The 56,108-nt window shown below is 63.2% G+C and carries 55 protein-coding genes (2 of these 55 cut by a window edge); 28 read left to right on the top strand and 27 right to left on the bottom strand.

The genetic code is table 11. The features are described 5' to 3' along the window. On the bottom strand, positions 1 to 534 hold the 5' portion of the coding sequence (locus tag AC1D0N_RS25285) for a trypsin-like serine peptidase (RefSeq protein ID WP_477248698.1). It extends 549 nt beyond the left edge of the window; 534 of the gene's 1,083 nt are visible here — the first part of the coding sequence; its start codon is at positions 532 to 534; its stop codon lies off the left edge, out of view. Positions 535 to 928: 394 nt separating this feature from the next. Between AC1D0N_RS25285 and AC1D0N_RS25280 the strand changes: the two genes are divergently transcribed. After that, complete coding sequence (locus tag AC1D0N_RS25280) at positions 929 to 2,017, top strand: S1 family serine peptidase (protein WP_477248697.1); 1,089 nt, start codon at positions 929 to 931, stop codon at positions 2,015 to 2,017. A gap of 68 nt (positions 2,018 to 2,085) precedes the next feature. Here the strand turns inward: AC1D0N_RS25280 and mgrA are convergent, their stop codons facing one another. From mgrA to AC1D0N_RS25245, 7 genes are all read right to left on the bottom strand, one after another. Then, positions 2,086 to 3,132, bottom strand: a complete 1,047-nt coding sequence (mgrA, locus tag AC1D0N_RS25275) for an L-glyceraldehyde 3-phosphate reductase (RefSeq protein WP_477248696.1) — start codon at positions 3,130 to 3,132, stop codon at positions 2,086 to 2,088. 141 nt (positions 3,133 to 3,273) lie between these two features. After that, a complete protein-coding gene (locus tag AC1D0N_RS25270) occupies positions 3,274 to 4,416 on the bottom strand; it encodes a Gfo/Idh/MocA family protein (RefSeq protein WP_477248695.1) in 1,143 nt (380 codons plus the stop codon). An 11-nt stretch (positions 4,417 to 4,427) separates the two neighbouring features. Then, entirely contained in the window at positions 4,428 to 5,174 is a 747-nt protein-coding gene (locus AC1D0N_RS25265; protein ID WP_477248694.1) for a sugar phosphate isomerase/epimerase family protein, read from the bottom strand. A 38-nt stretch (positions 5,175 to 5,212) separates the two neighbouring features. Next, positions 5,213 to 6,313 carry an ABC transporter ATP-binding protein gene (locus tag AC1D0N_RS25260; protein ID WP_477248693.1) on the bottom strand — a complete coding sequence of 367 codons (1,101 nt, stop codon included), beginning with the start codon at positions 6,311 to 6,313 and terminating at the stop codon, positions 5,213 to 5,215. Positions 6,314 to 6,318: 5 nt separating this feature from the next. Beyond that, the gene (locus tag AC1D0N_RS25255) at positions 6,319 to 7,254 is read right to left on the bottom strand and encodes a carbohydrate ABC transporter permease (protein ID WP_477248692.1); all 936 of its coding nucleotides are present in this window, start codon (positions 7,252 to 7,254) and stop codon (positions 6,319 to 6,321) included. Further along, a complete protein-coding gene (locus AC1D0N_RS25250) occupies positions 7,251 to 8,141 on the bottom strand; it encodes a carbohydrate ABC transporter permease (RefSeq protein WP_477248691.1) in 891 nt (296 codons plus the stop codon). Before AC1D0N_RS25250 ends, AC1D0N_RS25255 begins: the two co-directional genes overlap by 4 nt. Before the next feature lie 178 nt (positions 8,142 to 8,319). Further along, complete coding sequence (locus AC1D0N_RS25245; protein WP_477248690.1) at positions 8,320 to 9,576, bottom strand: ABC transporter substrate-binding protein; 1,257 nt, start codon at positions 9,574 to 9,576, stop codon at positions 8,320 to 8,322. Positions 9,577 to 9,985: 409 nt separating this feature from the next. Here AC1D0N_RS25245 and AC1D0N_RS25240 point away from each other — a divergent pair, with 409 nt between their 5' ends. Continuing rightward, positions 9,986 to 11,038, top strand: coding sequence for a LacI family transcriptional regulator (locus tag AC1D0N_RS25240; protein ID WP_477248689.1), 1,053 nt, complete (start codon positions 9,986 to 9,988; stop codon positions 11,036 to 11,038). A 10-nt stretch (positions 11,039 to 11,048) separates the two neighbouring features. On the opposite strand, the gene gndA is transcribed toward AC1D0N_RS25240, so the two are convergent. The 7 genes from gndA to AC1D0N_RS25205 all read right to left on the bottom strand — a co-directional run bounded on the left by gndA (position 11,049) and on the right by AC1D0N_RS25205 (position 17,264). Next, on the bottom strand, positions 11,049 to 12,476 hold the full coding sequence (gene gndA, locus AC1D0N_RS25235; RefSeq protein WP_477248688.1) for an NADP-dependent phosphogluconate dehydrogenase: 1,428 nt from the start codon (positions 12,474 to 12,476) through the stop codon (positions 11,049 to 11,051). A 235-nt stretch (positions 12,477 to 12,711) separates the two neighbouring features. Then, entirely contained in the window at positions 12,712 to 14,352 is a 1,641-nt protein-coding gene (locus tag AC1D0N_RS25230; RefSeq protein ID WP_477248687.1) for a copper resistance CopC/CopD family protein, read from the bottom strand. A 53-nt stretch (positions 14,353 to 14,405) separates the two neighbouring features. Continuing rightward, the gene (locus AC1D0N_RS25225) at positions 14,406 to 14,924 is read right to left on the bottom strand and encodes a YcnI family copper-binding membrane protein (RefSeq protein WP_477248686.1); all 519 of its coding nucleotides are present in this window, start codon (positions 14,922 to 14,924) and stop codon (positions 14,406 to 14,408) included. A gap of 39 nt (positions 14,925 to 14,963) precedes the next feature. Next, entirely contained in the window at positions 14,964 to 15,482 is a 519-nt protein-coding gene (locus tag AC1D0N_RS25220) for a copper chaperone PCu(A)C (protein ID WP_477248685.1), read from the bottom strand. 101 nt (positions 15,483 to 15,583) lie between these two features. After that, positions 15,584 to 15,940 (bottom strand): DUF2946 family protein, encoded by a 357-nt coding sequence (locus AC1D0N_RS25215; protein ID WP_477248684.1) that lies wholly within the window; start codon positions 15,938 to 15,940, stop codon positions 15,584 to 15,586. Between the two features lie 92 nt (positions 15,941 to 16,032). Continuing rightward, entirely contained in the window at positions 16,033 to 16,971 is a 939-nt protein-coding gene (locus tag AC1D0N_RS25210; RefSeq protein ID WP_477248683.1) for a GntR family transcriptional regulator, read from the bottom strand. 62 nt (positions 16,972 to 17,033) lie between these two features. After that, positions 17,034 to 17,264: a hypothetical protein gene (locus tag AC1D0N_RS25205; RefSeq protein ID WP_477248682.1), complete on the bottom strand. Its 231-nt coding sequence runs from the start codon at positions 17,262 to 17,264 to the stop codon at positions 17,034 to 17,036. Here AC1D0N_RS25205 and AC1D0N_RS25200 point away from each other — a divergent pair. The 6 genes from AC1D0N_RS25200 to AC1D0N_RS25175 all read left to right on the top strand — a co-directional run bounded on the left by AC1D0N_RS25200 (position 17,245) and on the right by AC1D0N_RS25175 (position 24,954). Continuing rightward, a complete protein-coding gene (locus tag AC1D0N_RS25200; RefSeq protein WP_477248681.1) occupies positions 17,245 to 18,750 on the top strand; it encodes a UxaA family hydrolase in 1,506 nt (501 codons plus the stop codon). The genes AC1D0N_RS25205 and AC1D0N_RS25200 overlap by 20 nt on opposite strands. Before the next feature lie 60 nt (positions 18,751 to 18,810). After that, complete coding sequence (locus AC1D0N_RS25195; protein ID WP_477248680.1) at positions 18,811 to 19,809, top strand: aldo/keto reductase; 999 nt, start codon at positions 18,811 to 18,813, stop codon at positions 19,807 to 19,809. Between the two features lie 316 nt (positions 19,810 to 20,125). Further along, positions 20,126 to 21,121 carry a substrate-binding domain-containing protein gene (locus AC1D0N_RS25190; protein ID WP_477248679.1) on the top strand — a complete coding sequence of 332 codons (996 nt, stop codon included), beginning with the start codon at positions 20,126 to 20,128 and terminating at the stop codon, positions 21,119 to 21,121. 148 nt (positions 21,122 to 21,269) lie between these two features. After that, positions 21,270 to 22,823, top strand: a complete 1,554-nt coding sequence (locus AC1D0N_RS25185; RefSeq protein WP_477248678.1) for a sugar ABC transporter ATP-binding protein — start codon at positions 21,270 to 21,272, stop codon at positions 22,821 to 22,823. Continuing rightward, a complete protein-coding gene (locus AC1D0N_RS25180) occupies positions 22,820 to 23,788 on the top strand; it encodes an ABC transporter permease (RefSeq protein WP_477248677.1) in 969 nt (322 codons plus the stop codon). Before AC1D0N_RS25185 ends, AC1D0N_RS25180 begins: the two co-directional genes overlap by 4 nt. Before the next feature lie 125 nt (positions 23,789 to 23,913). Beyond that, a complete protein-coding gene (locus AC1D0N_RS25175; protein ID WP_477248676.1) occupies positions 23,914 to 24,954 on the top strand; it encodes a zinc-binding alcohol dehydrogenase family protein in 1,041 nt (346 codons plus the stop codon). 284 nt (positions 24,955 to 25,238) lie between these two features. Here AC1D0N_RS25175 and phnF read toward each other — a convergent pair whose 3' ends face one another. Continuing rightward, positions 25,239 to 25,988 carry a phosphonate metabolism transcriptional regulator PhnF gene (gene phnF, locus AC1D0N_RS25170; protein WP_477248675.1) on the bottom strand — a complete coding sequence of 250 codons (750 nt, stop codon included), beginning with the start codon at positions 25,986 to 25,988 and terminating at the stop codon, positions 25,239 to 25,241. A gap of 118 nt (positions 25,989 to 26,106) precedes the next feature. On the opposite strand from phnF, the gene phnG reads away from it, so the two are divergent. The 12 genes from phnG (at position 26,107) to phnE (AC1D0N_RS25110) (ending at position 36,817) form a co-directional block, all read left to right on the top strand. Next, entirely contained in the window at positions 26,107 to 26,568 is a 462-nt protein-coding gene (gene phnG, locus AC1D0N_RS25165) for a phosphonate C-P lyase system protein PhnG (RefSeq protein WP_477248674.1), read from the top strand. After that, positions 26,568 to 27,179 (top strand): phosphonate C-P lyase system protein PhnH, encoded by a 612-nt coding sequence (gene phnH, locus AC1D0N_RS25160; protein WP_477248673.1) that lies wholly within the window; start codon positions 26,568 to 26,570, stop codon positions 27,177 to 27,179. The genes phnG and phnH overlap by 1 nt, the downstream gene beginning before the upstream one ends. Before the next feature lies 1 nt (position 27,180). Continuing rightward, positions 27,181 to 28,293: a carbon-phosphorus lyase complex subunit gene (locus tag AC1D0N_RS25155; RefSeq protein ID WP_477248672.1), complete on the top strand. Its 1,113-nt coding sequence runs from the start codon at positions 27,181 to 27,183 to the stop codon at positions 28,291 to 28,293. Further along, a complete protein-coding gene (locus tag AC1D0N_RS25150; RefSeq protein WP_477248671.1) occupies positions 28,290 to 29,183 on the top strand; it encodes an alpha-D-ribose 1-methylphosphonate 5-phosphate C-P-lyase PhnJ in 894 nt (297 codons plus the stop codon). The genes AC1D0N_RS25155 and AC1D0N_RS25150 overlap by 4 nt, the downstream gene beginning before the upstream one ends. Continuing rightward, on the top strand, positions 29,180 to 29,956 hold the full coding sequence (gene phnK, locus AC1D0N_RS25145; protein WP_065009749.1) for a phosphonate C-P lyase system protein PhnK: 777 nt from the start codon (positions 29,180 to 29,182) through the stop codon (positions 29,954 to 29,956). The genes AC1D0N_RS25150 and phnK overlap by 4 nt, the downstream gene beginning before the upstream one ends. 2 nt (positions 29,957 to 29,958) lie before the next feature. After that, positions 29,959 to 30,666, top strand: a complete 708-nt coding sequence (phnL, locus tag AC1D0N_RS25140; protein ID WP_477248670.1) for a phosphonate C-P lyase system protein PhnL — start codon at positions 29,959 to 29,961, stop codon at positions 30,664 to 30,666. Next, positions 30,663 to 31,277, top strand: coding sequence for a DapH/DapD/GlmU-related protein (locus AC1D0N_RS25135; RefSeq protein ID WP_477248669.1), 615 nt, complete (start codon positions 30,663 to 30,665; stop codon positions 31,275 to 31,277). Before phnL ends, AC1D0N_RS25135 begins: the two co-directional genes overlap by 4 nt. Before the next feature lie 442 nt (positions 31,278 to 31,719). Further along, positions 31,720 to 32,430 (top strand): DUF1868 domain-containing protein, encoded by a 711-nt coding sequence (locus AC1D0N_RS25130; RefSeq protein WP_477248668.1) that lies wholly within the window; start codon positions 31,720 to 31,722, stop codon positions 32,428 to 32,430. Between the two features lie 138 nt (positions 32,431 to 32,568). Continuing rightward, complete coding sequence (phnC, locus tag AC1D0N_RS25125) at positions 32,569 to 33,426, top strand: phosphonate ABC transporter ATP-binding protein (protein WP_477248667.1); 858 nt, start codon at positions 32,569 to 32,571, stop codon at positions 33,424 to 33,426. Positions 33,427 to 33,526: 100 nt separating this feature from the next. After that, positions 33,527 to 34,435, top strand: coding sequence for a phosphonate ABC transporter substrate-binding protein (gene phnD / locus AC1D0N_RS25120; RefSeq protein ID WP_477248666.1), 909 nt, complete (start codon positions 33,527 to 33,529; stop codon positions 34,433 to 34,435). Positions 34,436 to 34,490: 55 nt separating this feature from the next. Then, complete coding sequence (phnE, locus tag AC1D0N_RS25115) at positions 34,491 to 35,447, top strand: phosphonate ABC transporter, permease protein PhnE (protein WP_477248665.1); 957 nt, start codon at positions 34,491 to 34,493, stop codon at positions 35,445 to 35,447. A 2-nt stretch (positions 35,448 to 35,449) separates the two neighbouring features. Continuing rightward, a complete protein-coding gene (phnE, locus tag AC1D0N_RS25110) occupies positions 35,450 to 36,817 on the top strand; it encodes a phosphonate ABC transporter, permease protein PhnE (protein WP_477248664.1) in 1,368 nt (455 codons plus the stop codon). Positions 36,818 to 36,958: 141 nt separating this feature from the next. Here phnE (AC1D0N_RS25110) and AC1D0N_RS25105 read toward each other — a convergent pair whose 3' ends face one another. The 3 genes from AC1D0N_RS25105 to AC1D0N_RS25095 all read right to left on the bottom strand — a co-directional run bounded on the left by AC1D0N_RS25105 (position 36,959) and on the right by AC1D0N_RS25095 (position 40,190). Further along, positions 36,959 to 37,810 (bottom strand): sugar phosphate isomerase/epimerase family protein, encoded by an 852-nt coding sequence (locus AC1D0N_RS25105; protein WP_477248663.1) that lies wholly within the window; start codon positions 37,808 to 37,810, stop codon positions 36,959 to 36,961. A gap of 73 nt (positions 37,811 to 37,883) precedes the next feature. Beyond that, positions 37,884 to 39,074 carry a Gfo/Idh/MocA family protein gene (locus AC1D0N_RS25100; RefSeq protein ID WP_477248662.1) on the bottom strand — a complete coding sequence of 397 codons (1,191 nt, stop codon included), beginning with the start codon at positions 39,072 to 39,074 and terminating at the stop codon, positions 37,884 to 37,886. Between the two features lie 60 nt (positions 39,075 to 39,134). Further along, positions 39,135 to 40,190, bottom strand: a complete 1,056-nt coding sequence (locus AC1D0N_RS25095) for a sugar phosphate isomerase/epimerase family protein (protein WP_477248661.1) — start codon at positions 40,188 to 40,190, stop codon at positions 39,135 to 39,137. 399 nt (positions 40,191 to 40,589) lie between these two features. Between AC1D0N_RS25095 and AC1D0N_RS25090 the strand changes: the two genes are divergently transcribed. The 5 genes from AC1D0N_RS25090 (at position 40,590) to AC1D0N_RS25070 (ending at position 44,922) form a co-directional block, all read left to right on the top strand. After that, a complete protein-coding gene (locus tag AC1D0N_RS25090) occupies positions 40,590 to 41,477 on the top strand; it encodes a sugar phosphate isomerase/epimerase family protein (RefSeq protein WP_477248660.1) in 888 nt (295 codons plus the stop codon). A gap of 58 nt (positions 41,478 to 41,535) precedes the next feature. After that, positions 41,536 to 42,705: a mandelate racemase/muconate lactonizing enzyme family protein gene (locus AC1D0N_RS25085; RefSeq protein ID WP_477248659.1), complete on the top strand. Its 1,170-nt coding sequence runs from the start codon at positions 41,536 to 41,538 to the stop codon at positions 42,703 to 42,705. Between the two features lie 2 nt (positions 42,706 to 42,707). After that, positions 42,708 to 43,424 carry a FadR/GntR family transcriptional regulator gene (locus AC1D0N_RS25080; RefSeq protein ID WP_477248658.1) on the top strand — a complete coding sequence of 239 codons (717 nt, stop codon included), beginning with the start codon at positions 42,708 to 42,710 and terminating at the stop codon, positions 43,422 to 43,424. Between the two features lie 88 nt (positions 43,425 to 43,512). After that, entirely contained in the window at positions 43,513 to 44,493 is a 981-nt protein-coding gene (locus AC1D0N_RS25075; RefSeq protein ID WP_477248657.1) for an NAD(P)-dependent oxidoreductase, read from the top strand. Between the two features lie 42 nt (positions 44,494 to 44,535). Beyond that, positions 44,536 to 44,922 (top strand): hypothetical protein, encoded by a 387-nt coding sequence (locus tag AC1D0N_RS25070; RefSeq protein WP_477248656.1) that lies wholly within the window; start codon positions 44,536 to 44,538, stop codon positions 44,920 to 44,922. Between the two features lie 8 nt (positions 44,923 to 44,930). Here the strand turns inward: AC1D0N_RS25070 and AC1D0N_RS25065 are convergent, their stop codons facing one another. Then, positions 44,931 to 46,226 (bottom strand): amidase, encoded by a 1,296-nt coding sequence (locus AC1D0N_RS25065; RefSeq protein WP_477248655.1) that lies wholly within the window; start codon positions 46,224 to 46,226, stop codon positions 44,931 to 44,933. Positions 46,227 to 46,347: 121 nt separating this feature from the next. On the opposite strand from AC1D0N_RS25065, the gene AC1D0N_RS25060 reads away from it, so the two are divergent. After that, positions 46,348 to 46,677, top strand: a complete 330-nt coding sequence (locus AC1D0N_RS25060; RefSeq protein ID WP_477248654.1) for a GFA family protein — start codon at positions 46,348 to 46,350, stop codon at positions 46,675 to 46,677. Here the strand turns inward: AC1D0N_RS25060 and AC1D0N_RS25055 are convergent, their stop codons facing one another. The 7 genes from AC1D0N_RS25055 to AC1D0N_RS25025 form a co-directional block, all read right to left on the bottom strand. Further along, the gene (locus AC1D0N_RS25055) at positions 46,678 to 47,118 is read right to left on the bottom strand and encodes a hypothetical protein (RefSeq protein WP_477248653.1); all 441 of its coding nucleotides are present in this window, start codon (positions 47,116 to 47,118) and stop codon (positions 46,678 to 46,680) included. Then, positions 47,115 to 48,203 carry an ABC transporter ATP-binding protein gene (locus tag AC1D0N_RS25050; protein ID WP_477248652.1) on the bottom strand — a complete coding sequence of 363 codons (1,089 nt, stop codon included), beginning with the start codon at positions 48,201 to 48,203 and terminating at the stop codon, positions 47,115 to 47,117. The genes AC1D0N_RS25055 and AC1D0N_RS25050 overlap by 4 nt, the downstream gene beginning before the upstream one ends. A 1-nt stretch (position 48,204) precedes the next feature. Next, positions 48,205 to 49,143 carry a carbohydrate ABC transporter permease gene (locus tag AC1D0N_RS25045; RefSeq protein WP_020629045.1) on the bottom strand — a complete coding sequence of 313 codons (939 nt, stop codon included), beginning with the start codon at positions 49,141 to 49,143 and terminating at the stop codon, positions 48,205 to 48,207. A gap of 3 nt (positions 49,144 to 49,146) precedes the next feature. Then, positions 49,147 to 50,208 (bottom strand): carbohydrate ABC transporter permease, encoded by a 1,062-nt coding sequence (locus AC1D0N_RS25040; RefSeq protein ID WP_477248651.1) that lies wholly within the window; start codon positions 50,206 to 50,208, stop codon positions 49,147 to 49,149. An 80-nt stretch (positions 50,209 to 50,288) separates the two neighbouring features. After that, the gene (locus AC1D0N_RS25035; RefSeq protein ID WP_477248650.1) at positions 50,289 to 51,722 is read right to left on the bottom strand and encodes an ABC transporter substrate-binding protein; all 1,434 of its coding nucleotides are present in this window, start codon (positions 51,720 to 51,722) and stop codon (positions 50,289 to 50,291) included. A gap of 46 nt (positions 51,723 to 51,768) precedes the next feature. Continuing rightward, positions 51,769 to 52,881: an ABC transporter ATP-binding protein gene (locus AC1D0N_RS25030; protein WP_477248649.1), complete on the bottom strand. Its 1,113-nt coding sequence runs from the start codon at positions 52,879 to 52,881 to the stop codon at positions 51,769 to 51,771. A gap of 438 nt (positions 52,882 to 53,319) precedes the next feature. Continuing rightward, complete coding sequence (locus AC1D0N_RS25025; protein WP_477248648.1) at positions 53,320 to 53,967, bottom strand: TetR/AcrR family transcriptional regulator; 648 nt, start codon at positions 53,965 to 53,967, stop codon at positions 53,320 to 53,322. 105 nt (positions 53,968 to 54,072) lie between these two features. Between AC1D0N_RS25025 and AC1D0N_RS25020 the strand changes: the two genes are divergently transcribed. Further along, complete coding sequence (locus tag AC1D0N_RS25020) at positions 54,073 to 55,269, top strand: Tm-1-like ATP-binding domain-containing protein (RefSeq protein ID WP_477248647.1); 1,197 nt, start codon at positions 54,073 to 54,075, stop codon at positions 55,267 to 55,269. An 11-nt stretch (positions 55,270 to 55,280) separates the two neighbouring features. After that, positions 55,281 to 56,108, top strand: the 5' portion of a protein-coding gene (locus tag AC1D0N_RS25015) for a phosphoenolpyruvate hydrolase family protein (protein ID WP_477248646.1). 36 nt of this gene lie beyond the right edge of the window; 828 of the gene's 864 nt are visible here — the first part of the coding sequence; its start codon is at positions 55,281 to 55,283; its stop codon lies beyond the right edge, outside the window.

Below are 56,108 nucleotides of genomic sequence, written 5' to 3'. Positions count from 1 at the left end.
CACCGTGCGCGGGCCGATCAGCGTCGCCGAGCAGCTGCCATAGCTGCCGCTCTTCGATTTGCCTTCGAGATACCCGATCGCGGTGAACGGGTAGGTCTTGGTGTTCTTGATCTGCTCGCGGTCGTCCGTTCCGAAGACCTGACGGCCGGCTTCTTCACCGCCGGTCAGCCCGGAATTGTCCGACTTCTTTCCATCGGCCGGCGCATTCAGTTCCTTGATGACAAGGTCCCTCAGCGTCTCGCTGGCGTCGACCTTGATGTCCTTGCCATCGGCGGAATGTCCGACGATGCCGTAGGATTTGACTGCCGTTGCCTCGTCGGTCAGCGGCGCTGCACGGCTGGCTTCGTCTTCCGTCAGTTTCGGCGGCGCGATCGGCTTCGCCCGGCCAGGCTGGTAGTCGCCCGTCCCGACATCGCGCATGCTTTCGCCGTTGCCGGCATTCGCGGAGCCGGGATCGGCGGCGAAGGCGGGCAGCGCCCACATTGCAGTGGAAAGCAATGCGGATACTAGGATGGTGTTTGTCAGTTTTGTCATGGTGAGACTCTCCCAAAAGTCAGCAAGGAGTGGATCAAAATAGAGAAATATTGTCGAGATCGTGGTGGCGCCGAAAAATGATATTGGTTAATCGCAACTGTACCGGATTGTTGCTCAGAGCCGCCGGTTCAAGGCCCCCGCCAAAAACCGCCGCGACGACATAGTGCCTAAAATAATCCAACATTGGCAATGACAAATCACTTCCACGTAGCCCGTGGGGGGCTATAGGGTTTTGAGCGGGTTCTGCTCGCGGGCACGATTAGCAAAAGTGGCAGTCGGTTTTATGACCGTTCGCGCACCGATCTGTTTTGGTGCATGGTTCGGCCGCCGGTCCACCGCAGCCGATCATGTGCCGGGCTGGCTTGTTCGGGAACGTTCGTCTCAGGAGGTCCAGGTGAAAATAGTCCATCGGTCCAGGCCGATCGCAGCAGCAATGTTGCTTGGCGTCGCGGCCATCTTTCCGGTCGTCAACGCAACCCGTGCGGCCGACGACGCCATCAGGCCGGAAGCGGCGGTCTCGCCGATGAAACGCGTGGCGGACGCCAGGGCAAAGGCCCTGGCTGAGAACCCCGACGGCGCCGACCGCGTCTACGGCGGCAATCAGGCCGAGAAAGGCGCCTATCCGTTCCAGGTGGCGCTGCTGACCACCGACAGGCTGGACCCGAGCCCCGCCTCGCAGCCGAACGCGCAGTTCTGCGGCGGCAGCCTGATCGCGCCGCAATGGGTGCTGACGGCGGCCCACTGCCTCAACGACAAGGGCCGGCCGATCTCGCCGGATGTGGTCACCGTACTGACCGGCGCCACCGATCTGACCGAGGGCAAGCGCTACAAGGTGGCGGAGGTCATCGTCAACGAGGGCTACAGCGAGCAGACGTTGGACAACGACCTTGGCCTGCTGCGGCTGGCCGAACCGGCCGACGCGCCGACCATCAAGATCACCCATGACGCCACGCCCGACACCGGCAAGACGACGGTCATCGGCTGGGGCAAGATGCAGGACGGAACGTTCCCCACGGCACTGATGGTGGCCGATCTCGATCTCGAGCCGAATGCCGTCTGCAACAGCGGCATCAAGGACATCTATGCGCGTGACTTGAAGGCGGCACTCGACGATCTCTCCCATCGCATGCGCTATTCGGAAAAGGGCGTCGACGCCGCCGCCAACGCCATTGCTGCCGACATGTCCGATCCGTTGACCAACAACATGATCTGCGCCGGCACAGCCAGCGGCGAGCGCGATGCCTGCAACGGCGACAGCGGCGGGCCGCTGTTCGTCACCGGCGCCGACGGCCCGGTTCAGGTTGGCATCGTCAGCTGGGGCGAGGGTCCGTCGGACGGCACCGCCGCCTGCGGCCACAAGAACGCCTACGGCATCTACACGCGGCTGGCCAACTACACCGGCTGGATCGAGGAAAAAATGAAGACGCCGGCTCCGCCACCCGCAGCGCCCAAGCCCGGCCTCGGCACCGCCAAGAAGCCCTGAGAACCAGGCTTGAAACACAGACGGCGGGAAAACCCCGCCGTCGCATTGATCGATAATTTGCCGGCGGATTACTTCCTCGGCGGACCTTTGCGCTCCGCCGAAGCCGCCCACAGATTGATGTCGGACTCGCGCGCGTAGGTGTCGATCTCGGCGAACTCGGCATCGCTGAACTCGATCGCCTTCAGCGCCCCGACACAGTCCTCGACCTGTTCCGGCCGGCTGGCGCCGATCAGCGCCGAGGTCACCCGGCCCTTGCGCAGCACCCAGGCCAGCGCCATCTGCGCCAGTGTCTGGCCGCGGCGGCCGGCGATCGCGTTCAGCGCCTGGATGTTGGCGATGGTCTTGTCGTTGATGAAGGCGGGACGCAGCGACTTGCCCTGGCTGGCGCGGCTGCCCTGCGGAATGCCGCCGAGATATTTGTCGGTCAGCATGCCTTGCGCCAGCGGCGAGAACACGATCGAGCCGACGCCGAGCCCTTCCAGCGTGTCGAGCAGACCGTCTTCCTCGACCCAGCGGTTGAGCATCGAATAGCTCGGCTGATGGATGACGCAAGGCGTGCCGAGCTGCTTCAGGATGTCGGCGGCCTCACGCGTGCGCTGCGAATTGTAGGACGATATGCCGGCATAGAGCGCCTTGCCCGAGCGCACGGCATGGTCGAGCGCGCCCATCGTTTCTTCCAGCGGCGTATCGGGATCAAAACGGTGCGAATAGAAGATATCGACATAGTCGAGCCCCATCCGCTTCAGGCTCTGGTCGAGGCTGGCCAGCACATATTTGCGGCTGCCCCATTCGCCATAGGGTCCGGCCCACATTTCGTAGCCGGCCTTGGTCGAGATGATCAGCTCGTCGCGGTAACCGGCAAAGTCCGTGCGCAGGATCTCGCCGAAGGCCGTCTCCGACGAGCCGGGCGGCGGACCGTAATTGTTGGCGAGGTCGAAGTGGGTGATGCCAAGATCGAAAGCCTTGCGCGCGATCGCCTGCTTGGTCCTGTGCGGCGTGTCGTCGCCGAAATTGTGCCAGAGCCCGAGCGAGATCGCCGGCAGTTTCAGGCCGGAGCGGCCACAGCGATTGTAGATCATTTTCTCGTAGCGGTTTTCGGCGGGGATGTAGGGCATGGGGATTCCTCTAGAAATCGAAACGGGCCGACAACTGTCACCGCGACAGTGCGGCGAGTCGACCCTGCCCCTCACCCTTTACCCTCTCCCCAACAGAACGGGGAGAGGGGTATCGTCAAAAATTATCGATAATCGCCGCGGCTACTTTTTCTTCGCCAGCAGCCCTTCAGCATCCTTGACGCCAAGGGCGGCCGGCCGCTCGCAGGTGGTCTGCATGGCTACGAACTTGCCCGTCTCGCCTGAGCGCAACAGGCCGGTCATCACCTCAACGGCATGCAGCGCCAGCTCCATCGAACAGCGATGCGGCCGGCCCTCGGCGATCGCCTGCGCCATATCGGCGAGACCTGATGTGCGGTAGTTGGCCATCATGCCTTGTCCATGCATCTCATTGGGCACACCAAACGGATGCTTCCATTTCGGCAGTTTCTTGACCGGCTTGGCAGCCTCGGTGAAGCGCACGTCGCCGCCGAAGAAATTCGGATCGGGAACGAACACCGTGCCCGCCTCGCCATAGAGTTCCATCGGTGCGTGGCCATGGGCCCAGACGTCCCAGCTGGCATTGAGCGTCACTACGGCGCCGTTCTCGAACTCCATGACGCCGTGGATGGTGGTCGGCGTGCCCACAGGGATTTTTTCACCCGCGCGCGGTTTGGACGAGATCGTCCGTTCCTTCGCCGGGATCGAAGCGAAGGCCGCGACCTGCTTCACCGGTCCGATCAGCTGGATCAGATTGGTGATGTAGTAGGGTCCGACATCGAGCACCGGCCCGGCCCCCGGCTGGAAGAAGAAATCCGGATTGGGGTGCCAGTGTTCCATGCCATGGCTCATCACGTAGCAGGTGCCGCTGGTGATCTTGCCGAGCTTGCCGGTGTCGATCAGGTCGCGGACCAGCTGATGCGCGCCGCCGAGGAAAGTGTCGGGGGCCGAGCCGACGCGCAGCCCCTTTTTTTCCGCCCGCGCCTTCAGGTCGAGCCCTTCCTTGACCGACAGCACGAACGGCTTTTCCGAATAGACGTGCTTGCCGGCGTCGAGGATCTGCTTCGACACCTCATAGTGCACCGCCGGAATGGTCAGGTTGACGATGATGTCGATATCGTCGGCCTTGAGCAGTCCTTCGACGGTCTCGGCGCGCAGCTTGAATTCCTTCGCCCGTGCCTTCGCCGCATCCATGTTGATGTCGGCGCAGGCGCGCATCTCAATGCCGCGAAACAGCGGCGCCAGCGAGAAATACGCCTTCGAGATGTTGCCGCAGCCGATGACGCCTATACCAAGTTTCTTTGCCATGCTGATTGCTCCTAGTAGGTCTTGGCGGCAGCGATCGAACGGCGGGCGAAACGCTCGATGTCGTTGGGATTGTCCTGTTCCATGACATAATATTTGGCAGCGCTCTTGGCGCGCAGCGCCTTGATCAGGCCGGCCCAGTCGATCGTGCCATGGCCGACATCCGACCAGCCGTCCTCATCCAGCCCCTCGCCCGGCTTGGCAATGTCCTTGACGTGGACGGCGCTGATGCGCTTGCCATGCTTTTCGATCCACGGCAGTGGATCGACGCCGCCGCGCACCACCCAGGCCACATCCATCTCCCAGCCGATATCGGGTGCGGAAGACAGGATATGGTCCTGCGGCACCGAGCCGTCGGCGAGTTTCTTGAACTCGAAATCATGATTGTGCCAGGCAAAGCCGTAGCCGGCTTTTTTTGCGGTCTCGCCCACCTTGGCCAGACGTTCGCCAAAACCGCGCCAGCCGGCAGCATCGGCCGGCCGCTGGTCGGGCATCAGAAAAGGACAGATCAGCAGCGTGACGCCGAGCGCGTCGGCAATCATGCGCACGCCGTCAAAGTCCTTTTCGAGCGCATCGATCGAAAAATGCCCGGTCGGCATGGCGAGACCGTTCTTGTCGAGTTCGGCGCGGAACGCCTTCGGGTCATCATAGACGCCGCCGAACCCCTCGACCTGCGTGTAGCCGAGCTCGCCCAGCGTCTTGAGCACGCCTTCCCAAGGCTGGAAATTGCGGGCGCTGTAAAGTTGGAATGACCAGTTCATCGTCTCTGTCCGTTTCTTGGGGGATGGGGTCTTGGGTGTTAAATACGGTTGCCGGTCGCGGCGTCGAACAGCGAGGCGCGAGCCGGATCGAAGCCGATCCGGATCGGCTCACCGTTGCGCAGCATCCGCTCCGCCTCGACGCGGAAGGAAAAATTGTGGCCGCCAAGCTTGGTCCACACCAGCGTGTCCGAGCCCATCGGTTCGACGATCTCGACAGCCGCGTCGGTGGAGAAGGGCATCGACCTCGCCGGTTCGCCAAAGGCGATGTGTTCGGGCCTGATGCCGAACACGCATGGCCCGGTGCGAATGCCGACGCTGTCGTCGAAACTGTAATGGTCGAGCGGCACCGAAACGTCGCCGGCCTTGAACACCGGGCTGGCGCCGGCCTCCAACTGCCCGTCGAGGAAATTCATCGCCGGCGAGCCGAGAAAGCCGGCGACGAAGCGGTTGACCGGACGGTTGTAGATGGTTTGCGGCGCGTCGAGCTGCTGGATGACGCCGCCGCGCATGACCGCGATCCGGTCGGCCAGCGTCATCGCCTCGATCTGGTCGTGGGTGACGTAGATCATGGTGTTCTGCAGCTTGCGATGCAGCAGCTTTATTTCGACGCGCAGTTCGGCACGAAGTTTGGCGTCGAGATTGGACAGCGGTTCGTCGAACAGGAAGACATCGACATCGCGCACCAGCGCCCGCCCGATCGCCACGCGCTGGCGCTGGCCGCCGGAAAGGGCGGCCGGCTTGCGCTGCAGCAGCGGCTCGATCTGCAGGATTTCGGCGGCCCGCGCGATGCGTTTGGCAATCTCGTCCTTGGGCGTGCCGGCAACCCGCAGCCCGAAGGAGAGGTTCTTCTCCACCGTCATCTGCGGATAGAGCGCATAGGACTGGAACACCATGCCGATGCCACGGTCCTTGGGCTCCTCCCAGGTGACGTTCTTGCCCTTGATGAAGATGCGGCCTTCCGAAATGTCGAGCAGGCCGGCAATGCAGTTGAGCAAGGTCGACTTGCCGCAGCCCGACGGGCCGAGCAGCACGATGAACTCGCCTTCGGCGACATCGAGATTGAGCGCCTGCAGCACCGTCACCGCGCCGAAATTCAGCGACAGGTCCTCGATCGAAACGCTGGTACCGTTCTGCGCCATATCCACTAGCCTTTCACCGCGCCAGCGGCGATGCCGCGCACGAACCATCGTCCGGAGACGAAGTAGATGATCAGAGGCACCGCCGCCGTCAGGATGGTTGCCGCCATGTTGACATTGTACTCCCTCACGCCGGTGGTGGTGTTGACGATGTTGTTGAGCTGCACCGTCATCGGCCAGTTGGACCGCCCGGCAAACACGACGCCGAACAGGAAGTCGTTCCAGATGCCGGTCACTTGCAGGATGACGGCGACGACCGTGATCGGCACCGACATCGGCAGCATGATGAAGAAAAAGATGCGCCAGAAACCCGCCCCGTCGACGCGCGCCGCCTTGAACAGCTCGACCGGTATTGCCGCGTAGAAATTGCGGAACAGCAGCGTCAGGATGGGCATGCCGAAGATCGTGTGCACGATGATGATACCGGGCAGCGACGCGAACAGCCCGACCGAGCTCAGTCCGATGATCAAGGGATAGATCACGACCTGATAGGGCACGAAGGCGCCAAACACGAGCAAGCCGAAGAGAAAGTTGGCGCCCTTGTATGGCCAGAAGGTCAGCGCGTAACCGTTGATCGACGCGCAGACGATCGAGATGGCCACGCTGGGCAGGGTGATCTTCACCGAATTGTAGAAGCCTGGGCTGAGGCCGTTGCAGTCGCGGCCGGTGCAGGCATGCAGCCAGGCGTCGGCCCAGGACTGAAAGGTCGGCTCGGCCGGAAGGTTGAAAAGATGTCCGAGCCTGATCTCCGGCATCCCCTTCAGCGAGGTGACGATCATGATGTAGACCGGGATGAGGAAGAAGAGAGCCGCAACGACCAGGAAAACATAGATGCCGATGCGGCCGGCCGATATCCGTCGCGGTTTCGGCCCGGAGGCCCCCACGCCAGCCTGATCCGGCGCTTCCAGGACAGGTTGACCTGCAGTGATCTGGCCGGCGGTCATACGCGCACTTCCCGATTTCGCCGCCATAGGAGAATTCCGCCGAAAGCCAGCACGATCAGGACCGGCAGCAGCATCATCGTTGCCGCAGCCATGCCTTGGCCGACGTTCTGGCGCACTGTGATGAGCTGGATGACGTAGACTGCCGGCATGGACGTGGCGATGCCAGGACCGCCGCCGGTCATGGCGATCACCAAATCGTAGACGCGCACCACGCTAACACACTGGAGAACGAAGGCGGTGGCGAAGGCACCCTTCATCATCGGCGCCACGATGGAAAGGTGCGTGCGCCACGTCGGGATGCCGTCGACCTTCGCCGCTTTCCAGATCTCCTCGTCAACGCCGCGCAGGCCGGCAAGCAGGATTGCCATCGTCACGCCCGAACCCTGCCAGATGCCCGCCACGACCAGCGCGTATATCGCGGTCTCGGCATTGACCAGCGGGGCGAAGCTGAAGCTTGACCAGCCCCAGTTGCGGAGCGCCTCCTGCAGGCCGAGGTTGGGGTCGAGTACCCATTGCCACACCAGTCCGGTGACGATCAGCGACATGGCGAACGGATAGAGGAAGATCGAGCGGAACAGGTCCTCCTGGCGGATGCGCTGGTCCATGAAAACGGCGAGCAGGTAGCCGAACACCATGTTGCAGGTGATGGACATCAGGCCGAAGAACCAGATGTTGTTGACCGAGACCAGCCAGCGGTTGTCGGCCCAAAGGCGCCTGTACTGCGCCAGACCGACGAAATCGTAGGTGGGGAAGAGCTTCGAACTGGTGAAAGACCATAGCACGGAGAAGCCGATGCCGATCACGAACACGCCGACGGCAACGAGGATCATCGGGATCGTCCCGATGACGGCGGGCAGGTGAAATCTGTGCCTCCAGCTCTTCTGCATCGTCCGTCTTTCTCCGCTTCCACCGACGCGAAAGTCAGCGTTATCCGAACCACCGGCTCCGGACCACCGCAGCTTCCCGTCCTGAGATTGTCAGCCCGTCGCCGAAGGAAGGCTTCTTGGGGTCGGGGGCGCGACCGAGGCGCCGCAAAGGCGGCGCCTCGGGATATTGATCGGGCTCCTAGTCGGAACTGCCGATGACGGTAGCGAACTTCGCAGTGGCGTCTTCAGCCGTCATGGTGTCGTCCGCGAAGTACTGCGCGACGAGCTCATTGATCTGCTGATTGGTGTTCTCGGTGATGAACCGGTTCGTCGCAGTGACGATGTTGGCCGGGTCTTCCACCGCTTTCAGGGACTTCTGCATGCACGGGTCGGCCGTCGACATGTCGACATCGGCCCGCACGGGCATGGAACCCTTGGCGTTGTTGAAGGCGACCTGAACCTCCGGGCTGATGAGGAGTGCTGCAAGACGCTTCTGCGCAGCCTCGACATCCGCATTGCCCTGCTTGAAGAACAGGATGATGTCGCCGTCGGTGCTGACCACCGGCTTGGCCTCGTTCAGGCCGATCATGCAGCCGAAATCCTTGACCCCGGTCATGCCGGCGGCCGCGAACTCACCGCGCGCCCAGTCACCCATCACCTGAAGTCCGGCCTTGCCGGTGATCACCAGATTGGTGGTGTCGTTCCAGTTGCGGTTGGCATAGCCGTTGTCGGTGAACTGCTTCAGGGCCCTCAACTGCGTGAAGACGCCCTTCATCTCGGGTCCGCCGGCAATCTCGGCGCTCTTCTTGGTATACATCTCGTCACGCTTGGCGACACCGAGAGCCTCGGTAACCATGTCCTGGAAGAGCAACTGGATCTGCCAGCCGTTTCCGTCGCCACCGATGGCGAAGGGAATGAAGCCCGCCTCCTTGATCTTCGGCGCGGCCGCGATGAAATCGGCCATGCTCTTCGGCTCTGGCACGCCCGCTTTCTCGAACACCGGCTTGGAGTACCAGGCCCAGTAGTTCGAATGAATGTTGACCGGAACGCACCACCAATGGCCATCGACGAGGCAGGCGCTGCCGATCGCCTTCGGGCGAATGATATCAGCCCACTTGCCGGCGGTGGCGACGTCCGTGAGGTCGAGCAGCTTCCCGCCCGAAATCAGTTCCTCGTACTGCCGACCGGGATTGAACTGCGCGGCACCGGGCGGATCGTTGCCGAGCACGCGCTGCATGACGGTCGAGCGGGCGGTTTCGCCCAGAGCGATGGCGCTGTCCACCCAATGGTCGCCCTTGCCGTCATTGTCGAAGGCTTTTGCGAACTGCGAGACCGCCGCCGACTCGCCCTTCGACGTCCACCAGTGAATCACTTCCAGATCGGTCGCGGCCGCCGGACCGGCGAACTGCAGCGCAACTGTCGCTGCCAGCGCAGCAGTCATAGTTTGATATCGCATTTCGGTTCCTCCCAGAATCTGAAACGTTACAGATTTTCGATACGGCAATTGCGCCGGGTGTGCAACCCCTCGGACAAAGGCAGTTTGATATTTTTTCGAGTCGCGAACAAATTCGCTCGACCTCGCTGAGCCTTGCTGCATCGCAATATACGCAACTGCACTGCAAAAAACCCATGCTGCAATGCATGAAAGTTGACAAAAGGCCGGTAGAGACGTCGCCTCCGCTGCTTTTCAGCGGCTTTTCCACAGCGCCTTCGAGGCCCCTGACATCGCTTTGGAGCAACGACAGTGGCAACCTGTAACGTTTCAGTATATTGAGGCTCCCATCGGGCGGAGAGTGGTAATGCGCCGCGATGCCGGTGATTGCCGGCATCCCCGGCGACTGCTATGCGCCTGACGGGGCGGGATGATGGACAGGGATCAGACAGGCAAGGACGACGAGGCGTCGGCGCAAGAGCGGCCGACGTTGAAGACGCTTGCCTTCATGACCGGGCTGGGCGTCACAACAGTGTCGCGCGCGCTCAAGGACGCACCCGAGATCGGCGCCGAGACCAGGCGGCGCGTCCAGCTCGTCGCCAGGCAGATCGGCTATCGCCCGAACCGTGCCGGCGTGCGCCTGCGGACCGGCAAGACCAACGTCATCAGCCTCGTGCTCAACACCGAGCGGGAGATCATGAGTTTCGTCTCCGACATCATCTATGGCGTCTCGGAAGTCATCGCCGATACGCCCTACCACCTGATCGTCACACCCTATTCGCGCTCGCAGGATCCGCTGGATCCCATACGTTACCTGGTGGAAACCGGTTCCGCCGACGGCATCATCATTTCACGCACCCAGCCGAACGATCCGAGAGCCCGTTACCTGCTGGAGCGCGGCGTTCCCTTCGCTACGCACGGCCGCACCGATATGGGATTGAACCATCCCTATCATGATTTCGACAATTACGCTTTTGCGGCCGAGGCGGTGCGCCATCTCGCCGGCATCGGCCGGCGCAGGCTGGCTTTGCTGGCACCGCCGGTTGGGCTGACCTACCACGGTCATACGCTGAACGGCTTTACCGATGCGCTGAGCGAGGTCGGCGCCAGCGAAATCGCCTTCAACACCGTTTCAATCGACCATTCGATCGAGCAGATCAGAATGAGAACCGCCCAAATCATGCGTCGCGATATCAGACCGGACGGTTTCGTCAGCAGCGCTGCCGCCGCGACGCTGGCCATAGTCGCCGGCATCGAGGATGCCGGCCTCAAGCTCGGCCGCGACGTCGACGTGGTGTCCAAGCAGTCGTCGGACCTGCTGCATCTGTTTCGCCCGGAACTTCTGGTCGTCAACGAGAATTTTCGCCTGGCCGGCGCCGAACTCGCCCGCTCCGTGCTTGGCTGGATCGGCGGCGCAGAACCCGGCGCCTTGCAAAGCCTGAGCGTGCCGAGCGAGGTTCTGGCCTCCAGCCGTTCCGTCGATTAGAAGGCGCTCGTCAGCCAGCCGCGCCACTTCCCCACGGGCCGTGGAACGCGCCTGGACCATCGATACGCTCAAAACCATGCGCACCGAAGAAATCGCGCTGCGCCTGGATCAGGTTCGAGGTGCCGCGGCCCTGGCGATAGCTGTCGAAATAAGCGAGCGCCGATGACAGCGCCGGCACTGGCGCGCCAACCTCGGACGCCCTTGCCACGATACGACGCAGCGACGGGTGCGCCTCCTGCATCAACGAGATAAAGGCCGGCGCCATCAAAAGATTGGTGGCAGCGCCGCCGGTGCTGAAGGCGTCCGCCATGGTGTCCAGCATTTGCGAGCGGATGATGCAGCCGGCGCGCCAGATCTTGGCGATGGTCGGCATCGGCAGGTTCCAGTTGAATTCCTTCGACGCGCCGCTCATCACCGCAAAACCTTGCGCATAGGCGGCGATCTTGCCGGCAAACAGCGCCAGCTCCAGATCCTTGAGCAGCGCGGCCTTGTCTCCGGAGATCTTGGTCACGCCGCTGTTGCCATAGGCCTTTTCGGCGGCCAGCCGCTCGTCCTTGATCGACGACAACACGCGTGCGGCAACCGCAGCCTCGATCGCGGTGGCCGGAATGCCGAGCTGCTGCGCCTCGATGACCGACCATTTGCCGGTGCCTTTCTGGCCGGCACGATCGACGATGATGTCGACCACCGGCTTGCCGGTCTTCGGATCGTCGGCGGCCAGCACCTTGGCGGTGATCTCGATCAAATAGGAGTTGAGTCGGCCCTTGTTCCAATCGGAAAACACGGTGCCGATCTCCTTCGGCCCCATGCCGAGCCCGTCGCGCAGAATGCCGTAGATCTCGGCGATCATCTGCATGTCGGCATATTCGATGCCGTTGTGGATGGTCTTGACGAAATGCCCGGCGCCGTCGGTGCCGAGCCAGGCAGCACAGGGCTCGTCCTTGAATTTTGCCGAGATCGCAGTCAGGACGCTTTCAACCCGCTTCCAAGAGTCTTCGGTGCCGCCGACCATGATCGACGGCCCATGGCGCGCACCTTCCTCGCCGCCGGACACGCCCATGCCGATGAAGGTGAGGCCGGAGCCGGACAGTTCGGAAAAACGGCGCATCGTATCACGGAAATTGGCATTGCCGGCATCGATGACGATGTCGTTGGCCGACAGCACGCCGCGCAAAGCCGCGATCTGCTCATCGACCGGCTTGCCGGCCAGCACCATGATGATGATCGGACGCGGCGGCCGGATCGCGGCGGCGAGCTCCTCCAGGCTGTAGCAAGGCACAACCATGTTCTTCAGCGCGCCGGCATTCTCGACAAAGGCGTCGGTGCGCGCCCTGGTGCGGTTGAAGACGGCGATGCGGTGCCCGTGCTCGGCGATGTTGAGCGCCAGGTTGGAGCCCATCGTGCCAAGGCCGATCAGGCCGATTTCGGCTTTTTCCATCGTTTCTTCCCTGCTTTCGGATTTTGTTGAGGCCGCGTTTTGCCGGGATGATTGACGGGCCTTTCGCGCCGCGTCAACCGCCTCGCCGAATTGTGTTGCGGCCACGGCGTGTGAGATTCAGGTCAGGCCGAGCCGAGAATGGTGGTCTTCGAGAACCGGAGCGGAGCGTACTTTTGGGTACGTGAGCACCGGAAGCGCAGAAGACTGCCGTTCGCAGGCCGGCATCACCTGAATATCACTCGGCGCGGATGTCGATCGGCGCCTCGATCTTCACCATGTCGAAGTCCGAGACCAGGATATCGATCCGCGCCGTCCAGCGGCCGGGAACCGGGATGACGAGATCGTCGACGCGCCAGGTGCCATCGCCGGGCTTGGTCGCCGGACGCTTGATCGGCTCGATGCCGGAATCAGGCTTTGACAGCACTAAAGTCACCTGCTTGGCGTCGAGCGGGCCGAAATCGCCGGTCATGATGACGATCGAAGCGGTGACCGGCCCGGTATGGCCGGGGGTAATGTCGAGGTCTGCCATTGCCTGCAGCGTGTGGATGTGGATCGACGCCGGCTGTGCCGCGGCGATTGCCAGCGCGCGCGGCGGCGGCGTGAAGCGCCAACCGGCGGCAACGCCGAAGATGGCCAGCACAATCAGCACCTCGATGCCGATCGAGCGGACCAGCCTTCGCTGCACTTCGGTCTCGCCCGCTTCCGCCGGCGCCGTGAGCCGCCAGCGATTAACGGCGGCGAGCGTGAACAGAAAAAGCAACAGCGCCAGCTTTATCAGCAGCAACTCCCCATAGGCGGTATCGACCAACGCCGCTGGCGTCTGCACCTGGATGACGGCCAGCACGATGCCGGCTGCCGCAAGCACCGCCACGATATAGGGAATCGCGCGCGAGAACCGGCGCAGGAACGGCCCGGCCTCGGCAGGCTGCTGCCGCAGGGCAAGACCGAGCGGCAGCAGTGCTCCGGCCCAGAAAGCGACGCCGGCGCCGTGCAAGGCCACCATCGGCCTGGTCAGCCATTGCGGCTCGGCGGCACTGGCATGCCCGCTGGCGGCAAGGGCAGCACCGACACAGGCCAGTCCGGCAAGGGCAAACGGTTTTGCATCGGCGCGCGGCACGACCAGCGACAGCAGGCCGAGCCCGAGCGCCATCAATGCGATCAGCACCGTCCAGCCAAAACTGGTGGCGAGCGCGGTGTGCCAGATAATCGGCTGCGCCAACCGGGCGAACGGCGCACCGAGCGCATCTAGCCCCTGCAAGCCAAGCGACAGCGACGCTGCAGCCAGTCCGCAAAGGATTGCGGCGATGACAAAACGCTGCCCGGAGCGCCCGCCTTGCGCCAGCCAGGCCAGCGCAAAGGCGCCACCGACGCCGAGGAACAGACCTATGTAGAGAAAAACCTTGCCGATCCAGATTGCCGCCCTCAGCCCCCAGTCGATGGGCTCGGCGACAGCCGGCGCTTCGCTGGGTGCGCCGAGGGAAAACAGCAGCGAGCCGCCGACCGGATGGCCGTCGGCGGAAATCACCCGCCAGCTCAGCACATGCGTGCCGGACTTCAGCACCTGCGGATTGTCGATGGCGACGGTCTGGTAGCTGAGGCGGAAGGTTGTCAGCGGAACCGCTGTGCCGTCAGGCCGGATCAAGGTCAGCACCAGCGGCGACACCGGCTCGCTGAAGGTCAGCGAGAACTGCGTTGGGCTCTGTGCCAGCACCGCGCCGTCAGCCGGATCGGCCTTGATAAGCGCCGCATGGGCGAAAGCACGATCCGGCAAAGCAATGGCGGCCAACAGCACGAGCGCCGCGAGCAAGCCGAAAGCCAGCCGGCTGACGCATCTGCCGGCTGTCAGTTCCATCCGCTGGAAATAGGCTACGTTCATGCCATCCACCAAAACGGCGGCGCGCCGCTTCGAAACAGCGCGCCGCCAGTGCATCACTTCTTCGGCAGCAGCTTGAGGCCGGGCGCCGGATCTTCCAGCGCATCCTCATCCTGACCAGCCGCTGGAATCTCTATCCAACGCGTGGTGGCGCCGTCGCATTCCTGCACCACTGGAAAATCGAGTTTTTGCCCGGCCGGCAAGTCGGCCGCCAGCGTGCCGCGGAAGACGAACTCGTCGTAGAATTCGTCCGGCAGGCTGCCGCCGCTCCAGTCGACTTCCTTGACGCCATCGGTCACCGCCTGGCCGTAAAGCTGGTAGGACTTGTCGTACTTGCCCTTCTTGGTCTGAAGCGTCCAGCCGGGCTTGGGCATCGGCTTCACCCCAATCACCCCTTCCGGGATCTGCACGCGCACGGCGGTCGTTGCCTTGCCGTCGCAGCCGTGCGGCACACGCAGGATTGCCTTGTAGGTCGAGCCGACCGGCGCCTCCTGGGTTTCGAGCGTGATGTGAGAGAAGGCCGCGCTTGTACCGAGGAAGAGAAACGCGCCGGCGGACAAAAAATGTCTGGTCATGATGGTCTCATTTGAAAACTTGGTTGGCAAAATGATTGGTCAGTCGTTGTCTTCTTGCGGCGGCGGGCTGCCGATGGCTTGCACGGCGAATTCGACCGTCACCGCCCCAGCCTTCTCGAAGGTCAGCGTTGCCGCAAACATCTCGCCTTCCCTGGGCGGCTGCTTCAAATCCATGAACATCACATGATAGCTCCCCGGCCCGAGCGTAACCTTGCCGCCGGCTGGAATTTCGAGACCATCGGCGACTGGCCGCATGGTCATGACACCGTCCTTCACGCCCATCTCATGCAGCTCGGCCTTGGCCGAAATGTCCGACGAGATCGACAGCAGGCGGTCCGGCGAACTGCCGGTGTTGGTGATGGTCAAATAGCCGCCGGCCACTTTGGCGCCGGCCGGCGTGGCGCGCGACCAGGGGTGCCCGATCTCGATATCGCCGACCTTGAACTCATGCGCGAAGACGGATTGGCCGCTGGCGAACAACAGGGCGAGAACAAAAACGGCAATGCCGAGGCGCTCTTCAAAGCGGCGTAGCAACCGCGAGCGGAAAGGGTGAGACATGATGGCTCCATGGATGAATTGAGAGATCGCGCCATTGCCGGCCGCGAACAGTTTTGATGTTGGATGAATGCGCCTGCGAAAAGTTCCGCGAGGCGAACGGTTTACGCCGTCGCCGGCGGTGCGCGCGGGTTCGACGGCGAGCGGTCGCGGGCAAAGTCGAGATGCCGGAATGCAGGGACCGCAAAGGCGACGGCTTCGAAGGAAAGGCTGGCGGACACTGTACCGGCAGCGGGCGGCGGCGCATAGGCAACCGACACCTTGCTGCAGCCGAGCATGCAGCACGCCGGCATGTGTTGCTGGTGCGGATCGCCACCGGGAATCTGGGCCGCGCCCTCATGGGTGCAGATGACGTTGCCGAAGGCGTCGAGTTGCGAAGCATCCCGGCCGACGCCGAAGGCGAAGGCGCCAAGCATCGACTGGAGCAGCAGCAGATAGGCCGCGGCGAACGCGGCCAGCATGCTCCATCGTCTCCGCCGGATGTTCAAAAACTGCCTCTCCACGCAACAGCGCAGATACCTAGCACGCGATCAACGGCCGGAAAATCGCCAAATCACGGCTGCGGCAACGCGGCGCGATCACCAACACCAACACTAACACTGCGGCCGCCGGTTTCGGGGATCGAGGTTAACAGCGTGTGGCGCGCCGATTTCAGGTGTTTGCGGCAGGCAGCGTCGACCTTGCCGAGATCGCGCGATTTCAGCGCCGCGATATAGGCCAGGTGCTCGGCGACAGCCACTTCGTTGCGCTCGCGCTCCTGCGCCTTGTTCCACTGATAATGGTAGTGGAAGATCATCGCGATCACATCGTAGAAATCGACGATGAAGCGGTTGAGCGATGCGCGGTGGATCAGCCGGTGAAAGCGCTCGTCCAACTCCGAGAATTCGTTGAAGCGGGTGGCGATCTCGCGCGCCAGCAGCCGATGCTCGTCTTCAAGCCGGTCGAGGTCGGCCCAGACCGGGCTGTCTTCCGGCAGGGCAGCAAAGGCGGCGGCCGAGCGCAGTTCGAACATCTCACGGATTTCAGTCAGCTCCAGTGCGAAAGCGCGGGTAAAGCCCTTCAGCACCCAGTGGCTGTTGCGCCGCTTCTCGATCAGGCCGAAGCGGGAAAAACGGATCAGGAACTCGCGCACGCTGGTGGTGCCGACGCCGATCTCGCGCGCCAGTTCGAGCTCGTTGATCTGCATGCCGGCCTCGGCGCCGCCGGCCAGCAGCCGCCGCATGAAGGAGCGCTCGATGATCTGCGCCAGCGTGTCGGTCTCTTCCTCGGGGAAAAAGTCGTCCGGCCGCGGCTCGCGCAAAACCGTCTTGGCGCGCTTGTTCCAGGCAATCAGCCGGGTCTCTTCCATGCGCGCCAGGATGGTGCGCACCGTCGTGCGGCTGACCCCAAGCAGCGTGCCCAGCTCCGGCTCCGACGGCAGGCTCTTCGTTTCATCGAGTAGCCGCAGGCAGCGGTTGTAGGCGTCTTTGTAGACGTTGTTGCTCTTCGACATCCCCTGCCCCGTTGCGCGCCGGCGCTTGCGGCCAGCTTGAAGCGCGATATGACAGACATTCCCTAGCGCATGGCACCGAAAATCGGAATCGCTTTCGAAAAAGCACCATGCGCGATTCCAGCTTTGGTTGCAGCGTCGTGCGCCCAAAGGCCGCGCGACACCCAGCGAAAAAACAATTGACGCAAAAATGTTTTTTCACGATAAAAGACATTATCTGTTAAAAGGCGCGTGTCAATCCGCCCGCGCTTCCCAGGAACACCCAGGAAACTGCCCGTGAACGCCTCAAACAGCATTCTTCTGTCTCCCGCCGACAATGTCGCGGTCGCCAACGGCCGTATCGAGATCGGCACGGTACTGCCCGGCGGCGCTGTCGCCACCGCGCTGATCGAGCCTGGCCACAAGGTGGCGATCAAGCCGATATCAGCCGGTCAAGCCGTGGTGAAATATGCGCAGGCGATTGGCCGCGCCACGCAGGACATCGCGCCGGGCGAGCATGTTCATTCGCACAATCTGGTCTTTGAATCCGGGCGTTTGCCTGTCGTGCCGCCGAGCGAGGCCGTGCACGAGACCGAAGCCGACCGTAGCAGAACCTTCATGGGCTACCGGCGCGCCGACGGCCGCGCCGGCACCCGCAACTTCATCGGCATCGTTGCCAGCGTCAATTGCTCGGCCACCGTTTGCCACGCCATCGCCGACCAGGCCAACCGCGAGCTGCTGCCGAAATATCCGGGGATCGACGGCTTCGTGCCGATCGTCCATGGCCAGGGCTGCGGCATGAGCGGCACCGGCGACGGCATGATGGTGCTGCACCGCACGCTGGCCGGCTATGCCCGTCATCCGAATTTCGGCGGCGTGCTGATGGTCGGGCTCGGCTGCGAGGTCAACCAGCTTACCCTTTACGGCCAGAAGGGTGTCGCCGCGGGAAAACGTCATTTCAACATCCAGGACGCCGGCGGCTCGCGCAAATCGGTCGAGAAGGCGATGCTGGTGCTGGCCGAAATCGCCGAGGAGGTCGGCAAGCTCGAGCGTGAGCCGATCCCGGTCAGCGAGATCGTCGTCGGCCTGCAATGCGGCGGCTCCGATGGCATGTCCGGCATCACCGCCAACCCGGCGCTTGGCGCCGCTGTCGACATCCTCGCCGGCGTCGGCGGCATCGGCATCCTCTCCGAGACGACGGAAATCTATGGCGCCGAGCATCTGCTCGCCTATCGTGCGGCGACCCCGGAGATCGCCGCCAAGCTCGATGGCTTCGTGAAGTGGTGGGAAGACCACGTCGCCAAGCATGGCGCCTCCATCGACAACAACCCCTCGCCCGGCAACAAGCGCGGCGGCCTGACAACAATCCTGGAGAAGTCGCTGGGCGCGGTGGCCAAGGGCGGCCAGACGCCGCTCAACGGTGTCTTCGGCTATGCCGAAAAGGTCACCGGCCACGGTCTCGTGTTCATGGATACGCCCGGCTACGACCCGGTCTCGGCCACCGGCCAGGTTGCCGGCGGCGCCAACGTCATCGTCTTCACCACGGGTCGCGGCTCCTGCTTCGGCTGCCGGCCGACGCCGTCGATCAAGGTCGCCAGCAACTCGACCATGTATCACACCATGGAAGAGGACATGGACGTGAACTGCGGCGTTATCGCCTCGGGCGAAAAGACCATCGCTGGCATGGGCCGCGAGATCTTCGAATTGATCGTCGAGACGGCGTCGGGCCGCAAGACCAAGAGCGAGGCGTTTGGTTACGGCGACAATGAGTTCGTGCCCTGGCACCTCGGAGCGACTCTCTAGGCCAACAGTACTGACCAGGACAATTGCGAACCGGCAGACAGCCGGCAGGGGAGGGTTTGCATGAAGAAACGCCGCATCGGTACAACTGCCCTTGAGGTCACCGAGGTCAGCTTCGGCGGCGCGGCACTTGGCGGCCTCTACCGGGCCTGTCCGCGCGAGGCAGCGATGGACACGCTGCAATCTGCCTGGGACGCCGGCTTGCGCTATTTCGATACCGCACCCTTCTACGGCTTCGGCCTGTCGGAACGGCGCTTCGGCGACTTCCTGCGCGACAAGCCGCGCTCGTCCTACGTGCTGTCCACCAAGGTCGGGCGGCTGTTTCGACCGGTGGCGGAAGACCAGGTCCCCGATCACTCCTATGTCGATCCGCTGCCCTTCGCGCTGGACTACGACTATTCCTATGACGGCATCATGCGCTCGGTCGACTTCAGCTATGCGCGGCTTGGCCTCAACAAGATCGATATCCTGTTCGTCCATGATATCGGCACCTACACGCACGGCGTCGAGAAGACCAAGCTGCACTTCCGCCAGTTGATGGACGGTGGGCTGAAGGCTCTGGAGGAACTGAAGTCTTCCGGCGTCATTTCCGCCTACGGCCTTGGCGTCAACGAGGTGCAGATCTGTCTTGATGTGCTGCATCAGGCGCCGCTCGATTGCATCCTGCTGGCCAGCCGCTATTCGCTGCTCGACCGCTCGGCCGAAGCCGAGCTGCTGCCGCTTTGCCGCAAACGGCAGACCTCGCTGATCATCGGCGGCGTCTTCAACTCCGGCATCCTGGCGACCGGCCCGGTGCCGGGCGCGCATTTCGACTATGCGCCGGCAACAAGAGACATTCTCGACCGTGTCGAAGCCATGGAAAAAATTGCCGCCGAAGGCGGCTATCCCCTGGCGGCGGCGGCGTTCCAGTTTCCGTTGCACGAACCCGTGGTGGCCAGCGTGCTGACCGGTACGGCCAACCCAGCCAATCTGACACGCAACCTCGAACTGCTCGGCATCGACCTGCCGGAAACGGAGTTCGCCAGATACGCGCCTTACACCGTCGTGCAGAAACTCGGCTGATGCGCCTTCCCAACCGATGTGCGTATCGTGCGATCAAAAAAAGAATGAACATTCCATATTGACACATATATGGAATTATTGTTCCATCTCGTTCGGAGGAGATCGGAAGCGTCGGAACGTGGCATTGGGCATCGGCCAGTGAGGCCCGCTTATCTCAGGACCTCACGCAAACGGTATCAAACACCGCTTGCATCGACCGAAGCGATGCACTATCAAAATCTGGTAAATGTTTTTTATTGATAAAGTTCTGTTTGGGCCGCGCCTATCCGAATGGAGCTTCCGTAACCTTCACCGGGCGTCCTAGGGAGGAATCCGCATGAAATTCGTAACCAGCATTCTCAACCGCCGCGCCTTTGTGGCACTCGCAGCCGCCTCGATGCTTGCCGGCGTGATGCATTCGGCGCCGGCTTCGGCGGCGGACGTGACCATTCCGATCATCGTCAAGGACACCACGTCCTTCTACTGGCAGATCGTTCTGGCTGGCGCCCGCAAGGCCGGCAAGGACCTCGGCGTCAACGTGCCGGAACTCGGCGCGCAGGCTGAGACGGACGTCAACGGCCAGATCTCGATCCTCGAGAACGCCGTTGCCGGCAATCCGGCTGCCGTCGTCATCGCCCCGACCGAGGCCAAGGCGCTCGGCAAGCCGATCGACGAGGCCGCCACCAAGGTCAAGGTCATCGGCATCGACTCCGGCGCCGACTCCAAGGCCTTCACCTCGTTCCTGACCACCGACAACGTCCAGGGCGGCCGCGTCGCCGCTGACGGTCTTGCCGCTGCCATCGGCGCCGCCAATGGTGGCAAGGTCGAGGGCAAGGTTGCGCTGATCACCGCACTGCCCGGCGCCGGCTCGCTCGAGCAGCGCGCGCAGGGCTTCAAGGAACAGCTCAAGGCCAAATATCCAGGCCTTGAACTGGTCGCCGACAAGTATGCCGACGGCCAGGCCACCACCGGCCTCAACATCGCCACCGATCTGATCACCGCCAATCCGGACCTCAAGGGCATCTTCGCGTCCAACCTGATCATGGCGCAGGGCGTCGGCCAGGCGATCGCCGAGAACAACCTTGCCGGTAAGGTCGGGCTGATCGGCTTCGACAGCGACGAGAAGCTGATCAAGTTCCTCAATGACGGCGTCATCTCCGGCCTCGTCGTCCAGGACCCCTACCGGATGGGCTATGACGGCATCAAGACCGCTCTCGCCGCCTCCAAGGGCGAAAAGGTCGAAGCCAATGTCGACACCGGCGCCAATCTGGTCACCAAGGCCAACATGAAAGAGCCGAAGATCGACGCGCTGCTCAACCCGAAGCTCGACTAAGCATCGGCATAGGCGCACTGTTTCCGAGGCCTCAGCGCCCCGGAAACATCCAATGCCGCTTGGATATCCGCCGGTTTGAATTACCTTGGCGATGCGGCGGAGCCGCATCGCCAAGTGCCAATTGCAAGGCCGATCTGGGAGGATTGTCATGACGTCGACGGCGCAGGAACTGCACCCGCACCCAACGCTGGAACCCGGCAGGACGATTCTCGAACTGCATGGGCTGGAAAAGCGCTATCCCGGCACGCATGCGCTGAAGCCGGTCCACCTCGCCTTCAAGGCTGGCGAAATCCACGCCATCGTCGGCGAGAACGGCGCCGGCAAATCGACTTTGATCAAGCTCTTGACCGGCGTCATGCCGCGCACCTCCGGCGACGTCATCTGGGAAGGCAAGCCGGCAGCTCTGGCGACACCGCACGAAGCGATGGCGCTCGGCATCAATGCGGTGCACCAGGAAGTGGTGTTGTGCCGCCATCTCACCGTTGCCGCCAACATGTTCCTCGGCGAGGAGGACTCGCGCTACGGCATCCTGCAGCAGCGCGCCATGGTCAGGGAAGCCCAGAAGATCATCGACGGTCTCGGCTTCGACCTGCCGGCGCATGTCACCCTCGGCGACCTCACCATCGGCCAGCAGCAGCTGATCGCCGCCGCCCGCGCCACCGTGCGCGGCACCAAGTTCCTGATCTTCGACGAGCCTACCGCCTATCTCACCCGCAAGGAAGCCGACCAGCTGTTCACGCTGATCCGCAGGCTGAAGGGCGAAGGCGTCACCATCATCTACATCAGCCACCGCATGGAAGAGGTGTTCGAACTCGCCGACCGCGTCTCCGTGCTGCGCGACGGCACGCTGGTCGGCACCCGCAATATTGCCGAGACCAACGACGCCGAGCTGGTCAAGATGATGATCAATCGCTCGATCGAGCAGGTCTACCACAAGGAGCATTTCACGCCGGGCGCGATGATCGTCGAAGCGCGGAACCTGTCGGGAAAGGGCTTTGAAAACGTCTCGATGACCGTCCGCGCCGGCGAGATCGTCGGCCTCTACGGCCTGATAGGCGCCGGCCGCAGCGAGTTCGTCACCACGCTTTATGGCCGCCATCGCAAGTCGGCCGGCCAGATCCTGTGGGAAGGCAAGCCGGTCCAGGTCAACTCCGAGCACGATGCGATCAAGCTTGGCATGGCGCTGGCGCCGGAAAGCCGCCGCGACCAGGGCCTTTGCCTCAATTTGCCTGTCGGCCTCAACCTCAATCTGCCGATCTACAAACGCATCTCCAAGAACATGCTGATTTCCGGCGCGAAGGAGAAGGCCGAGGCCGATCGCCAGATTGCCGATCTCAGGATCAAGACACCTACGCGCAGCGCGCTCGCCTCCAGCCTGTCCGGCGGTAACCAGCAGAAGATCGTCATCGGCAAATGGCTGGCGCACGGCGCCAAGCTGTTCATCTTCGACGAGCCGACGGTCGGCGTCGATGTCGGCACCAAGGCGGAGATTTACCGCCTGTTCGGCGCGCTGCTGTCCAGGGGTGCCGGCATCATCCTGATCTCGTCCTATTTGCCGGAGGTCTATGAACTCTCCGACACGCTGCACGTCTTCAGGCGTGGCAAGCTGGTCGCCACGCACGGGTTCCGCACCGCCGACCACGAAGAAATTCTCACGCAGGCGCTCGCCGAGAAACAAGAAAAGCTGGGAGGACAGACATGAGCACCGAAGCAGCAGCAGTCGAAAAACCGAAACGCAATTACAATGCCCTGTTCGGGCTGACGCTGCTGGCGCTGCTGGTCCTGTTGTGGGTCATCCTGTCGGTGTCGACGCAGAGCTTTGCCTCGGGCAACAACATCTCGAACCTTTTGCGCCAGGGCTCGATGATCGCCATCCTTGCGGTGGGTCAGACCTTCGTCATCATCACCGGCGGCATCGACCTGTCCGTTGGCGCGGTGGTCGGCTTTGCAACCGTCATCGCCGCCATGCTGATCAATGCCGGCGTGCCGGTCATCCTCGCCATTCTCATCACCTTGCTGGTCGGCGTCGGCATCGGCCTGTTCCACGGCTTCGGCATCGTCAAGATGGGACTGCCGCCCTTCATCATCACGCTGGCGACGCTCACCTCATTGCGCGGCATCGGCCTGTTGATGACCAACGGCAACTCGATCTCGATCAACAACGACGCCTTCCAGGAGTTCTCGCGCAACTCCTTCCTCGGTGTCCCCAATCTGTTCTGGATGGTGATCATGGTCGGCATCCCGGCCTATATCTTCCTCCACCACAGCCGCTGGGGCCGCTATCTTTTCTCGGTCGGTTCCAACGCCGAGGCCTCGCGCCTGTCGGGCGTCAATGTCCAGCGCACGATCTACATGGCCTACACGCTGTCGGGCCTGTGCGCCGCCTTTGTCGGCGTGCTGCTGGCCTCGCGCATTGGTATCGGCAACCCTACCCAGGCCGAGGGCTGGGAACTGCAGGCGATCGCCTCCTCGGTCATCGGCGGCACCTCACTGTTCGGCGCTGTCGGCTCGGTGCACGGCCCGCTGCTCGGCGCCTTCATCCTTGCCACCATCAACAACGGCGCCAACCTTTTGAACGTCAACGCCTTCTGGCAGCGCATCATCACCGGCGTGCTGATCATTGTCATCGTCTACTTCGACGGCCTGCGCCGCCGCGGCGGCAAATAGTCACCACCGAAATTGATCGCCGGCCCGGCCTGGCCGAAGGGCCGGCGATTTCATCAGTTCCAGGAAAGTGAGAAGCGGTTCTCCCTAGGAATTGCGTCAAACAAAGAACCCGACTGGATTGAAGCATGAAAGCCGTTGTCTGCCGCTCGCCCGGCGACCTTGTTGTGGAAGATCGCCCCGCACCTGGTGCACCGCCCTCAGGCTGGGCGCTGGTCGCGGTCAGCCATGTCGGCATCTGCGGTACCGATTTTCACATCTTCGAGGGCAAGCATCCGTTCCTCGCCTATCCACGCATCATGGGCCATGAGGTCTCGGGCACCGTGATCACAACCGGCGAAGGCGTCGAACTCGCCATCGGCGAACCGGTGATCATCAACCCCTATCTCGCCTGCGGAAAATGCATCGCCTGCCGCCAAGGCAAGCCGAATTGCTGCGTCAGCATCGAGGTGCTCGGCGTGCATCGCGACGGCGCCATGGCCGAGCAGATCCTGGTGCCGGCGCAAAATCTTTATCCGGCAAACGGCCTGTCCCTGGCCGATGCCGCTGCCGTCGAGTTCCTGGCCATCGGCGCTCATGCCGTGCGCCGCGCGCGGGCTGTACCAGGCGCCCGCGCGCTGGTCATCGGCGCCGGGCCGATCGGGCTCGGCACGGCGCTGTTTGCCCGCATTGCCGGGCTTGACGTGACCCTGCTCGACATGAGCAGCGAAAGGCTCAGCTTTGCCGCAAGTGAGCTCGGCTTTTCGACGCTCGATGCTTCGCAGGGTTCTGCGGCCGATCTGGTGCGAGAGGCAACCGGCGGCGAAGGGTTCGACGTGGTTTTCGACGCCACCGGCAACACCCAGTCTGTGCAGTCTGCCTTTGCCCATGTCGCGCATGGCGGGACGCTGGTGCTGGTCAGCGTGGTCAAGGACGACATCACCTTTTCCGACCCTGAATTCCACAAGCGCGAGATGACGCTGGTCGGCAGCCGCAACGCGCTGCGCGCCGACTTCGACCATGTCGCCGCCTCGATCCGCAACGGCGCGGTGCCGCTCGCCAAGCTCGTCACCCATCGCACGACGCTCGGCGATACGCCGCGCGATCTTGCCCGCTGGGCGCATGAGAAATCCGGCCTGATCAAGGCCGTGATCGAGGTGGGTCATAACATGGCAGGCGGCTTGAACTGACGACGCCCCGCGCAGGTCGACCCCCACTCCGTCACGGCTTCGCCGAGCCACCTCTCCCCCGATCGACGGGGTAGAGGAATGGCGCGAGCCTATTGCAGCCAACGCTCTCTCAATCACTTCCTCCTTCTCCCTCCGCCACGAGGGCTCCCTTCCTCTCCCTCCGGAGGGGGGAGAGGGGGCTCGGCGAAGCCGAGACGGAGTGGGGGAAGACGGTCCTCAAACGCCAAGTCCCTGACAAATGACCGCGACCGAGATGGTCTGATATCAGACTAAGGCCGGCACACTCAAAGCGCCGACAGCTTCAGCTCCACCCGCTCGGCTGGAAAGCGAGACTCGGAAAATTGGATCGGCTTTCCGTTGGGCGTGACGTTGACGGCCACCGTGACCAGCACGATGGCGCCCGGCTGCAGGTCGAGGTCGGCAAGATCGGCCGCATCGGCGTGGCGCGCCGACAGAACGGTCGATTGCCGGAGATAGTCGTCTATGCCGAAGCGGGCCAGCGACACAGTGATCGAACCGGTCTCCGCCATCGCGGCATCGATGCCGGCAAAGCGTTTGGCGTCAAACCAGGTGGTCGCCCGTGACACCGGCCGGCCGTCGGCCTCGCCGCGTGTCTCCAACCTGATCACCTGGGCGCCCTTGGCCAGCCCAAGCCCCTCGGCGACACGCTGGCTCGCCGGCTCGACCGATGAGGCGAGCAGCACGATATGCCGCTCCGATGCCTGCCCCTGCAGGCCTTCCGAAAAGCGGGTGCGCGCGCCGATCGGATAGGACAGCCGCTTGCGCGACAGCACGAAGGTGCCACGCCCCTGCTCTGCCCTGAGCACGCCGTCCTGCACCAGGGCTGATATGGCGCTGCGCACCGTGTGGCGGTTGACACCGTAGCGTTCGGCCAGCGCCACTTCCGGCGGCAGCGCGGCATTCTCGGCAAAATCGCCCAAGGCGATCGAATGCAGGATCTGGTCGGCGATCTGCCGCCACAACGAGACGCCGCTGCGCCGCTCGATGCTATCAGCCATTTGCTGCCCGACCATTTGCACCCCGATCTTTCGCCCTGTCATCCACCCGTCATGGACAGGCGTTAGATAATAGATATAATTTGTATAGATGTCTATATCACTAGACAAATATGCACGAACAGGAGCAGCGGCCATGCGAGGACAGGAAGCGCGCGATCAGGCTGAGCGCAAAGCCGTCATGGCAACGCTGGCGCAGGCAAGCGGCGATGACATCGTCCGCCTCTGGAACGCGGCCGGTCTGCCCGCGGAAGCCGAACTTTTGCGCGGTCCCGAGACCGGCCTGGTCACCGTACGCGGCCGCATCGGCGGCGGTGGCGCCCCCTTCAATGTTGGTGAAGCCACCGTCACCCGCGCCACGGTGCGGCTGGCCTCCGGACAGGTCGGCCATTGCTACGCGCTCGGCCGTGACAAGCAGAAGGCGAGGCTCGCGGCCATCGCCGATGCGCTCTGGCAGGATTCTGCCCACCGCGACAATGTTCAGACCAAACTCATCGCCCCGCTACAGGCGGCTCTAAGCGAAGCGCGCGAAAAACGCCGCGCCGAGACGGCGGCAACGAAGGTGGATTTCTTCACCATGGTGCGCGGAGAAGACTGATGGACATTGCAACCCAGTCGATCGATGGCGGCTTCGCCGATCCGGTGTTCAATGCGCAGACCGTGTTCCGTGCCGTGATGGATGCGATGGCGCGGCCGGGCACAGTGCAGCCCTTGCCGGCCTTTGCCCGCCCGCCGGCGCCATTGTCGGCCACCGCCGGCGCCATCGCGCTGGCGCTGTGCGACAACGACACGCCGCTCTGGCTCGATCCTGCCTTGCAGGCCGCCGCGGCGGTCAAATCCTGGCTCGGCTTCCACTCAGGCGCGCCCGTGGCCAACACGCCGGCCGACGCGCATTTCGCGTTGATTTCGGCACCGGCCGAGATGATGTCGCTCGACGGTTTTTCGCAAGGCTCCCAGGACTATCCCGACCGCTCCACCACGCTGATCCTGCAGGTGAGCGATCTCATCTCGGGCACTTCGCTTCTGCTCGCAGGCCCCGGCATTGAGACGACGGCGACCATCGCACCGGCGCAGATACCACGCCATTTCGTCGAACAATGGAAGCAGAACAATCAGCGTTTTCCACGCGGCGTTGACCTCGTCCTGGCCACGCCGGACGGCATCGCCTGCCTGCCGCGCACCACGCGCATCAAGACGATGGAGGCGTAGCATGTATGTCGCGGTAAAAGGTGGCGAAGCGGCCATCGCCAACGCCCACAGACTGCTTGCCGATCGCCGGCGCGGCGATCGTTCGGTACCCGCACTTCGCCTCGACCAGATCGTCGAGCAACTGGCGCTTGGCGTCGACCGGGTGATGAGCGAAGGCTCGCTCTACGACCGGGAGTTGGCGGCGCTCGCCATCGTCCAGGCGCGCGGCGATATGATCGAGGCCATCTTTCTCGTACGCGCCTATCGCACCACGCTGCCGCGCTTCGGCTACACCAGGGCCATCGACACCGCCACGATGCTGGTCGAGCGGCGCGTGTCGGCGACCTACAAGGACCTGCCCGGCGGCCAGCTGCTTGGGCCCACCTTCGACTACACCCACCGGCTGCTCGATCCCGAACTGGCCGCAGGCGCCGATGTCGATGAGCCGCTGCAGCGCGCCGGCGAGGCGGAAGCCATGCCGCGCGTCTCGGCGATCCTCGCCCGCGAGGGCCTGATCGAGCCGGATGGCGACATGCCGCAGGACCATGTCCCCGGCGACATCACCCGCGAGCCGCTGGAGTTCCCGATGGCGCGCGACATCCGCCTGCAGGCGCTGTCGCGCGGCGACGAGGGTTTTTTGCTGGCGCTCGGCTATTCCACCCAGCGCGGCTATGCCCGCAACCATCCCTTTGTCGGTGAGATCCGCATCGGCGAGGTCGAACTGGAGCTCGACGTGCCGGAACTGCCCTTCGCGGTGCCGCTCGGCAGCGTCCGCGTCACCGAGTGCCAGATGGTCAACCAGTTCAAAGGCTCGGCCAAGGCGCCGCCGCAATTCACCCGCGGCTATGGCCTCGTCTTCGGCCAGAGCGAGCGCAAGGCGATGGCCATGGCGCTCTGCGACCGCGCGCTTCGCGCAACCGAACTCGGCGAGGATGTCGTCGCGGCAGCCCAGGACGAAGAGTTCGTTATCTCGCATTCCGACAATGTCCAGGCGACCGGCTTCGTCGAGCATTTGAAGCTGCCCCACTATGTCGACTTCCAGGCCGAACTCGACCTCGTGCGTCGCATGCGCGCCGAGTACGAGGCACGTGAAAACCCCGGCATGATGGACGAAAAGAAGGAGGCAGCGGAATGAGCACGCAACCGACCGACATCGCCGCCTACAACTTCGCCTATCTCGATGAACAGACCAAACGGATGATCCGCCGGGCGATCCTCAAGGGCATCGCCATCCCCGGCTATCAGGTGCCGTTCGCCTCGCGCGAGATGCCGATGCCTTATGGCTGGGGCACCGGGGGCGTCCAGGTCACCGCTTCGATCATCGGCCCCGACGACGTGCTGAAGGTCATCGACCAGGGTGCCGATGACACCACCAACGCTGTTTCGATCCGCGCCTTCTTCAGGAAGGTCGCCAATGTCGCTGTGACCACCGACACCGCCAGCGCCACCATTATCCAGACCCGCCACCGCATCCCCGAACATCCACTCAGCGCCGGCCAGGTGCTGGTCTATCAAGTGCCGATCCCCGAGCCGCTGCGCTTCCTCGAGCCGCGCGAGACCGAAACGCGCAAAATGCATGCGCTGGAAGAATATGGCCTGATGCATGTGAAGCTCTACGAGGACATCGCCAGACACGGCCGCATCGCCACCACCTATGCCTATCCGGTCAAGGTCGAGGGGCGCTATGTGATGGACCCGTCGCCGACGCCGAAATTCGACAATCCCAAGATGCACCAGTCGCCGGCTTTGCAATTGTTTGGCGCCGGCCGCGAAAAGCGTATCTACGCGCTGCCGCCCTTCACCGATGTCGTCAGCCTCGACTTCGAGGATCACCCTTTCGAGGTGCAGACCTTCGACCAGCCCTGCGCGCTGTGCGCCGCCGAAAACGTCTATCTCGACGAGGTCATTCTCGACGACCATGGCGGCCACATGTTCGTCTGCTCCGACACAGACCATTGCGAGAAGCGGCGCGAAGAAGGCCATCGCGGTCACCTCACACCCGAGATGATGGAGCCGGCGCAGTGACCGACGAACCGCTGTTGCGCGTTTCCGCGCTGTCCAAATTCTACGGCTCGCGCGTCGGCTGCGAGAACGTCACCTTCGACCTCTGGCCGGGCGAGGTGCTGGCCGTGGTCGGCGAATCCGGCTCCGGCAAGACGACGTTGCTCAACTGCCTGTCGACGCGGCTGCTGCCCTCTTCCGGCACCGCCAGCTACCGCATGCGCGACGGCCAGTTCCGCGAACTCTACCGCATGAGCGAGGCCGAGCGCCGTTTCTTGATGCGCACCGACTGGGGCTTTGTCCATCAGAATCCGGCGGATGGGCTGCGCATGACGGTTTCGGCCGGCGCCAATGTCGGCGAGCGGCTGATGGCGGTCGGCGACCGCCACTATGGCAAGATCCGCGCTACCGCGGTCGACTGGCTGTCGCGCGTCGAGATCGACGAGGATCGCATCGACGACGAACCCCGCGCCTTTTCGGGCGGCATGCGCCAGCGCCTGCAGATCGCCCGCAACCTCGTCACCGGGCCGCGCCTTGTGTTCATGGACGAGCCGACCGGCGGCCTCGACGTTTCGGTACAGGCGCGCCTGCTGGATCTCTTGCGCGGCCTCGTCACCGATCTCGGTCTCGCCGCCATCGTCGTCACCCACGACCTCGCCGTGGCGCGGCTTTTGTCGCAGCGCATGATGGTGATGAAGGACGGGCGCGTCGTCGAAAGCGGCCTCACCGACCGCGTCCTCGACGATCCGCGCGCGCCCTACACCCAATTGCTCGTTTCCTCGATCTTGCAGGTGTGACGATGCCGACCCCTCTCGTTGTCTCCGATGTCGCAAAAAGCTTCACCATGCATCTGCGCGACGGCATCAAACTGCCTGTCGTCGCCGGCGTCTCGTTTTCGATCCGGGCCGGCGAATGCGCCGTGCTCGGCGGCCCCTCCGGCGCCGGCAAGAGCTCGATCCTGAAAATGCTCTACGGCAACTATGCCGTCGACGAGGGCCAGATCATCGTCCAGCACGATGCCGGACTCATCGATCTCGCCACCGCCAGCCCGCGCACCGTGCTTGCGGTGCGCCGGCAAACGATCGGCTATGTCAGCCAGTTCCTGCGCACCGTGCCGCGCGTCTCCGCCCTCGATGTCGTCGCCGAACCGCTGGTTGAGCACGGCGAGGAGCGCGAGGCAGCGAGAGGCAAGGCACGCGCGCTGCTGGCGCAGCTCAACCTGCCCGAAAAACTCTGGGCACTGCCGCCGGCGACGTTTTCCGGCGGAGAGCAGCAGCGCGTCAACATCGCGCGCGGCTTCATCACCGAACATCCGATCCTGCTGCTCGATGAGCCGACCGCTTCGCTCGACGCCAGGAACCGCGACGTCGTGATCGAACTCATCGCCGCCAAGAAGGCGGCGGGCGTCGCTCTGCTCGGCATTTTCCATGACCACGACGTGCGCGAAGCGGTGGCCGACCGCATCATCGACGTGACCAGTTTCGCTGCCGGAAAAATCGCCGCATGACTAGGAAATTGTCGGAAGCGCCGCTGGTCCACGCGACGGCGCAAGTCGAGAATTCGACCCTCGGCCGCTGGACCGAGATCGCCGACCGCAGCCGGGTTTCGGAAAGCATCCTTGGCGACTATTCCTACATGATGCAGGACTGCGCCGTCTGGTGCACGACAATCGGCAAATTCTCCAATATCGCGGCCAGCGTGCGCATCAACGCCACCAACCATCCGACCTGGCGGCCGACGCTGCATCACTTCACCTACCGCGCCTCCGACTATTGGGACGACGCTGAGCATGAGAGCGAATTCTTCGCCCAGCGGCGTGCCAAGCGCGTCACCATCGGCCACGACACCTGGCTCGGTCACGGCTCGACCATCCTGCCCGGCGTCACCGTTGGCGATGGCGCGGCGGTCGGCGCCGGTGCGGTGGTGTCGAGGGATGTCGCCCCCTACACCATCGTCGGCGGCGTGCCGGCAAAACCGATCCGCGAACGCTTCGATCGCCGCACCGCCGAACGCTACCAGGCGCTCGCCTGGTGGGACTGGGACCATGCAAGGCTGCGCGCCGCCCTCGACGATTTTCGCTCGCTTGAGGCTGAGGCTTTCCTGGAGAAGTATAGCTGATCAAGCGACATTCACGGCCGTTTCGTGCTTCAACAAATTACCATTGAAAGATAGCGCGTGTAACAACACGAATATTTTCGAAAGGGCTTAATGTCCCAGCAATAGATGCCGACTAGTCATAGCCTATGGGCAACGGTCAGCAATTTTTGTTAGTGGTTCTCTGCATCGGAATTACGCTGGTCGCGCTTGGGCTTTTGATCGTGGTGCGCGGTATCTACCGGCGGAGAGAAGCTGGTCCCGGTGCGGTGATCGTGGCGACGCTCTTTGGATTGGCTCTATTAGCGGCTGGGCTCGTAATCCTCTTCGTATTGTTTGTCGCTAGTAACATGGGCTGCTTCAACTGCTAACAGATTGGACGATCCGTCTGTCAGGTGATCGATCCGGCCTTCACACCCCTGACACAGGACTCAGACAGGAGGCCATCTCCCCCAAGGAGATCGCTATGCTCGACACCATCAGACCCTCGCTTGCCGGATTCTTTGCCGGCTCCAATCCGACCGTCCCGGCGCATCTTGGCACGCGCTACGACACGTCGGGCAATTTCCTGACCGAGCCTGGCAACACCGTCGTCAGCCATCTGATCAGCGGATCGCCGTCCGAGGCTGTCGTACTTGCCGTGCGCAGCAAGATGCGCGCGATGCCGGACGCCGACCGGCTGGCCTTCACCCCTGTCTCCAGCCTGCACATGACGCTGTTCCAGGGCATCATCGAACATCGCCGCCGGCTTCCCTACTGGCCGCAGGATGTGCCCCTCGACACCAGCATCGACGACATGACCCGCCTTTGCCTGGAGCGCCTGAATGGGTTCGACGGAAAGGGCGCGTTCAAGGTCAAGGTCGTTGAGGTCGTGCCGACCGGCCTGACCGTTGCCGGCGCAACGGACGAAGACAAGGCCATCATGCGCGCCTGGCGCGATGCGCTGTCGGTGCCGTTCGGTTACCGCCACCCCGATCACGACGCTTACGTCTTCCACATCACCTTCGCCTACCAGATCCGCCGCCTCGCCGACGACAGGGCGGCCGCATGGCAGGACCTGTTCGATGACTGCCTCTCGCTCTTCACCAGGCAGGCGCCGGTGATCGAGCTCAGGCCGCCGGCATTCTGCAGCTTCAGCGACATGAGGCATTTCGAGGAGCTGCTGATCCTGGGCTGACCGCTGCGGATCGATCGCCTGACGCCACGTCTGTGGGCGGTAACAAAACTGACATCAATCCGACACCGCAGGTTCACGGCGCTGCGCTAGCGAGGGTTAACAGACCTTCAACTGCGACTGGACTGGAACGTGCCCCCCATGTCAGCAAGCTCAGCCACGCTTGAAATCCGCGGCGTTACCCGCCGATTTGGCAAGAACACCGCCGTCAGCGCGGTCGCCCTGTCGATCCCGCCGGGTCAGATGGTCGGCATTATCGGTCGTTCGGGCGCCGGCAAATCGACCCTTCTTCGCATGATCAACCGTCTCATCGACCCCAGCCAGGGGTCGATTTTTTTTGACGGCGCCGAGGTTTCCAGCCTGCGCGGTTCGCCGCTGCGGCGCTGGCAGCGCGACTGCGCCATGATTTTCCAGCAGTTCAACCTGGTGCCGCGCCTCGATGTGCTGACGAACGTGCTGCTCGGCAAGCTCAATCACCGCTCGACCATGACCAACCTTTTCGGCATGTTCTCCCGCGCCGAGTGCGCCGAGGCCGTCGCCGCCCTTGAACGCCTCGACATCGCCCGCACCGCGCTGCAGCCGGCCGGCACGCTTTCCGGTGGCCAGCAGCAGCGCGTCGCCATCGCCCGCGCCATGATGCAGCAGCCGAAGGTGATCCTCGCCGACGAACCGATCGCCTCGCTCGATCCGCTCAACGCCAAGGTGGTGATGGATTCGCTGCAGGACATCAATCTGCGCGAAGGCATCACCGTCATCACCAATCTGCACACGCTGGATACGGCGCGCAGCTATTGCAACCGCATCATCGGCATGGCCGCTGGCAAGGTCGTGTTCGACGGTCCGCCGGAGGACCTCAACCGCGAGGCGGTGCGCGTGGTCTACGGCGCCGACAGCAATGGCGGCGAAATCTCCGAGGCCATCACCTCGACCAGCGTCATCATCAAGCAAAAAATCGCCGCATCCGCCGGACCGCTCGAGCCAGCCTTTTCTGGCTACTAATCCAACAAAGAGCGACCGGGATCGCCAGCCTGCGTCAAAGGCACCTGTCAAAATTCGAACGCATCCGGCGCGACGCCGGGATCAACAGGAGAGACATCAAATGTTCAGGAAGATGGTTTTTGGCGCCGTTTCGTTGTTTGCCATCGCGGCCAGCGCCGCCCACGCCGCCGATATCAAGGAATTCCGCGTCGGCATCCTTGGCGGCGAGAACGAAACCGACCGGTTGCGAAACTACCAGTGCCTCGCCGATCATCTGAAGACCGAATTCGGCTTCGAAAAAGTGTCGCTGTTCCCGGCCGCCGACTATGATGGCGTCATCCAGGGCTTGCTTGGCGGCACGCTCGATTTCGCCGAGCTTGGTGCTTCCGGCTACGCCAGTATCGCTCTCAAGGACCCGAAGGCGGTCACCCCCATCCTCACCACCCAGCAGACCGACGGCGCCACCGGCTATTATTCGATCGGCCTGGCGCTCAAGACGTCCGGCATCACCGACATCAAGTCGGCCAAGGGCAAGAAGCTCGGCTACGCCGATCCGGACTCGACCTCGGGCTACCTGATCCCACTGACCCAGATCCCGAAGGACACCGGCGCCTCGAACGAAGCCTTCTTCGCCTCCACGCAGTTCAATGGCGGCCATGAGAACAACATCCTCGCCGTCCGCGACGGCAAGGTCGACGTGGCGGTGGACGATTCCTCGGGCATCGGCGACTTCAAGAACGGCTACACCTCCGGCACCTTCCACAAGGAAGTCGCCAAGGGCGCCGTCGACCCCAACGACTTCGTCGAAGTCTGGCGTTCCGGCCTGATCCCGAACGGCCCGCTGGTCGTTCGCACCGAGCTCGGCACTGAGATGACCACCAAACTCGCCAACTTCTTCACCGATCTGCCGAAGAAGGACAAGGCTTGCTTCGAAGGCGTCGAAGGCGGCGATTTCACCGGCTACGTGCCGGTGAAGCCGGACTTCTACAACGTCATCGTCGAAGCCCGCAAAGCCGCGATCGGCGGTTGACGGCAATTCAGGAAGGGCGGCGCATCCAGCGCCGCCCTTTTTGCATGTTCCGGTCATGACCATCTCAGCAACAATCCATTCAGACGCGACCCGCCGGACCGCTGACGCATGGCGGCGCCAGACGTCCTTGCGCCGGCTTTACACCGCCATCGGCATCGGCCTGCTGCTGGTCGCCATGCTCGGCACCATGTGGTTCGCCGACGAGGCCAATGCCGGCCACTTCTTCGACCGGCTGCCGCACATACTGGACTTCCTCAGCTGGCTCATCCCCAAGGACTGGTACGATGTCTGGCGGGCGCTGTTCGACGTCGCCTCGCCGCATGATACCGGCACCCAGGAATTCAATTTTCCGCTCGGACGCGTCTATGTCTGGGGCGGCTTCTACATCCCCGAATATTTCGAGCTGATGCTGACCACGGTCAACACGGCATTGGTCGCGACCTTCATCGGCTTCATCTTTGCAGTGCCGTTCTCCTTCATCGCGGCGCGCAATCTGACGCCGAGCCCGGCGCTCAGGCTCGTCGTCAAGCGCTTCATGGAATTGCTGCGCGCCTTCCCGGAGATTGTCATCGCAGGCCTGTTCGCGGCCATCGTCTCGGTCGGCCCGGTCGCCGCCATCATCGCCATCGGCCTGCATTCGATCGGCGCGCTCGGCAAGCTGTTCTACGAGATCAATGAGAACGTCGACATGCGCGCCGAGGAGGGCCTGAGGGCGGTCGGCGCCAACTGGTTCGAGCGCGTGCGTTTCGCCGCGTTGCCGCAGGTGCTGCCCAATTTCATGTCCTATACGCTGCTTCGGATCGAGATCAACGTGCGCATCTCGACCATCATCGGCGCCGTCGGCGGCGGCGGCATCGGCGAGGAGTTGAAGCTCTCGATCTCGCGCGGCTTCGGCGCCAAGACGCTGGCGCTGGTGCTGCTGCTGTTCACTACCATCTTCATCGTCGATCAGTTCTCCGCCTGGCTGCGCCGCAAGCTGGTCGGCGAGCAGGCCTTCATGATGGGGGCCTAACCATGGCCACGATGACCGCCGACGAGATGCTGTCGATCGAGCAACGCTTCCCGCAAGTGTTCCAACGGCCCTTGTACAAGCGCTTCGGCCCGCTGTTTCTGTTCGCCGGCATCCTGCTCTATCTCGTCTATGCCTTGTGGTTCTTCAGCCTGCCGCAAGTGCTGAAGGAATCGCACTGGGAGCGCCTGCCGCTCTTCCTGACGCAGTGGATCAGCTATGATCTGCAGCCTGAATTCCGTCTCGACCAGCCTCAGATCACGCCAAAGTACCCGCGCTTCTCCGCCCTTGGCGAGAATCCCAAGCCGGACTGGGTGGTCACCAACGCGGATGGCTCCTTCACCGTCCTGATCGACGGCGCGGCGAAATCCGTCACCTTCGACAAGACCCAAGCCACGATTGTTGCCAATGGCCAGACGGTCCCGGTGTCGCTGACTGGCGGCAAGCCGGTGATTTCTGGCGAGGTGCCCGACTGGATCACCGCGCATTACGACGAGGTCGTCGCCAAGATGGGCTTTGCCGGCGAGGTGCGCGTGACCGTCGATCGCGTCAAGGTTCGCAAACGCTTCCTTGGCTGGGCGAACTTCGTATTCGACACCCGCTCGCCCTTCTTCGGCAAATCGGCCGGTGAAGTGATCTCGCTGATCTGGTCCGGGCCAGAACTCAAGCCGGGCACCTCGAACCTTGCACTGGCCGGCGACAACATCTGGAACAATGCCCAGTGGCAGCATGGCGACGTCTGGACAAAGCTGTTTCAGACCATAGTCATGGCGTTTCTCGGCACGCTTCTGGGCGGCATCGTCGCCTTCCCGCTCGCCTTCTTCGCCGCCCGCAACATCACGCCGAGCGGACTGCTCAGCCAGGGGCTCAAGCGCTTCTTCGACTTCATGCGCTCGGTCGACATGCTGATCTGGGCGCTGTTCTTCACCCGTGCCTTCGGCCCCGGCCCGTTGGCCGGCAGTGCCGCGATCTTCTTCACCGAGATCGGCACGTTGGGAAAAACCTATTCGGAGGCGCTCGAAAACATCGACGACAAGCCGCGCGAGGGCATCCAGTCGACCGGCGCCAACGGTCTTTTGGTGCAACGCTACGGGGTGCTGCCGGAAGTGATCCCCGTCTTCATCAGCCAGACGCTCTACCAGTGGGAATCCAACACCAGGGGCGCCACGATCATCGGCGCCGTTGGCGCCGGTGGCATCGGCCTGAAACTCTGGGAAGCGATGCGCACCAATTCCAACTGGGCCAACGTCTTCTACATGGTGCTGCTGATCCTGCTCGTCGTCTTCGTCTTCGACAACATTTCGAATTTCCTGCGCCGGAGGTTGAGCCGGACGATCCATGACTACAACAGGATCCAGGCTGAGCAGGGGTAGCCTTGTGACGCAGAAGCGCAGGCATCGTCTCGCCGGCGCCTAAGGGTCGACCCCCACTCCGTCGAGCTTCGCTCGACGGAGTGGGGAACCGCCTGGCAACCGTTGCGAACGCAAAAAGAAAATGAACCAGGCGCAGGGCGCCTAAGCCGCCCTCTTCCACCCATCCCTGATATGCTTGTACCCCTCCCGATAAACCGCCTCCGGCGTCTCAGCAAAATCGCGCCACACCTTGGTCGCCGCCGCCAAATCCTTGAGCGACCGTCCGAACGCCTCGATCGTCAGCCAGTCGTCATAGCCACTCTTGCGGATGGCCGAGAACGTTTCGTTCCACGGAATGTTGCCGCGTCCCGGCACGCCGCGATCATTTTCCGATATGTGAATATGCACGACATTCTTGCGGTGCTTCGCATAGGCGCCGATCGGGTCGGCCTCCTCGATGTTGGCGTGGAACGTATCGTACATCGCCTTGATGTGCGGCCGGTCGATGGCGTCGATGTGCTCCGACAGATCAGCCAACGTGTTGAGCAGATAGCACTCGAAGCGGTTGAGCGCCTCCAGCCCGATGGTGACGTTCTTCTTGCCGGCGTGGTCGGCGATGGCGCGTTGCGAGGCGACCGAGCGCTTCTTCTCGGCCGCCGTCGGCCCGCTGCCGGAAAAGGCGCCGAGCGTCGAATGCAGCGGGCCGCTCAGCTTGCTGGCGCCGAGCGCCTGGGCGCAGTCGATCGCCCATTTCATGTACGTGATGCCGGCCTTGCGGGTCGCCGCATCCGCCGAGATCAGGTTCATCGCCGGATCGCCCATGGCTGACACGGCGGTGCGTTGCAGCCCGATGCGGTCGAGCAGGTCGCCGAGCTTCTTGTAGTCGTCCGGCGTGCCTGAGAAAACCGGTATCTCGACGCCGTCAAAGCCGGTCGCCTTGATGTCCCTGAGCAACGGCTCGTGCTTCTTCGACACCGCCGTCGTCCACAAGAACATGCACATGCCGATTTTCATCGACGCCCCCTCCCCATGTGACGGCGCGCCGGCTGTTCCCGCCGGTTGCGCCATGTCCCTTTCAGCCGCGCGTTTAGAGTTTGGTCCACGCCCCATTCTTCTTCGACGACTTCACGCAGGCTTCGATGAAGGCCATGCCTTCAACGCCGTCCTGGATGGTCGGGAAGACGACATCCTTGCCCGGCTTGCCGCCCTTCTTGCGTGCCGCGCGGATGGCGCGGGCCGCCTCCTGGTAGATGTTGGCAAAGCCTTCGAGATAGCCTTCAGGATGGCCTGACGGCACGCGGCTGACGCGCCCGGCCACCGGCAGCGCCCCGGCGCCGTTTCGGGTGAGCAACTGCTTCGGCTGGCCGAATGGCGTGTACCAGAGATAGTTCGGATCGGCCTGCACCCATTCCAGCCCGCCCTTGGAGCCGTAGATGCGCAGTTTCAGCCCGTTCTCATGACCGGGCGCCACCTGGCTGGCCCAGATCATGCCCTTGGCCGGGTGCGCCTTGCCGACCGGCTTGAAGCGCAGCAGCGCGTTGACGTTGTCGTCGAGCTGCCGCCCCGGCACGAAGGCGTCGAGATCGGCCGACAGCGAATCGAGCTCCAGCCCGGAGACGAAGCGCGCCAGATTGTAGGCGTGCGTGCCGATGTCGCCGAGCGCACCGCCGGCGCCGGCCTGTTTCGGGTCGGAGCGCCAGGCAGCCTGCTTCTGGCCGGTGGCTGCAAGATCCTCGGTCAGCCAGTCCTGCGGATATTCCGACTGCACGATACGGATGTCGCCGAGCACGCCCTTGGCCACCATCTCGCGCGCCTGGCGGATCATCGGATAGGCGGTGTAGTTGTGCGTCAGCACGAACACCTTGCCGGTCTTTTCGACCACAGCCGCAAGCTTCTTCGCTTCGGCAAGGGTCGTTGCCAATGGCTTGTCGCAGATGACGTGAATGCCGGCTTCGAGAAACGCCTTGGCCGCCGGCACATGCACGTTGTTTGGGGTGACGATGGCCACCGCCTCGATGCCATCGGGACGCTTGGCCTCGGCCTTGGCCATCTCGGCGTAGGAGCCATAGCTGCGAGCGGGATCGAGCCCGAGTTCGGCGGCCGAGGCCTTGGCGCGCTCCGGGTTCGCCGACAGCGCGCCGGCGACCAGCACGAAGTCATTGTCCATGCGCGCCGCGATCCGGTGCACAGCGCCGATGAAGGCCCCTTGCCCGCCGCCGACCATGCCGTAGCGGATCGGGCCGCCGCCTCCCGTTTCCGATTTCGATGCGCCGACCATGTTTGTCTCCCTCGTCTCGTGCGTTCTGCTTTTGGCGTTTGCTGCTGCCGGCGAAGCCGGTCAGATCCCCATCATGGCGCGCAGCAGCTTCTTGTCCGTGGTGCCGCCGGCAAAATCATCGAATGCCCTTTCCGTCACGCGGATGATGTGATGCTGGATGAAAGGCGCCCCTTCGGCCGCACCGTCTTCAGGATGCTTCAGGCAGCACTCCCATTCCAGCACTGCCCAGGAATCATAATTGTACTGCGTCAGCTTGGAGAAGATGCCGCCGAAATCCACTTGCCCGTCGCCGAGCGAACGGAAGCGTCCGGCCCGGTTGGTCCAGCTCTGATAGCCGGAATAGACGCCTTGTCGCCCCGTCGGATTGAACTCGGCGTCCTTGACGTGGAACGCCTTGATACGCTCGTGATAGATGTCGATGAATTCGAGATAGTCGAGCTGCTGCAAGAGGAAGTGCGACGGGTCGTAGTTGATGTTGCAGCGTTTGTGACCGCCGACCGCGTCGAGGAACATCTCGAAGGTGGCGCCGTCGAACACGTCCTCACAGGGGTGAATCTCGTAGCCGACATCAACGCCATTATCCTCATAGACATCGAGGATCGGCTTCCAGCGTTTGCCGAGCTCGCCAAAGGCCTCCTCGATCAGTCCGGCGGGCCGCTGCGGGAAGGGATAGAGGTAAGGGAAAGCCAGCGAGCCGGTGAACGACACCGAAGCATTCAGTCCGAGATTGCGCGATGCCTTGGCGCCGAACTTCATCTGCTCGACCGCCCATTTCTGCCGTGCCTTCGGATTGTTGTGCACCGAGGCCGGCGCGAAGCCATCCATCTGCGCGTCATAGGCCGGATGCACCGCCACCAACTGCCCCTGCAGATGCGTCGACAGTTCGGTGATCTCGACGCCGGCGTCAGCGCAGATGCCCTTCACCTCGTCGCAATAGGCCTTGGAAGTGGCTGCTTTCTTGAGGTCGAACAGGCGCGCGTCCCAGGTCGGGATCTGCACACCCTTGTAGCCGAGCCCCGCTGCCCATTTGGTGATCGAGGCCAGCGAATTGAACGGCGCGGCGTCGCCCGCGAACTGCGCCAGAAACAGCCCAGGGCCCTTCATTGTCGTCGGCATCGGCATCCTCCAAAATCATTTTCCAGGGACCAAGCATAGCGCCTGATGAAGGCAGGGCCAGCCTCTTTGGTCTTTTCGCATCATGCGGCTGTGCATTGCCATTCTGGTATTACCAAATGCCAAATTCTGGTCAAGCTGTTTGATGCATGATCACCGCCAGTTGCGCACGCGGCATTGGCTCACATATTTCAATATAATCAATATGGTAGATCACGGTCGAGAGGGTGCGATTGCGCTTCTTGCCGTCCGCGGGAAATTGCTGTAGACCTCCCTTCAGGCCCAATTGGTCGAACCAGTTTGAGAAAAATACTGGAGCGCCTTGGGGAGGAAACTGGCCGCACGCTCCGGTGGGATGCGTCGCGGGCGAACTGGTACAGGCGAATCTGGGAAGGACAGACCATGCATCTTTCGACGCACAACTGGATGCGGGCGGAGCCATTGGAAACGACGCTCAAGCGGATCAAGAAATTCGGCTACGAGTCGATCGAGATTTCCGGCGAACCCGAGCAATACAAGACCAAGGAGACGCGCGCGCTGTTGAAGGAGCACGGCATCCGCTGCTGGGGTGCTGTGACGCTGATGCTGGGCGAGCGTAATCTCGCCGCCAAGAACCAGGGCCAGCGCGAGCGCTCGGTGCAGTACGTCAAGGACGTGCTGACCATGGTCAGCGAACTCGACGGCGAGATCATCACGCTGGTTCCCGCCACCGTCGGCAAGGTGGTGCCGGACGGCACCGAGGAAGAGGAGTGGAAGTGGGTGGTCGACGCCACCCGCGAATGCTTCACCCACGCCAAGAAAGTCGGCGTCAAGATCGCGGTCGAGCCGCTCAATCGCTTCGAGACCTATCTGTTCAACCGCGGCGCGCAGGCGCTGGCGCTGGCCGATGCCGTCAGCCCGGAATGCGGTGTCTGCCTCGACGCCTACCACATCCACATGGAAGAATTTAACGTCTATGAAGCCATCCGCCAGGTCGGCAAGCGCCTGTTCGACTTCCACGTCGCCGACAACAATCGCTTCGCCGCAGGCCTTGGCCAGATCGACTGGAAGAAGATCGTCGCCACGCTGAAAGAGGTTGGCTATGACGGCGCGCTGACCAACGAATTCGTCGCGCCCGTCGACCGCACGCCGGCCGCGCCCTATCCCGACATGGTCGAACGCAACCCGGTCGACATCTCGCCCGAGCAGCTCAAGTTCATCCAGGACCACGGCTCCAGCGTGCTCACGGAAAAATTCTACACCGACCAGATGCGCATCAACGCAGAAACGCTGCTGCCGCTGATCAAGTAGTCGATCCGTTTGGAAATGAGCCTTTCCGCCCAGACCGGCGGCAAGGCCGGGGATGAACATGCGCATCAGAAACGTCCAGGCCTGGTGGGTCCGCATACCGATCGAAGCCGCGAAGCAGCATCGCAGCGACTTCGGTCAGGTAGCGACCTTCGACGCCGCCATTCTGCGCATCGAGACGGACGACGGGCTGGTCGGCTGGGGCGAAGGCAAGAACGCCGCCGGCAGTGCCGGCAGCTATGGCGCGCTCGTCCATATGCTGAACCACGAGGTCGGCCCGCAATTGATCGGCCGCGACCCCGCCGACATCGGCGTGATCTGGGAGATGCTCTACAATGGCGTGCGCCACGACAGTGCGGCGCGCGCCGGCCACGCCATGCCGCAACTGGCGCGCCGTGGCATGAGCGTCGCCGCCATCAGCGCCGTCGATATCGCACTCTGGGATATACTGGGCAAATCGCTCGGGGTTCCGGTCTGGCGGCTGCTCGGCGGCCGTAAGCTCGATCGCATGCAGGCCTATGCGTCCGGCGGTTGGGCGCCCGCTGACACCATCGGTGAGCAGCTGAAATCCTACATTGCCAAGGGCGGCTTCAAGGCGCTGAAGATGCGGATCGGCGCCATGGATGGCGCCCCGCACATTTCCGCAGCCCGCGTGCGTGCGGCGAGACAGGCACTTGGTCCCGATGTCGACCTGATGGTCGATGCGCATGGCACCTATACGGTGGCCGAAGCCAAGCGCTTCATCCATCTCGCCGCCGACCTCGACCTCGCCTGGTTCGAGGAGCCGGTCATAGCCGACGATAAATCGGGCATGGCCGAGGTTCGCGCCTGTGGCTCGATCCCGATCGCCACCGGCGAAAGCGAGGCGACGCGCTATGCTTTCCGCGATCTCGCGGTGCTGAAATCCGCCGACATCTTCCAGCCGGATCCCGCCTTTTGCGGCGGCATCAGCGAAGCGATGAAGATCGGCACCATAGCCAGCGCCTTCAATTTGCGTTTCGCGCCGCATCTATGGGCCGGCGCCCCTTGCTTCTTTGCCGGACTGCATGTCTGCGCTGCTTCGCCGGCGAGCTTCACCGTCGAATATTCGCTCGGCGCCAACCCGATGATCCATGATCTTGTCGAAGAGACTGTCGAAGCAAAGGACGGTATGATAGCGATCCCCGAAAAGCCGGGACTGGGGTTCACCATTTCGGAGCGGTTCCTGGAGGCGCACGCGCAACGCTGTTGACGATGAAAGAAAAGAACCTTCTCGCCGAACTCGCCGCCTATCTCTTCTCCCATTCGGACAAGGAGACGGGCCGCACGCCGTCGGAGCGCGAACTGGCGGAGCACTTCGGCGTCAGCCGCGGCCAGATCCGCGAGGCGCTGGCCATTCTCGAAGCCATGCGCATCGTCGAGCGCCGCGCCAAATCCGGCATCTACATCGACACCAAGCAGGCCAGCGTGGAAGCCATGGCGCTTTTCGCCCGCGCCGGCCTGCCGCTTGACCCGATCCAGATCTACGAGACGGTCGAGCTGCGCAAGATCCATGAGATCAAGGCAGCCGAACTCGCCTGCTCGCGCGCCACCGAGGAGAATTTCGAGCGGCTGCGCGAAATCCTGAAGGCCTCGGAAGACCGCATTGCCGCTGGCGAGGGCCTTGCTAAGGAAGACCGCGAATTTCACCTCGAGATCGTGCGCGCGACCAAGAACAGCGTCTTCCACAATGTCTGCAGCGTCTACTACATGATGGGTGAGCTGCGCCTGCCGATCTATTTCAACGATCCCGAGCGCTCAGTGCGCTCGCATGCCGAGCACATCCAGATTTTCGAGGCGCTGCTACGCCGCGACGGCAATCTCGCCCAGGCGCTGATGAGCGCGCATCTGCAAGGCGCGGAGAGCTACTGGAAGGGCCTGATCGAAGGCCGTGAGGCAGACCCGCCAAGTCCGGCGCTCGAAAAGGCCTAGGCAACTCCAGGAAAAGTGTGAAACGGTTTTCCCGGGGAAGCGCGCAGCGCTGTCCCTGGGGACTTGCTGATAAACAAACGGGAGCCCTATGCCCAAGATCCTGTCGACGCACACGCTGCATCCGCGCGCCGCTGCCATGCTGGTGGGCGCCGGCGAGCTTGTCATCGCTTCCAATGTCGATGCAGCCACGCTGGCCGGCGAGGCGAGGGACGCCGACATCGTCATCGTCCGCGCCCACCTGCCGCCGGCCCTTTTCGAAGGCGCAACGAAGCTGAGGGCGGCCATCCGCCACGGCGCCGGGCTCGACATGATCCCGATGGAGGCGGCGGCCGCCGCCGGCGTGCTGGTGGCCAACGTGCCGGCGGTCAATGCGCGCTCGGTCGCCGAGCACGTGATGTTCGTGGCGCTGGCACTCTCCCGCCGCTTCCGCGTGGTCGATCGCGATCTGCGCGCGAAAGGCTGGCTTGCCGGCCGCGAGCACGCCAATTCCAACAGCGAACTCGCCGGCAAGACCGTCGGCATTGTCGGCCTTGGCGCAGTCGGCCACGCCGTCGGCCATATCGCCGCGCACGGCTTTGACCTCAATGTAGTGGCGACGACGCGCAGCCTGCAGCCGGCGCCCGAAAGGGTCGGCTTCCTGTCGATCGACGCGCTGGTCGAGCAGAGCGACATCATCGTTTTGTGCTGCCCGCTGACGCCCGAGACGCGCGGCCTGATCAGCCGCGAGCGCATCGCCCGCATGAAACCGCATGCGCTGCTGATCAATGTATCGCGCGGCCCGGTGATCGACGACGATGCGCTGATCGAGGCCTTGCAACAGCGCCGCATCGGCGGCGCGGCGCTCGACGTCTTTGCGACGCAGCCGCTGCCTCCAGGGCATCCCTATTTCGACTTCGACAATGTCATCATTACCCCGCATATGGCCGGCATTACCGAGGAATCGATGATGCGCATGGGCGTCGGCGCGGCCGGTGAAACCTTGCTGGTGCTGGCCAACAAACTGCCGGTCAACCTGCGCAATCCCGAAGTGGTCGAGCACTACCGCAAGCGGTTTCCGGCAGGCGTCTGAACGCGCCTCAATTTTCTCGAATTCGCCAGCGACCTTGGCGCCATGTCGAAGATCGTCGCATCAACGCTCATGGCTGTCAGTTTCTGCATTGCAACGGCACAGGCTGGGGCCGCTGGGCAGAACAGCTATGTGCCATGCGACAACGGCCTGCGTTGCGTTGTGGCGCCTTGCCCTTCCACCAGCGCGCTCGACCTCGCCACCGGCATGGTTGTGAAAGGTGTGTGGGTCGATATCGACGGCCTGTCGCCGCAGGACAAGGCACTCAACCTCCCCGACAAGCTCTATGCCGGCAAGCTTGTTGTCGCGGGTACGATCGAGAACCGGCCGCAGAGCTTCAACGGCAAGCAGTACAGCCTGCCGACACTGATCGTGACCGGCATCGAACGCACCGCCAAAGACAGCGAACGCAAGCACTGCTCGTCACGCTGAAACGCCGGTCAGCGGCCAAGCAGCCGCTCGACTCCGGCCGCGATGCGCAGCAAATGATGGTCATGGCCATTGCGCGCCACCAGCATCAGCCCCGCCGGCAGCGTCATATCAGGCATCGGCAGCGAGATCGCGCACAGGTCGAACTGGTTGGCGACCTGGGTGTTGCGCAACAGCAGGCCTTCGGCCTTGTTGCGTAGCGCTTCGTCACTGGCCATGGTGGCGATCGAGGGCGCGACGATCGGTACGGTCGGCAGGGCAAGCACATCGATCGACGCCAGGCGTTCGACCATGGCAGCGGCGAGTTCGCCGCGGCGGCGGATGGTCCTGATATAGACCGAGGCAGGAATGGCGAGCGCCCGCGAAAGCGGGCCGCTGACATGCGGGTCCACCGGCACCGATGCTCCGACGGACAGCCAGTTCGCATGAACCTCCGCGCCCTCCATCGACGCGATCGAGGCGCGTTTGGTCGCTGTGCGCATCTCGGCAATCAGATCGTCGATCGGCAGGTCGACGACACGCGCGCCGCTTTGGTCCAGCGCGCGAATGCATCGCTCGAAGCCTGCTGCGACCTCCGGTTCCGTGTCTTCGAACAAAACGCCGCGCGGGATGCCGATGCGAAGCCCGGCAAGTGAAAACGGCAGCAGTGCCGGCATCGCCTCGCCAGCCATCGCCGCGTCCGCAGCAGCGCATTGGGCGACGGTTCGAGCAAGCGGCCCGATCGAGTCCAGTGTGGCGGACAGTGGATAGGCGCCGGTGAGCGGCACCCGCCGCGCTGTCGGCTTGAAGCCGACAACACCGTTCAGCGACGCCGGAATGCGCACGGAACCGCCAGTGTCGGAACCGATGGAAATCTCGCACGTCCCCTCGCCTACCGAAACCCCGGCGCCGGATGACGACCCGCCCGGAATCCGGCTGGTATCAGCGGCATTACCTGGCGTGCCGTAGTGCAGGTTGTCGCCGATGGCGGTGAAGGCGAATTCGGTCATGTTGGTCTTGCCGAGGACCACAGCACTTGCCTGCCGCAGCCGGCTGACGACGGTGGCGTCGCGCAAAGCGGGCGCGGTGTTCCGCAGCATCAGCGAGCCGGCCGTGGTCGGCTCGCCGGCGACATCGAACAGATCCTTGATCGAGACAATTGTTCCGTCGAGCGGTCCAAGTGTCACGCCAACCTTGCGCCGCGCATCGGCGGAATCCGCCGCCACGCGTGCGGCTTCGACATAGAGCTTGGTGAACACGCGTTCTTCACCCGCACGAGCAGCGACACGGGCGAGGATCATTTCGAGGTGGTCACGGACAGATTGCATTTCGGTGTCGGACTCCTGACGCCCTGAACGTCATAACGGGGTGCGGCAGTTCATGGCTTGCCGAGACTTAACCCGGCGCAGGCGGTTTTGCACACCCCTGCCGGACGGAAGGAGGAAGCCGATGCTGTACAAAGGCAGCTGTCATTGCGGCAAGGTCGCCTTGGAGTTCAAAGTCGAACTGATCGGCGCCGTGCGGTGCAATTGCTCGATCTGCTCACGCAAGGGCGCCCTGCTGTGCGCCATCCCGCATGACAGTCTCACAGTCCTGGCCTGGGGCGATGATCTCGGCACTTACACATTCGGCAATCATGCGATGGCGCAGCGGTCCTTGATCTCGGCGTCGGGTCTTCCGGTCAAGCCGGAGGATGACGGCGTGAGAGTTGAGAGGGCGACGCAACCGACCGTCGCGGACCGGCGCGTGCGCGACCTGCCGGATAGCGTCAGCTGCTGATCATCGCGCTGTCTTGTTGAGAGCGGTGACGACCAGCGCGAGAACCACCGCCGCGGCGGCGATTTCCCACACGAAAGCCTGCTTGTAGAAAGGCGGCGTGGCGAGCTGCGCCTTGCCGGCGAGAGTGTTGGGGTCCGGTGGATTGAGGAAGAAGACGCCGTAGAGATGCGCCGCCGTGATCGAAACCAGCAGCACAATGCAGAAGACCAGCGCCACGACCAGCGCTACGGTCACCACACTGCGCACCTTGACGCCCGGCTGGGCCAACGGCAGCAGGTTGTTGATGAGTCCGGCAAGCACCACGAGACCGCTGCCGACCGCGTACAGGCCGATGGAAAAGGGTTGGAAGATCAGCACCAGCGCCATGACGCCGAGGCCAATGATGAAGACCTCGAGGGAGAACGCGCCGGCGCGGCTCATGCCGGAAGAACTGTCGCTCATGACCGCACCGCCTTTCCGGCGCCATCGAAGACATGGGTTTGCCTGGGATCGGGGCGTAGATTCAGCGCCTCGCCGACCTTGACTCGCTGGCTTCTCGTCACCACGACGCGGATGTCGGCGCCTGCCGCCGTGCGGGCATGAATAAGGGTTTCGGCGCCCATGGGCTCGATGAGCTCGGCCCGGGCGGAGATGGTGCCACGGTCCCCCGTATCGGTCGCGGTGAAGGCGCGGGGGCGGACACCGATCGTCACCTTGCCGGGCTGCAGGCGCGCGACCGCCGCGTCCGTGCGGATCGCCAGACTAGTGCCGGCCACGGTCATGTCCGCCATGCCATCGGCGAAGGTCTTGAGGTCGGCCTCGAGAAGATTCATCTGCGGCGTGCCGATGAAGCTCGCCACGAAAGCATTGGCGGGCTTGGCAAATACCTCGTGCGGTGAGCCGACTTGCTCGATCAGGCCGTCCTTCATGATGGCGATGCGGTTGGCCATGGTGAGCGCTTCGAGCTGGTCATGGGTCACGATCACGGTCGCTTTGGAGAGGCCCTGCAGCACTTCCTTGATCTGGCCACGCATGGTCTGGCGCAGTTCGACATCGAGACGCGACAAGGGCTCGTCGAAGAGGAAGCAATTGGGGTCGCGGACGATGGCGCGGGCCATGGCGGCGCGCTGCTTTTCGCCCTCGGATATCTGGTTCGGCAGCCGGTCGAGAACGTGCTCCAAGTGGAGGATCGCAGCGACGCGGTTGACGCGGGCAGTCCGCTCAGCCCCGGAAATGCCGTCATGATAGAGCGGGAAGGCGATGTTCTCGCCGACCGATGCCGACGGGTAGAGCGCGTAGAACTGGAACACCATGGCGATGTCGCGCTTTTCGGGCGGCAGGTTGTTCATCACCTTGCCGGCGATGACGACCTCGCCGTCAGTGACGCGTTCCAGCCCGGCGATGACGCGCAAGGTCGTCGTCTTGCCACAGCCGGACGGGCCGAGAAGGCAGACGACCTCACCGGCGGCCACCGACAGGTCAACGTCCTTGACCGCGGTGAAGGAGCCGAAGCGCTTGGTGACTTTGCGGAGTTCGATGGTTGACATCTCAGCGCTTCACTGTGCCGAAGGTAACGCCGCGCAATAGATGGTTTTGCAAGAAGAAGGTGACCAGGAAGACTGGGACGAGGAACAGGGTTTCGATGGCGGCAAGCAAAGTCCAGTCGGTGCCGCGTCCACCCGACGACACGGCCTGGTTCATGGCGACCGGGACCGTCCTGGTGTCGGGCCCCGAGAGCAACAGGGCGAAGAGGAACTCGTTCCAGGTGAGGATCAGGCCGAACACGAACGTGGCGGCGAGCCCGGCAATGACCTGGGGCAGGCAAATCTTGAAGAACACCCGCATTCCGGACGATCCGTCGATGCGGGCGGCATCCTCGACGTCTGGCGACAATTCATCGAAGAAGCTCTTCATCATCCAGATGGTGAAGGCCAGGTTGAAAGCAGTGTAGAGCATGATGATGCCGAGATACGAGCCCGACAGGCCCACTACGCGGAACATCAGGATCACCGGAATGATCACCACAATCGCCGGCAGCATACGCGTGGTCAGGATGATGAACAGGTAGGTGTCATTGCCTTTCAGCGGATAGCGCGAGAAGCCGAAGGCCGCCAGGGTGCCGATGACCAGCGCCAGCAGCACCGACGCCGAGGCGATGAAGATCGAGTTGAAGAAATAACGGTCGAATCCTGTCGCTTCCGGGGCACCGTCCGGCGTCATCGAGCGAGAAAAGACGGACCCAAAATTTTCGAGCGTGGGCTTGAACACAAAATGGTCCGGAATCAAGCCGAACAGCGACGTGGGCGACAGCGTCGGAGGCACCAGGAGCGCGTCGCCCTGCGGTTTGAAGGCGGTGAATATGATGAACAGCACCGGCAGAAAATAGATAAAGGCGACGACGGCCACGGCGAGCGTCCGCCCCCAGCCGGCCTCGTCTACTCCGCTGGCCCTGCGGAAGCCGAGCTTTCCCAATATCGATTCGGCCACGGGTTAGGCTCCCTTCGTACGGCGGTTTGCGAGGTACAGGTAGAGGTTGGTGAGAACGATCACCATGAACAGCATCAGATAGGAGATCGCCGCGCCCTCACTCGTCTTGTTCTGCTCGTTGGCGATGCGGATCAAGTGATAGGAGATCGTCAGCGTGTCGTTGCCGCCCTTGGTGAGGAGGATGACGAGATCCGCCAGCTTGAATGCCTCGATGGTGCGGAAGAGAAGGGCCAACATCAGAAGGCCTCGGATGTAGGGGAAGGTGATCATCCAGAATTGCCGCCAGCCGGAAATACGGTCGATGGCAGCGGCCTCGTAAAGGTATTTCGGCACCGAGACGAGGCCCGCCAGCACAAGGAGCATGACGAAGGGCGACCACATCCATGCGTCGGCGAAAACGATTCCCGCCACGGCACCGACTTTGTTGCTCATCAGGATGAACTGGTTGCCGGAGATGGAATTGATGACGTAGCTGAGAATCCCGAATGTCGGGTCATAGTAGTAGGTGAAGAACACGCCAGAGGCGACAACCGAAAGCATCATCGGTGTCAGCACCAGGATCAACAAATACTTGCGCAGCGGAAATTGCTTGGCGAACAGGATGGCCAGCAGAAAGCCGACGATCATCTGCGCGGAGACGGTGAACACGACGAACATGGCGGTATTGATCAGCGCGCCCCAAGTCGCGTGAGCAGCGAGATCGTTGGTAAGGATCCGGACGTAGTTCCCGAGTCCGACGAAGCGGATCGTCTGCTGGTTTGCCTGGTAGGCGAAGAACGAAAGGCCCAGCGACCACAGCAGGGGGAAGATATTCATCACAAACAGGACGGCGATTGCCGGAGCGACCAGCAAGGCGCCGAAGTAGTGGCGGCGATACGCGTTGACGGTAAATGCGGCCGCGACCAACGCCGCCATGGCGCCCACCACCCAGAAGGAGACAGCCGCCGGCAAGCCCGCCATTGATATGGCCGACACGACGACAGCGACAGCGATGGCGAGTTTCCAGTTGTGGGCAACAACCGCGGTAAGGCGTGGTGTCTGCAGCGTGCTTGAAACAGCGGTCATGGGAGTCCGAAATATGGAGCGCCTGACGTGGCAATGACGGGGAGCGGCTTTTGCCCGCTCCCCGCAGCTATGTCGGAAGGTTACTGGATAAGGCCATCGTTCTTCAGGAGGTCCTCCTGGAACTTGGCGATGTTATCCAGAGTGGTCTTGGCGTCCTGCTTGCCAGTGATGGCTAGGTCGTACTGGTCCTGCTGCTGGGTGAGCAGTTCGAAGAACTGCGGCACGTGCCACATGTCCTTCTGCCAGTCGAGCGAATTCGCCCAGGCGCGGTCCCACGGACGATAGGTCGCATACTTCGGATCGCTGTAGACCGACTTGATCGCGGACTGGCCGCCGGCGGCGGCGAACTGGTGCTGGATATCAGGCGAGAGCCACCACTTCACGAAGCCCACCGCTTCCTTGATTTGCTCAGGCGTCGTCCAGGTGGTGAGAACGAAAGGCTGTCCGCCGATCTGTGACGTACGATTCACCTTGCCGTCGGCGCCGCGCAGGCCTGGCGCCAATCCGAACACCAGCTTGTCGGAAACCTTCGACGTCTTGGGATCGAGCGAGGCTTCGGCGAGACCGATCCAGTCGATGTTCATGGCCACCTTGCCTTCACGGAACAACTGGTCCGAGACGAAGATGTCCATGGTGCCGGTCTTGACCACCGGCGGCATGTACTTCAGCAATTTGAGGAAATGCTCCATGCCCTCGATGGACTTCGGGGAGTTTACGACGCCTTCGGCATGTCCGGTCGGGGCCTTGGTTTCATCCCAGATGCCGCCGCCATGCTCCCAGACGAACGTGTGGACCGAGCTCGTCGAGAAGTCGTAGCCTTTGCCTGCCTGATAGGCGATGCCATAGAAATCGTCATCCAGCACCTGGCCGGCGAGCTTGTCGCCCTTCTTGCGCTGGAAGAATTCGCCAACATGCTCGAAGGTGTTCCAGTCCATGGCGTCGATTTCTTCGCCGGTGCAGGGCAGCTTCTCATTGTACTTCGCCTTGTAAGCGGCCTGCTCGTCGGCGTTGCAGAGCACGTCCTTGCGGCCGTAGGTGACCAGCACGTCCGGGAACTGCGGGAAGCCGTAGTAGTTCGGCGTGCTGTTGGGATAGGTCGAGTAGGCGTTGAGCACGGCGGGATGCATCGACTCCATCGTCGCCTTGAGTTCCGGGTCGGCATCGATGAGATCGTTGATCTTGCGGAAGTAGCCGCCTTCGACGAAGGCGCCCAGCCACTGCGAGTCCGACACGATGAAGTTGTACTTCTTTTCGCCCGAGGTCAAAGAGGCGTTGACGCGGGTGTAGAAATCCGGCCACGGAATGAAGTCGACATCGAGCTTCACGGTATTGCCAGACTTTGGCTTGTACTGCTCGTCGAAGAACTTCTTCATAATGCGGGTCGGGGGCCAATCCGGCACCGCCATCGTCAACGTCACTTCTTCGGCAGAGGCATAGGTCACGCCTCCCACCAGTAGCGTGGCAGCGAAGCTTGCGGCTGTCGCTAGGCCTTTCACTTTGGTCATCGCCGTCATTCGCGTTTCCTCCCTTGGTTAACCGTATTGCTTCTCGCCGTTCGCGTCAGGTCATTGCCTGGCCGCTCGCGGCGCGGAAGACGTGGATTTTCCTGTTATCGATGGCGATCGATGCCGAATCGCCGGTCCTGATGCTGGCGGCGATCGCTTCCGGCAGCACCATGCGCAACATCTGGCCGCCGGCCTCGACCGAGACGATTGTGATGTCGCCGAGCGGTTCGACCAGATGCACCTTCGAGGCAACCCCGGCTTCGCCCTTGGCGGCGAGCCGAATGTCGCTCGGGCGAATGCCGATCAGCGCGGCCTCGCCGGCATCGGCAGTCTCTGGCGCCGTCGCCGGAACCAGAGTCCCGAGCGGCGTGTCGAAAGACCTGGTGTCGGCGCGCACCGAGGCCGTGAACAGATTCATGTGCGGCGAGCCGATCTTGCTGGCGACATATGTATGGATCGGCTGCTCGTAAAGCTCGTCCGGCGTGCCGATCTGGACGATGCCGCCATCGCGCATGACGGCGATCGTCTCGCCCATCGAGAGAGCCTCGAGCTCGTCGGGCGTGGCATAGATCACGGTCATGCCGAACTGGCGGTGCAGCCGCTTCAGCTCGGCGCGCGTCTCGTGCCGAAGCTTGGCGTCGAGATTGGTGAGCGGCTCATCGAGGAGAAGAATCTTTGGCCGGCGGATCAGGGAGCGGCCGAGCGCGACGCGCTGCTGCTCCCCGCCGGACAGGGTTGCCGGCTTGGCCTTCAGGCGGTGTGTCAGCTTCAGGATCTCGGCGGTCTCTTTCACCCGCTTGTCGATCTCGGCGGGCGCGGCTTTCTCCTCGCGCAGCGGATAGGCGAGATTGTCATAGACCGTGAGGTGGGGGTAAAGCGCGAAAGACTGGAAGACCATCGAGATGCCGCGGCCGGCGATCGGCGCATGGGTCATGTCGCGGCCGCCGATCTCAAGCGTGCCGGAGTCGGCCTGGACGAGGCCGGCGATAGTGCGCAGCGTCGTCGTCTTGCCAACCGAGCTCGGCCCGAAGAGTACGAAGAAGCGGCCTTCGTCGACGGCGAAGCTCAGGTCGTTGATGGCGCGCACGGATCCATAGGCCTTACTGAGCCCATCGAGGCGCAGCGCAATCCCCTTGCCGGCACTGGCGCGAGGCGACGTCTGCGTCACGATGCGCCACCTCGTGCGGACGGAACACGCGCCATCCGTATGATCCTCCTCGCCCTGCCGAAATGGACTGCGGCTGTCATTCCCGATCCGCCTTTTCTTTCCTAATCTGGTATTACCAATTTAAGATGCCCGTCAAGCGCTTTCTTGAAATTCGCCGTCACCAAAATAAGCTGGAAACGTCCGCTATATGTTCGTATTTCCTTCATTTTTGGCAGTTCTCCACCTTCATCCCGTTCGCAAAACGCCAATCCCCGGAATTACTGAAATCGCCGACCTTCAAATCTGGTCGAACCAGATTCGCTCCGAGCTACCGCAGCGACCGCCCCGGATTGCCCTCGACAACCCCCCAATCGGTCCGCATCGGGAGAAGTCTCATATCCTGCATCCGCCTTCGTCCAGCCCTCCTCCATGCCCAATTCACGCCGCCACCACCCCTGGTCAGGATGGCGTCCGGAGTCGCGCCTGCCGCACCAGCGCTGAGGCCGCCCATTGGGCGACGGCCAGGGTCTTTCCGCTGTCCAGGCCCCAGATGTCCTTCAGCACAATCAGCAGTTCGACGCCGAAAATCAGCGACAGCGCCTGCGCCAGGCGCTCGAATTCGCGCGGCGGCAGCTCGCCCCTCAGTGGCGCCAGCGCATCCTCCAGCAGGCCCATGCGATGGCCGCGGGTAAAGGCCGGCTCGCCACCCAGCGCGCCTGCCTGCTGGCGGGCCCACTGGTCGAGCGACAATTTCAGCGCCGCCTTGAACGTCGCCTCGAAAGCCTCGATGCGCGGCATCGCGCTGTCTATCAATTCCGCCAGGCGGCGTTCGGCATCGGACGAATCGGATCGCCACTCGAGTATCGGGCCTAGCCCCTCGTCGACGACCGCCTGCACCAGGGCTGTCTGGCTGGGGAAATAGCGGTAGGCGGTGGCGCGCGACACTTCGGCCGCTTCGGCAACCTCGCTGACCGAAGGCGTGACGCCAGCCTGCATCAACCGCGTTGCCGTCTCCAGCATCAGCCGCTTTGTGCGCGCACGGGGCCCACGCTCGGCGGCATGGTCAGCATCGTCGTTCGCTGCGGCTTGTTGACGTGAGACATCCATGTCAATACGATACGCGCGTCTCAAAAATTTGCAATGGCCTTCGCTTGCCGACGGCTGGCAGAAGCCGACGACAAACGTCGGCCGCGTGACGACCGGGGAAACGCCATGAAGCGCATCTATGTGGTGGGCACCGCCGACACCAAGGGCGAGGAACTCGCCTTCCTGGCCGACGCAATCACCGCGGCCGGTGCGGCTGTTGCCCGCGTCGATGTCGGCACGCGGGGCGCGACCGTGCCGGTCGACATTGCGGCACGCGAAGTCGCCGACCATCATCCCGCTGGCCGCGGCGCCGTGCTTGATATCGACGACCGCGGCACCGCCGTCGCGGCCATGGGCATGGCCTTCGCCCGCTTCGCGCAGTCGCGCACCGACATATCAGGCATCATCGGCCTCGGCGGTGGCGGAGGCACCTCGATCATCACGGCAGGCATGCGCGCATTGCCGCTCGGCCTGCCCAAGATCATGATCTCGACGCTGGCCTCCGGCGACACCGCACCCTATGTCGATGTCTCCGACATCGTCATGATGCCGGCTGTGACCGACATGGCTGGCCTGAACCGGCTGTCGCGTGTCGTGCTGCACAACGCCGCCCAGGCGATATCGGGCATGGCGGCGAAACCGGCACCGCCGCCCGGCGGCAAACCATCGATCGGCCTCACCATGTTCGGCGTCACCACGCCTTGCGTGACCGCCATCGCCGACCAGCTGCGCTCGACCTATGACTGCATGGTCTTCCACGCCACCGGCACCGGCGGCCGTTCGATGGAAAAGCTCGCCGACAGCGGCCTGCTCTCCGGCGTCATCGACATCACCACGACGGAAGTCTGCGACCTCCTGTTCGGGGGCGTGCTGCCGGCGACCGACGACCGTTTTGGCGCCATCGCCCGCACCGGACTGCCCTATGTCGGCTCGGTCGGCGCGCTCGACATGGTCAATTTCTGGGCCCAGCCGACGATCCCGGAGAAATATCGCGGACGCCTGTTCTACGAGCACAATCCGAACGTGACGCTGATGCGCACCACACAGGGAGAAAACCGCGCCATCGGCGAATGGATCGGCACAAGGCTGAGCCTCTGCGACGGTCCAATCCGCTTTCTCATTCCCGAAAAAGGTGTCTCGGCGCTCGACATCGAGGGCGGCGCCTTCTTCGACCCGGAAGCCGATGCCGCTCTGTTCGACGCCATCGAGCGCACGATCAACCCAAGCGACGCCCGTCGCGTGACGCGCTTGCCGTTGCACATCAACGACCCCGAATTCGCCAAGGCTGCGGTCGCTGCCTTTCTCGACATCGCCAGACAGTGAGATACGAAGACATGGCCGCCATTCCGCGCAAGAAAATCCTGGAAAAGTTTCGCAAGATGATCGCCGACGGTGTGCCGATCGTCGGTGGTGGCGCCGGTACCGGCCTGTCGGCCAAGGCTGAGGAGGCCGGCGGCATCGACCTCATCATCATCTACAATTCCGGCCGCTACCGCATGGCCGGGCGCGGCTCGGCCGCCGGCCTGCTCGCCTATGGCAACGCCAACGAGATCGTCAAGGAAATGGCCTACGAGGTTCTGCCGGTGGTCAAGAAGACGCCGGTGCTGGCCGGCGTCAATGGCACCGATCCCTTCGTTATCATGCCGCTGTTTCTGGCCGAGCTGAAGACGATGGGCTTTTCCGGCGTGCAGAATTTTCCGACCATCGGCCTGTTCGACGGCCAGATGCGGCAAAGCTTCGAGGAGACCGGCATGGGCTTCGGGCTCGAGGTCGACATGATCGCCGAGGCGCACAAGCTCGACCTGTTGACCACGCCCTATGTCTTCAACCCCGACGAGGCGCGCGCCATGACCAGGGCCGGCGCCGACATCGTCGTCGCCCATATGGGCGTGACCACCGGCGGCTCGATCGGTGCGACGTCGGCCAAGTCGCTCGACGATTGCGTGCAGGAAATCGACGCCATCGCGGCTGCCGCGCGCTCGGTGCGCAAGGATGTCATCCTGCTTTGCCATGGCGGGCCGATCTCGATGCCGGACGACGCCCGCTACATTCTCGACCGCTGCAAGGACCTGCACGGTTTTTATGGCGCCAGCTCGATGGAGCGCCTGCCGGCCGAAGCGGCAATAGCCAGACAGACCGCGGATTTCAAAGCGGTCACGCTT

This window comes from Mesorhizobium sp. P2_E10, assembly GCF_056404235.1.
Note: the sequence above shows the minus strand (reverse complement) of the source record. Positions and strands in the feature narration are given on the sequence as shown.

Bases quoted from the DNA above. Each gene is read 5' to 3' on its own strand.
- AC1D0N_RS25175 (WP_477248676.1), top strand. From the start codon at position 23,914: ATGAAAGCCGTTGTCTGCCGCTCGCCCGGCGACCTTGTTGTGGAAGAT.
- AC1D0N_RS25225 (WP_477248686.1), bottom strand. From the start codon at position 14,924: ATGACCAGACATTTTTTGTCCGCCGGCGCGTTTCTCTTCCTCGGTACA.
- AC1D0N_RS25245 (WP_477248690.1), bottom strand. From the start codon at position 9,576: ATGCGATATCAAACTATGACTGCTGCGCTGGCAGCGACAGTTGCGCTG.
- AC1D0N_RS25085 (WP_477248659.1), top strand. From the start codon at position 41,536: ATGCGCATCAGAAACGTCCAGGCCTGGTGGGTCCGCATACCGATCGAA.
- AC1D0N_RS25205 (WP_477248682.1), bottom strand. From the start codon at position 17,264: ATGCTGTTTGAGGCGTTCACGGGCAGTTTCCTGGGTGTTCCTGGGAAG.
- AC1D0N_RS25070 (WP_477248656.1), top strand. From the start codon at position 44,536: ATGTCGAAGATCGTCGCATCAACGCTCATGGCTGTCAGTTTCTGCATT.
- AC1D0N_RS25265 (WP_477248694.1), bottom strand. From the start codon at position 5,174: ATGAACTGGTCATTCCAACTTTACAGCGCCCGCAATTTCCAGCCTTGG.
- phnG (WP_477248674.1), top strand. From the start codon at position 26,107: ATGCGAGGACAGGAAGCGCGCGATCAGGCTGAGCGCAAAGCCGTCATG.
- phnH (WP_477248673.1), top strand. From the start codon at position 26,568: ATGGACATTGCAACCCAGTCGATCGATGGCGGCTTCGCCGATCCGGTG.
- AC1D0N_RS25150 (WP_477248671.1), top strand. From the start codon at position 28,290: ATGAGCACGCAACCGACCGACATCGCCGCCTACAACTTCGCCTATCTC.
- AC1D0N_RS25195 (WP_477248680.1), top strand. From the start codon at position 18,811: ATGAAGAAACGCCGCATCGGTACAACTGCCCTTGAGGTCACCGAGGTC.
- AC1D0N_RS25270 (WP_477248695.1), bottom strand. From the start codon at position 4,416: ATGGCAAAGAAACTTGGTATAGGCGTCATCGGCTGCGGCAACATCTCG.
- AC1D0N_RS25080 (WP_477248658.1), top strand. From the start codon at position 42,708: ATGAAAGAAAAGAACCTTCTCGCCGAACTCGCCGCCTATCTCTTCTCC.
- AC1D0N_RS25050 (WP_477248652.1), bottom strand. From the start codon at position 48,203: ATGTCAACCATCGAACTCCGCAAAGTCACCAAGCGCTTCGGCTCCTTC.
- AC1D0N_RS25240 (WP_477248689.1), top strand. From the start codon at position 9,986: ATGGACAGGGATCAGACAGGCAAGGACGACGAGGCGTCGGCGCAAGAG.
- phnF (WP_477248675.1), bottom strand. From the start codon at position 25,988: ATGGTCGGGCAGCAAATGGCTGATAGCATCGAGCGGCGCAGCGGCGTC.
- AC1D0N_RS25215 (WP_477248684.1), bottom strand. From the start codon at position 15,940: ATGCTGGCCGCGTTCGCCGCGGCCTATCTGCTGCTGCTCCAGTCGATG.
- AC1D0N_RS25100 (WP_477248662.1), bottom strand. From the start codon at position 39,074: ATGGTCGGCGCATCGAAATCGGAAACGGGAGGCGGCGGCCCGATCCGC.
- AC1D0N_RS25055 (WP_477248653.1), bottom strand. From the start codon at position 47,118: ATGAGCGACAGTTCTTCCGGCATGAGCCGCGCCGGCGCGTTCTCCCTC.
- AC1D0N_RS25020 (WP_477248647.1), top strand. From the start codon at position 54,073: ATGAAGCGCATCTATGTGGTGGGCACCGCCGACACCAAGGGCGAGGAA.
- AC1D0N_RS25095 (WP_477248661.1), bottom strand. From the start codon at position 40,190: ATGCCGACGACAATGAAGGGCCCTGGGCTGTTTCTGGCGCAGTTCGCG.
- AC1D0N_RS25025 (WP_477248648.1), bottom strand. From the start codon at position 53,967: ATGGATGTCTCACGTCAACAAGCCGCAGCGAACGACGATGCTGACCAT.
- AC1D0N_RS25105 (WP_477248663.1), bottom strand. From the start codon at position 37,810: ATGAAAATCGGCATGTGCATGTTCTTGTGGACGACGGCGGTGTCGAAG.
- phnC (WP_477248667.1), top strand. From the start codon at position 32,569: ATGTCAGCAAGCTCAGCCACGCTTGAAATCCGCGGCGTTACCCGCCGA.
- AC1D0N_RS25090 (WP_477248660.1), top strand. From the start codon at position 40,590: ATGCATCTTTCGACGCACAACTGGATGCGGGCGGAGCCATTGGAAACG.
- AC1D0N_RS25220 (WP_477248685.1), bottom strand. From the start codon at position 15,482: ATGTCTCACCCTTTCCGCTCGCGGTTGCTACGCCGCTTTGAAGAGCGC.
- phnD (WP_477248666.1), top strand. From the start codon at position 33,527: ATGTTCAGGAAGATGGTTTTTGGCGCCGTTTCGTTGTTTGCCATCGCG.
- phnE (WP_477248664.1), top strand. From the start codon at position 35,450: ATGGCCACGATGACCGCCGACGAGATGCTGTCGATCGAGCAACGCTTC.
- AC1D0N_RS25040 (WP_477248651.1), bottom strand. From the start codon at position 50,208: ATGACCGCTGTTTCAAGCACGCTGCAGACACCACGCCTTACCGCGGTT.
- gndA (WP_477248688.1), bottom strand. From the start codon at position 12,476: ATGGAAAAAGCCGAAATCGGCCTGATCGGCCTTGGCACGATGGGCTCC.
- AC1D0N_RS25260 (WP_477248693.1), bottom strand. From the start codon at position 6,313: ATGGCGCAGAACGGTACCAGCGTTTCGATCGAGGACCTGTCGCTGAAT.
- AC1D0N_RS25230 (WP_477248687.1), bottom strand. From the start codon at position 14,352: ATGAACGTAGCCTATTTCCAGCGGATGGAACTGACAGCCGGCAGATGC.
- AC1D0N_RS25180 (WP_477248677.1), top strand. From the start codon at position 22,820: ATGAGCACCGAAGCAGCAGCAGTCGAAAAACCGAAACGCAATTACAAT.
- AC1D0N_RS25060 (WP_477248654.1), top strand. From the start codon at position 46,348: ATGCTGTACAAAGGCAGCTGTCATTGCGGCAAGGTCGCCTTGGAGTTC.
- AC1D0N_RS25190 (WP_477248679.1), top strand. From the start codon at position 20,126: ATGAAATTCGTAACCAGCATTCTCAACCGCCGCGCCTTTGTGGCACTC.
- AC1D0N_RS25250 (WP_477248691.1), bottom strand. From the start codon at position 8,141: ATGCAGAAGAGCTGGAGGCACAGATTTCACCTGCCCGCCGTCATCGGG.
- AC1D0N_RS25065 (WP_477248655.1), bottom strand. From the start codon at position 46,226: ATGCAATCTGTCCGTGACCACCTCGAAATGATCCTCGCCCGTGTCGCT.
- AC1D0N_RS25135 (WP_477248669.1), top strand. From the start codon at position 30,663: ATGACTAGGAAATTGTCGGAAGCGCCGCTGGTCCACGCGACGGCGCAA.
- phnE (WP_477248665.1), top strand. From the start codon at position 34,491: ATGACCATCTCAGCAACAATCCATTCAGACGCGACCCGCCGGACCGCT.
- AC1D0N_RS25130 (WP_477248668.1), top strand. From the start codon at position 31,720: ATGCTCGACACCATCAGACCCTCGCTTGCCGGATTCTTTGCCGGCTCC.
- phnL (WP_477248670.1), top strand. From the start codon at position 29,959: ATGCCGACCCCTCTCGTTGTCTCCGATGTCGCAAAAAGCTTCACCATG.
- AC1D0N_RS25155 (WP_477248672.1), top strand. From the start codon at position 27,181: ATGTATGTCGCGGTAAAAGGTGGCGAAGCGGCCATCGCCAACGCCCAC.
- AC1D0N_RS25210 (WP_477248683.1), bottom strand. From the start codon at position 16,971: ATGTCGAAGAGCAACAACGTCTACAAAGACGCCTACAACCGCTGCCTG.
- AC1D0N_RS25035 (WP_477248650.1), bottom strand. From the start codon at position 51,722: ATGACGGCGATGACCAAAGTGAAAGGCCTAGCGACAGCCGCAAGCTTC.
- AC1D0N_RS25075 (WP_477248657.1), top strand. From the start codon at position 43,513: ATGCCCAAGATCCTGTCGACGCACACGCTGCATCCGCGCGCCGCTGCC.
- AC1D0N_RS25255 (WP_477248692.1), bottom strand. From the start codon at position 7,254: ATGACCGCCGGCCAGATCACTGCAGGTCAACCTGTCCTGGAAGCGCCG.
- mgrA (WP_477248696.1), bottom strand. From the start codon at position 3,132: ATGCCCTACATCCCCGCCGAAAACCGCTACGAGAAAATGATCTACAAT.
- AC1D0N_RS25185 (WP_477248678.1), top strand. From the start codon at position 21,270: ATGACGTCGACGGCGCAGGAACTGCACCCGCACCCAACGCTGGAACCC.